The sequence below is a fragment of the Pedobacter segetis genome (genome assembly GCF_016623585.1).
GTDB classification, from domain to species: Bacteria; Bacteroidota; Bacteroidia; order Sphingobacteriales; family Sphingobacteriaceae; genus Pseudopedobacter; species Pseudopedobacter segetis.
The window spans coordinates 1-57,671 of the sequence record NZ_JAEHFY010000005.1; the positions used below are offsets into that span (position 1 = coordinate 1).

Genomic DNA, 57,671 nt, shown 5'->3' on the forward strand with positions numbered 1-57,671 from the left:
ATCCCTCCGGCCCGCTGCTTGGTATCTCTCTAAAGAACTTATCGCCCCGTAACCTCTCGGCCAGGGCTTTTTATATGGTCTGATTAGCTTTCGCTTCTCATTCTCTATCTTTTTAATTAGGCTTCAGAATCGCTCTGCTTGCCTTTACCCCCGTTGGGGCTGCAAAGATGATAATCTTTTTTTATTACTCCAAATTTATTTGGCTTTTATTTTTAATTATCTTTTGTTTTCAAAATAACCGCAATCCTTGCGTTTGCGGAGTGCAAAGGTGTGGTTAATTTTTCTGTTATGCAATAGAAGATTTATTATATTTTTTGGTATTTGTATAAGCTGCTGATAATGTGGTTGAAAACTTTAAAAATTTTCTTTTAAAAGAACTGGTACTGATGCGTTTGTTGGTTAACATTACTCGAAAAGCCCTAGGCTAACTATTTGTTAAAACTAAAAATTGAATCGCAATTGTTGGTAAAAATTAAAATAAAGGGTGGAATATTATAGTGAGACAGATAATTTTCTTTCTCAAGTCGCCATTTTTAGATATCAGCATAGCTATTATTACTGAGTTTAACGGTTAAGGGTGGGCTTATTATGGCTTTGCTGGTTTTATAGCGGTGGACGAAAAAACCAAGGGAAACAAAAGGGTCTGCTTAACGCTAATGATATAGTGTAGTTGTTTTGAGAAATGCCTTCGGTTTACCGATGTTTAATTAACATAGATTTTGCCAATTAACTTGTGTTAGAAAACTACTTTTCATAAATATAGTTTTTTGGCATTTAATGCTATTTCCATTATATCTTTTTTTGTCTTATCCTTCGACTCAGACAACATTGGCATTTTTCATAATCAACTATTAAAAGCAGAACCGTTTTGTGATTAGGAAATCCTCTGATAGGCAAAGCAACTTAACCGAAGTATAAAGCCTTAGAATCAGATCGAGGCGACAGCCCTATTTATTGTTGATAAATCATGAGTTTTAACTCTATTTCATATTGTTTTGTATGAAATATATTAACCCTCGTGATGACAAGAGAAAAAGGATGCCGATTCTATCCCTAACCAAAATAAATAAGGATAATAAAAAACTAAATAAATAGTTGTAAAACTAAAATATTAGTTTTACATTTGATTATCATAAAAATTTAAAAAGATGGATAAAGAGATAAAAGAACTAACCAAAGCAGAGGAGCAATTGATGCAAGTGCTTTGGGATTTAGAGAAAGCTTTTGTAAAAGAAGTAATTGATCAATTGCCCGAGCCAAAACCAGCATACAATACGGTATCTACATTTATCAGGATTTTGGAGACCAAAGGTTTTATTGATCACGTTGCTTTTGGCAAAAGCCATCAGTATTACCCAATTGTAAGCAAAGAAGAATATAAGAGTTTTGCCACAGAGAAGCTGATGAGTGGCTATTTTGAAAACTCGGTAGAAAGTATGTTCTCTTACTTTGTTAAAAAAGAGAAAATTGATTTGGCAGAAGCAGATGAAATTTTGAAAATGATCGAGAAACTTAAAAACAAATAATTATGAATTGGGCTAATTACTTGATACAGATCAACCTCTACTTGATATTGTTTTATGGCTTTTATTTGCTCTTATTAAAGAATGAAACATTTTTTAACCTAAATAGAACTTATTTGGTTGGCTCTGCTTTTTTTGCAATCATTACTCCTTTGTTAAGGGCAAATTGGGTTAAAGTTTTGTTTATTACAGATAAAGTACAAACCAGTTGGGCAAATGTTAATGTAGTGGTGATGCAAGGTTTTGCAAGCCCAATAGCAAAAGATAATACTTGGGTTGTTGGTGATTATTTAACCCTTGCCTATTTAGCTATTGTTTTTTTTCTTATTGTGAGGTTGATAATTAGATTGGTTAAGTTAAGCAAACTGTTAAAATCTGAACATATTTTAGAAGCGTTCTCTTTCTTCAAAAAAATAAATATTAACCCTGCACTACCTCACCAAGCCCAAATTGAGAAACATGAATTAATCCATGCAAAGCAATTGCATTCTGCAGATGTTATTTTTTTCGAGCTTTTGAGCGTGTTCAATTGGTTTAATCCGATTTGTTATCTGTATAAAAAATCCATCAAACATATCCATGAGTTTATAGCAGATGAGGCGGCCGTAAAAATGAGCGAAAGCAAAAGCGAATATGCCATGCTTCTGTTCAGTAAGAATTTTGGGTTAAACCCAAAACAACTAACCAACAATTTTTTTAACCAATCATTATTAAAAAGGAGGATCAAAATGTTACAAAAACCTAAATCAAGAAAAACCGCCATTTTAAAATACGGACTTTCTGTTCCGTTATTTTTATTGGCCATTATTTTATCATCGGCTAAAATTAGCGAGAACAAAACCATTGATAAAATTGCAACAACGGTAAAGCCAAAGCAAGATATTTCTGAAATTATTGCGCCGAAAGCAATGATAGATTTAGTATCTAAACCCACAAAAAATGAGTTAAAAATCAATAAAGAAGGAGATTTTATTGCTTTTAAAAAATATTTGGCACAAAACTTAAAATACCCAACAGAGGCAAAAGAGAGTAAATTGGCGGGTAAGGTAGCAGTAGAATTTAACGTTAAAAATGGTGGGAAAATAGATGGGGTGGTTGCAAAAACCATGAATGATAATTCCCTAGGACAAGAAAGTATGAAAGCTGTATATTCATACCCAGAGAAGCTAAATGTAGAAGCTGGCACTTATACTATTTTCATAAATTATGTTTTAGAAGGCAGTGATATTAAAGCCTTAGATAATACCAATGAATTAGGCATTATAAAAAATTATATAGGCGAATTGGTTGTTACTGCATTTGCAAAAGAAAAAAATACTCAGATTAATGAAGTAAAAGTTAGAGGCACAGCAAAAGAACAAGATGAAATTTACCAAAATGTAGAGGTTTTACCAAGTTTCCCTGGGGGGCTTGTCGCTTTTGGAAAATTTTTGGGAGATAATTTGAAATATCCTCAAAAAGCAAGAGATGCCAAAATAGAAGGAAGGGTTTATTGCCAATTTGTGGTAGAAAAAGACGGTAGCTTAAACGATATAAAAATAGCTAGGGGCATAGGAGGAGGCTGTGATGAAGAAGCAGTTAGAGTTTTGGCAATATCCCCAAAATGGAACCCTGGGGTGCAAAATGGAGAGAAAGTAAGAGTAAGTTATACTGTTCCAATTTTCTTTCAGATGAATCCTGGTTCATTAAATTCAGTTAAAAAGAATTTAACTCCTGAGCAAATTCAAAAAAACAGGGAAAGTATTGATGCTATATTAGATAGAAAAGTGTTAATGGTAATTGATGGCGTTGAGATTGATAGAAGTACAAAACCATTAAATGACCTAATAAAACCTGGAGATATAGAATCTATGAATGTGCTTAAAGGAGAAAGTGCCATCAAAAAATATGGCGATAAAGGTATAAACGGAGTAATTGAAATTACAACAAAAAAGAAATGATAAGTTAAAGTGTAAACTAAAAAGTTGGGTTTTAAGCCCGCCTTTTTTTGTTTTAGTTTATTTTATTTGCGCACTTATTTGCCCAGGTTTACCAATTGTGTTATAATTTCCGTCTCCCTTTAAAACAGCAGCCATCAAAGAATTATCAAACAATAAATCCTTAGCTTTTTTAAGCTCTAGATCGTACTGGAAAGCTTGCTGCGCCTTGCCCTTTTCAAAGTAGTAACGTTGTACGATCTCGCTTTCTAAAACACGTTTGATCTCTGGTTTAAACTCGGTTAAATCGTTCTTTTTACCGCCAGAAATCTTAGTTTTTAAACTCTCGTATTCGGTTTTAATTTGTTCCCATTTTTTATCATTGATGGCATCATCTTTTAAGCTACCCAAGGTTTGTTCGGTTGGTGTTTCATAATTATAATCCTTCCCATCCAAATAAGAAACAAAGTTTTGGTATTCGGCATCGCTTAGCCTAAAATCTTTGGCGGGCGCAATAGATGGATGTGTTTTTACAAATGCGGTTGCGTAATCAAAAATGAAATATTTGTTAACCAAAACCTGGGTAATTTCATGATATTTATAGGGGTCTACATATACATCTGGATAAATCCCGCTTCCGTTATATACAGAACGACCAATCTTGGTTTTATAAACAGTTAACAAAGAATCAGGGACTTTATCTACCGAGCCATCTTCATTTCTATGAGAATAATCTAAAGCTTGTATGCACCTGCCAGAAGGCGTATAATATTTTGCTACGGTAATTTTAACCAAACTGTTATATGGCAAATTAAAGGTTTGTTGTACCAGCCCTTTCCCAAAACTGCGTTGCCCAATAATAACCGCCCTATCTAGATCTTGTAAAGAGCCTGCAACAATTTCAGACGCAGAAGCAGAACGACTGTTAACCAAAACAACCAAAGGGATTTTTGGATCCAATGGATTGATATAAGTTTTATAGGAAATTGTCTTTTCGGGATTTTTGCCTTTTTGTACCACCACTTCCACATCACGATCAACAAAAAGATTTACAATTTTTACCGCCTCTTGTAATATGCCGCCTCCGTTATAACGTAAATCTAATACTACGCCTTTTGGATTATTTTTGTTGATGTTGGTTAGCGCATCCCTTACTTCCTGACCAGAATTTTCCAAGAATTTATCTAATTTGATATAGCCGATGTTGCCATCTATCATACCAAAATAACTCACATTAGGTTGATTGATCTCTGCCCTGTTCAAAACTTTCTCTATCGTTTTTCCATCCCTTAAAACCACTATTTTAAGCGGAGTTTCTTTTGGGCCTTTTAAGAGTTGGCTAATTTGTTCATTGCTTTTATTCAGCACTTTTTCATTATCGATAGAGATTACCTCATCTCCTGCCCTTATATCTGCCTTTTGGGCAGGATAACCTTCAAATGGATCAGAAATAAAAATCCTTCCATTTCTATGGATTACACCCGCACCGATCCCTCCATATTGTGTGCTCACATATTTCATTTTATAATCCTCTATCTCAGATTCTGGGACAAATTCTGTGTAGGGATCTAAATTATCTAGCATGGCATCAATACCATTGCGCATCAACTTAGCCGAGCTTAATTCATCTACATAGTTGATATTTAACTCTTTATAAACAGACGCAAAAATATCTAGGTTTTTGGATATTTGAAAAAGATCGTCTTTAAATGAAAATGTGAGTGCCGCAAAAGCGATTAAACCAATGCTCAGGCTTGCTCTAATATTATTTTTAAAAATCCCCATAGCTATAAAATGTTTCTAAAATTACAAATTTGAACGGAGTTTTTTAATAAATGTTACCACATTTAAAATCTCTATAAACCAAAAAAGACGGGCATTATCGCCCATCTTATCTAACCGAGGTTTTATTGTGCTGCTTTAAATTATCTTATTGATTTAGCACTGATCAATACTCCGTTACTATCAAATAGTATGGCGTATTTGGTCAAATTTGCATCAACAATTACTAGATATGCTTTAACAGATCCATTTTGGGTTGATGAAAAAGCCTTCTTAAATACATAATTTGGATAGGCCGTGTTTAAATAAGAGAGGATGCTTACGGGCAGTTCGCTTTGTTGGATTTGTTTATCTGCCCCTACCCTGGTTGGGATAGCATTTCTTGTAATAAAAGTGCCATCTAGTTTAAAGATATTTGCAAAAAAAGTAACATTCTTACTTATCAATATAATACTAAGGTCTTTTGTTAACCATGCTGCTTTTAAGGTGTCTGATGGATAGTTGGAACTCATATAAGCTTTGATGTTTTGGGTCAAATTTGCGATTGCCAAACTATCTCTTTGCTTTCCGTCCCTATCATCAAAGCATCCCCCATCGTGATGATCTCTGTTAAACCTTAGATCTATCCCTTCACGTAATTCTAGAACTTTTAAGAAAGAGCCGTCTGCCCCAAATTTAACCGCTACGGGTTTTCCGTTATAAATGATGCCAACTACATAGCTATCAATAGTTGCATTACCTAACAGATTTGTACTAAATGCTTTTATAAAAGCATAACCGGCATAATTAGCGTTTAAGTAATTGGTAATTGCCAAAGGTAAATCGGCCGCCTTAACAGCGGTTCTTCTATGGTCTCTTAAACAAGCCCCAACTGCATAAACAGAGTCTTTAACAGCATTTAGGTTCCCAACTATACTTTCAGTGGCTGCAATGGCAACAGCCCCGTTCTGTGTTATAGCATTATCAGAATTAGTGGCATCTTCTGCCTTTTTACATGCCGTAAAAGCCAAGGCTACAAATGCTAATAAAAGAAAGTTTTTTTTGATTTGTGTTTTCATTTTAATGGGGTTTAAATTAATATTAAGCGTAACTGCTATTTAAACTTAAACCGCAAAAGGTGTTATGTACCCTAATTTTTATAAAGAAATACTTAAAAATAAAGTTGGCGTAAACGGAACCGTCTGATTATAAATATTTAAAGTATTGGTTTGTTCTGTTGGGATCCTCTGTAAATTATTTATTTTAAGGTTTTGGGTATTAAATAAATTTAAAATAGATACTCCGGTTTCTAAGCAATATTTCTTTTTAGAAAACTTATAATTTAATGCCGTATCAAACCTGTTATAAGGCAAAAAGTTATCCTTCTTATTATCGCTTGGGTTTGTACTTGGAAAACCAGAACCAAAAACATAATTGGCAGAAAAGTAAAATGGCGATAAATTTACTATCCCGGCAAATTTTACCTCATGTCTTTGATCTTGTGGGGCCCTTTGATATTGATCGTTTATTGTGCCTCTTTTTGTTTTTATTGGATACCTTTCTGTGGTTTTACTTAAAGTATAGGCTATCCAAGCGGTGCTGCCCCTATAATTCTTTTTAATCAAGATGTCTAAACCAATGGCTTTCCCATCACCCACCAAATTTGCTGTACTGTTTTTTGTTCTGATGTATTTTGTAAGCCCAGATGTGGTTTTATAATAGCAATCACCATTTAGCCACCAATTGTTCTTTTGATAATTAGCACCTAAAACCCAATGTTGAGCATCATATACAGGCACTTTTCTATCATCGCAAACCGCCCAATTATAATTTAAGTTGCCTTGTTCATCAACGGTTTCGGTATAGGCTATAAATTGGTTGTAAATACCCCAAGCAGCAGAAAGTTTAAATTGATCATCAACCTGATATTGGGCTGCCAACCTTGGTTGAAGGTATGTTTTGTTTAAGCCTTCTGCATAATCTATCCTTAAGCCAGGGGTTATTTTGATCTTAGGGATAATAAAATAATTATTTTCTACAAAAGAATAAAACCTGTTAATGCCGTTTGCTTCGTTCAACTTTCGGCTATTTACAGAATCTTGGGTTAAAAGTGTGTTGTTGTTTATAAAACCTGCGCCAAACAAAAAGCTATAATTTTTAACCGTTGGTAATAAATGGGTAAATTTTATGCTCTGCTCTTTTATGTTGTTGTTAAACAACTCTGAAATGGTATTGTAATTTTGATCATTGTTTAGATAATCTATCAAAACATTATTGTTTCTATTGCTTTTTAAGCCAGAGGATGAAACAGTTATGGTAGATATTGATCCTTTGCCCCAAATTTTACCATAATTGGCCGTTGCACCGTATTGATTGTTTCTTTCCTTATCGCCTCCATCAATCTTAAACCTGCCTTGGGTGGTATTAAATATCGATGAAAAATCATCAGAACCATTAAATAAACTGATATAATAGTTATCTCCTTTTAAAGATTTGCCAGAAAATTTTATGTTTAAATCATTAAAATTATAATCAGGTATTACATTATAATCGCTCACATTATTTTGCTTTCTTTTATTTGGAGAATTAAACCCTAGCTTATACGGATCGTAAACGTTGTAATAAGTTTGCCTAGCGGCGATTACTAGAGCGGTGTTTTTAAAAAGAGGTGTGCTAGCAACGCCGTTTAAGGTAAGGTTATCCAAACCGATTTTAAGATTAGGCCTGGTGGTATTTCCTTCTATCCCGACGATATCTACAACCCCACCAACCCTGTCTCCTTGGGCTACGCCGTAACCTCCTTTTTGTACGTTGAGGTCTTTGGCAATTAATGGGTTAACAGCGCCTATGTTATCGTTAAAGTTTCGCAATCCAAATATCGTAAAGCCATCAAAAGAGATTTTAGTTTGTCCTTGGTAACTGCCCCATATCAATAAATCATTAGATTGATCGCCAGATGCCAAAATACCCGGTTGTAAACGCAAAATATTATAAACAGAGTTATCGCCGCCGCCCGGTAAATTTTCACTGATATTATGATTGATCCTTAGATTGCCCGCACTGTAAAAGGTATTACTTTCTGGGTTTTTATAAAAAGAACTTAAAACTACTTCTGATAGTTGGATATTGCTTTTTTTAAGCTTTATGGCTAAATAATTTTTTGCATCAACTATTGTATCAAGCTTTAAATAGCCTAAATAAACAATTTGGATGCTAAATATACTATCTGTTTTAGAAGAGAAAGAGAAATTTCCCTTTTGATCGGAGATTAAAGACAACCCATTAATAACAATAGTGGATAGGGGCAGGGTTTCATTGGTTTGGGCATCAGAAATATTGCCGCTCAGGATATAGTTTATAGGTCTATCAACTTTTAGGTCACTGATAACGAAAACGTTGTTTATCACTTCAACCTTTAGGGGCAAACCTTTTAAAAGGTATTTGAGCGCCTTTTCTGGCGTATTAAATTCTTTCTTTAAACTGATATTGAAGGTGCTCAGTTTATCATCATTAAAAGAAACATTAAAAGCATAAGAATCCCTAAGGTTTGTTAATACTTTGTTTAAACCAATATTATTTGCGTTTATGGTTACCTTCTGTTGAGAAAAAACATGTTGTTTGTTGATGAAGATAAAAAATACCGTAAAATAGATTAACCTAAATTTAAGGTGCCTTTTGTATAAGATATGCGCCAGAGGGTAATTTTTTATATTCAAGTCCAAAAGGTTTGCAAACTAGGTTTAATGCCAGTTCTATGTTTTTTTCTTTGTTAAAATCCCCGGTGTACAACTCTTTAGAGTTACTTAGGTCTTTTATAACAACCCCGTACCGTAATGAGATTTCCCTAAGAACTTTATCTATGGGTACTTGGGTAAATACAAATTTACCAAAGGCCCAAGCAGTTGCTAATTTAGCATTAACGGCTAAATTTAATTGAATATTACCAGTATTAGAAAACTTAACCATCTGGTTGGGAGTTATCAAAACTTTTTCATTTGTTTTTAAGGATACCACCTTAACTTTTCCAGTTAAACAAGTTACTTCATAATCATTATCCCTTGCAAAGATATTGAAACTTGTACCCACAACGGTGGTAGTGCCAATTGGAGATATTACCGTAAATTTTTTGCCTTTTTGTACTTTAAAAAACGCTTCACCTGTTAAATGTACTTCTCTGTTATAAGCCCACCAGATAGGGTTATAAGCTATCTCAGATTTTGAGTTAAGATGTACCGTAGAACCATCGGGCAAAACGGCAATCTCTTGTTTACCAGGGGATGCCTTTACGGTTTTGCTATAAAATTTTGTGCCGAGAAAGCAGGCGGCAACCAATAAAACTATGCTCGCCGCTATCTGCCATTTTTTGGCAAAGATAGAAATTACATTTCCTGTTTTTTTTGCTGGCTTTTGAAGCATCAATTCCAATTCTGCCCAAACCTCTTGTTTGCTCTTTCTAGATTCCATTGGTTTAAGCTTTTTTATCAAGTCCAAAGGATCTTGGTTAAAATCCTTATCGTTTAAACTATCCATATTTTAATGCCTTTCTTAAATAAGATAACGCATTAGACATTCTTTTTTCTACCGTCTTAATGCTTATATCTAGCCTTTCGGCAATTTCGGTGTATTTTAATTCTTCCATCCTGCTCATCATAAAAACAGTTCTTTGTTTTTCTGGTAACTGTACCAATGCTTGTTGATAGCTGTTTTGCAGTTGCTTGTAATCATAATGGTTATCTACCACAAGTTCGGTAAGCTCTAGCTGCATCCTGTTGTTGTATTTTGCCTCAACCTCAAATTTTCTGTATTTGCTCACCAACATATCCTTTGCAATTTTATATAGTAGGTACTTAGCGTTCTTTAGATCTAGCTGCATTTGTTTTTCCCAAACCCTAACAAATACATCCTGTGCTATATCGGTAGCTATATCAATATCTCCCACCCTATAGAATATATAATTCTTTATAGCATCAAAATAAGTATCGAACAAAAACTTGAAATCTTCTTTTTTCAATTAAATTAATATTACGCGTATAACAATATACCGATTTAGGAAACGATTACCCTAATTCTTTATAAACAAAAAAATCCCCATCTAAAAAGATGAGGATTTTTATACTGATCGCAAGATATCTTTATTCTTGCTTCCTTAATCTAAGTTATGCTCCCAAAACAACTCTTTTAAAAGCAGTAACGGTTAAACCTTTAGAGGTTTCATCCAAGAATTTACGGATATCTTTGGAAGAATCTTTAACAAATTCTTGGTTCAATAGCGTTTGTTCTTTGTAGAATTTATTCAATTTACCAGCAGCAATTTTCTCTACCATTTCTTCTGGTTTGCCCTCTGCTCTAATTTGCTCTTTGGCAATTTCCATTTCTTTTTCGATGATACGTGTATCAACATCGGCTTTATCAACCCCAACTGGGCTCATCGCAGCAATTTGCATGGCAACATCTTTACCAGCTTCATCTAATCCGGCAACATTTTGGTTAAAACCCACCAAAACTGCTAAACGGTAATTTCCGTGGATATAAGCAATTACTTTATCGGCAGATATGGTTTCAAATTTAGAAACACCTATTTTCTCGCCGATCTTACCAGTTTGATCAATAATTAAGTCAGAAATTTTTGCGCCATCTAATTCTAAAGCAGTTAGTTCTTGGATAGAAGAAACGCCGCTTTCAACAGCTTTATCAGCAATAGCTTGTGCAAAGGCAACAAAATCAGCATTTTTAGCAACAAAGTCAGTTTCGCAGTTTACTTCAACAACGATACCTTTTTTACCATCAGCGGTAGTTTTAGCGATAACCACTCCTTCGTTAGAGTCTCTATCAGAACGTGAGGCCGCTACTTTAGCGCCTTTTTTACGTAAATAGTCAATTGCAGCTTCAAAATCGCCATTTGCTTCTGTTAAAGCTTTTTTGCAATCCATCATACCTGCGCCAGTTTGCTGACGAAGTTTATTTACATCTGCTGCAGAAATTTGTACTGTAGACATTTTATAAAAGTTTTAGCCCCCTCCAACTCCTCTGCCAGCTGGCAGAGGAGAGAACTGGGCGTGAATATTTTGTGTATTATTTTTTTAAGATAGCAGAGCCACCATAATTCATCTCTGCCAGCTGGCAGAGAACGAGGGGCATTACTCTCCTTTTGCCTCTTCAGCGGCAACCTCTTTTGTAGTTTCTTTAGTAGCTACAGGCTCAGCAGCGTCAGCGCCTTTACGGGTTCTTTTGCCACTTTCTGAAGGTGCTTTTTCTGTTTTTGCTTCTGGCGCATCAACTTTTGCTTTTTCTGCAGCAGCTTCTTTATCGCTTTCGGCATCTTTTTCTTGCTTGCGTTCTTCTAAACCTTCTTTAATCGCATCAATGATGATACCTGTAATTAAAGAAATAGATTTTGTAGCATCATCATTAGATGGGATAGGGAAATCTATGCTAGAAGGATCTGAGTTAGTATCCACCATTGCAAAAGTAGGGATATTTAACTTTAAAGCCTCGGTTACAGCGATATGCTCTTTCTTAACATCTATTAAAAACAAAGCAGCTGGTAAACGGTTTAGATCAGCAATACCTCCTAAAAGGGTTTCTAATTTAATACGCTCACGCTGGATCATCAGTTTTTCTTTCTTAGAAAGCACATCGTAAGTACCGTCTTTAGTCATCTTATCGATGTTTGTCATCTTCTTGATAGACTTTCTTACGGTAGCAAAGTTGGTTAACATACCACCTAACCATCTTTCGGTTACGAAGGGCATATTTACAGATTTTGCATATTCTGCAACGATGTCTTTAGCTTGTTTCTTTGTAGAAACAAATAATACTTTACGGCCACTCTTAACAATTTGTTTGATAGCAGAAGCTGCTTCTTCAACTCTTGTTAAAGTTTTGTTTAAGTCTATTATGTGGATTCCGTTACGCTCCATAAAAATATATTGAGCCATTTTCGGATTCCATTTGCGGGTAAGGTGACCAAAGTGTACACCTGCATCCAATAAGTCCTGATAAGTTGTTCTTGCCATTGTCTTGTCCTCCGAATTTTAACGTTTACTGAATTGGAATTTCTTTCTTGCTTTAGCTCTACCTGGTTTCTTACGCTCAACCATACGGTTATCACGCGTCATTAAACCCTTGGCCCTAAGAGAAGGTTTCCTAATTGCGTCTAATTCAACAATAGCCTTAGCAATAGCTAAACGAACAGCCTCGGCTTGCCCTTTAACACCACCACCGGCAACATTTACTTTTACATCATACTGTCCCGTAACCTCGGCAACAATAAAGGCTTGGTTTACGATGTACTGTAATGGCAAAGTTGGGAAATATGTTGTATAATCTTTACCGTTTACGGTAATTGCGCCGTTGCCATCTTTTAAGTAGATACGGGCAACAGCAGTTTTTCTTCTTCCAGAAGTATTAGTAACTGACATTTCTTTTCTCCTTTAAATTTAAAATTTAATTTCTTTAGGGTTTTGTGCAACATGTGGATGCTCGTTACCTGCATAGATATACAGGTTTTTGAAGATTGCTCTTCCCAACCTATTTTTAGGCAACATACCACGTACAGCCTTCTCGATGATACGAGTAGGATGCTTTGCCATCAACTCTTTTGGAGTTATGAAACGCTGACCACCTGGATAACCAGTATATCTAACATAAACCTTGTCAGACATTTTGTCTCCTGTCAATTTAACCTTGTCTGCATTGATAACGATAACATTATCGCCGCAGTCTACGTGTGGGGTAAACGATGGCTTGTTTTTTCCTCTGATCACTTTTGCGATGTTAGAAGACAAGCGCCCCAAAATCTCTCCTTCAGCGTCAACAACAACCCATTGTTTGTCAACGGTTTTATTATTTGCAGAGACAGTTTTGTAACTTAACGTATTCACTTGCTTTAATTTAAAATGATTAATTATATAAAATCCCCATTTTTGGGGACTGCAAAGATAGAACTATCAATTTATATATCAAAGGGTTGGGCCATTATTTTTGATAAGTGTTTTTTTGCTCTAAAAAAATGGTTTTTTTGTTTTAGCTGGAGCCCAACTTTTGAATTAATGGTTTAGGCGTTTCCTTTGCCACCTCCCAACAGGCTATCGCAAAGGTAGGGCGAAGAAAAGGGGCATCGCACAATACTTAGGCATAGTTGTTCTGAGACGGCTAACAAGAATATCGATAACCTATGTTTTAAGCCTACCTATAAATCATCGCAAAGAAATATTTAAAATTTATTTGTGAGCCTGTTTATTCTTGAACCCAAAAATCGGTCTGGCATATTTAATTACAACTACATTAATTTTTAGAAATAGCTTTAGCCTATCATTACTAGATTTGCCTTGCTAAGCCCCAAAAAAAAATAAAATTTCACGGCGTAAATTTAAACAGGCTATTATTCTGCGGCAACGCTCTTATTTTTAAACCTCATTACAATCAAGAATAAAAACCCCAGGCAGCTAATTAACAAAAAAGGATAAACAACCCAATCTGGGTGTGCGGTGTAAAAAGTAATTTCAGAATTCAGGTTTATATCTTGTTTGATCACCGCATCATGCCACCAAACAGTTTGCTGTACTATATCGCCCCTTTCGTTAATAAATGCAGAAATACCAGTATTTGCAGATCTGGCAACCCAACGCCTGTTCTCGATAGCCCTTAACCTGGCATAATCTAAATGTTGGTCTTTTCCAGATGTATTTCCCCACCAACCATCGTTTGTGATCACTGCTATAAATTGTGCTCCTTTATATACAGATCCTGCTATCCAATCTCCCCAAATAGACTCGTAACAAACTGCTGGAACAACGCCAATTCCGCTTGAAGCGTAAAGATTACTTGGCTCTTTTTGTTGGCCATAACCACCTGTTGTGCCCCCAAATTTCTCGAATAATGGGTTAAGGATAGATAAAACTTCTGGGAAAGGCATTTTCTCTACACCTGGGACCAGTTTAGATTTATGATAAAACTGTAATTTTGGAGAGTTTTCGATAGCAACCGCGGTATTAAAACTATCATACCAAAGGTTGTTCTCTTTCACGTATCTTGCAGATAAGGTCTTTTGATCTTGATAGGTAAGATACGTTTCTGCGCCTGTAATTACTGTGGCGTTTTTAAAACTATCCAAAAAAACTTGTATGGTTTTAAAAGATTTTGTGTTCCTGAAATCTGTTTCATCTTTATAACCGGTAATTGCTGTTTCTGGCCAGATAAAAAACTCTGTATTTATTTGTGCCTTTTTTTTACTTAGTTTTATGAGTTTTGCCAGTTGCTCTGCTTCTGTATAGGTATGGTTTTTACCATAAGGGTCAATATTGGGTTGTACCACCACTATATCTGATGGGTTTATTTCTTCTTGATAAGTGCTATAAACCAAAATAGATAAACCTATGGGCAATATAACCCAAACTGCCAAAGCAAAGGATAAACCTTTGATTGTTCGCATTGCACCTTGTGCCTTAAGCCTTTCGCCTTCTATTTGTTTTTTTCCTAAGTTTTCAGAATGTCGCCTTTTACCTTCTGCCTTTAATAAAACCCAAATCCTAAACAATAAAATATTAGAAACCAATATCCAAAAAGTACCACCGTAAACACCTGTATATTCATACCATTGTATCAATTGTGGGCTTGTAGCAAAACCGTTTCCTAAAGTCATCCAAGGGAATTTTAGGTCCCATGTTTGATGTAAGTATTCATAACTTACCCAAAAACCGATTAAGCTTATATCGGCAAGAAGCGGCGTGGCGTTTCTCGCAACTTTACGGTAAAGCCAGAAGCTAAAAGTCATTAATAATGCGCCTAAACCAAATGGTATCAAGGATAATAAGCAGGCAATAAAAGTAGGCATTACTGCATTTAAGGAATTAAAGACCCAATAAATGGAAGCCGTGTTCCATATCAAAAATGCTAGACCTGCAATTAAGAAAATTTTACGCCCTTTGTTTTTTAGATTAGATTCTTCAATTTCTTGCAGCGCAATCATCAAAGGGAAAAAAGCGATCAACAAAATTGGTGCGGTAAACGGGATGGGCGGCCAGGCCAACCAAAGTAAAAATGCGGTTAAAAGGGCTAACCAAATTTGTCGTTTCATCTTTTATAATATTTATCGTCTTTTTTTGGAGCGGTTTCTGTATTTCCGGCAATTACCAGTACAAATTCTCCTTTTAAGATATTCTCTTCAAAATGCGTTTTTAGTTCGCTTAAAGATCCCCGTACATTTTCTTCGAACATCTTGGTTAATTCCCTAGAAATGGAAGCTTGCCTTTCTGCGCCAAAAACCGTTATCAGTTCTTCTAAAGTTTTTAATAAACGATGAGGAGATTCATAAAAAATCATGGTTCTATTCTCGTAAATCAATTCTTTTAATCGGGTTTGCCTACCTTTTTTTACGGGCAAAAATCCTTCAAAAGTAAAGCGATCATTAGGTAAGCCAGAGTTTACCAATGCGGGCACAAATGCGGTAGCGCCTGGCAAACATTCAATGGCTAGATCATGCTTTAAAACCTCACGAACCAATAAAAAGCCCGGATCAGAAATTGCTGGGGTACCAGCGTCAGAAATCAGCGCAATATTTTGCCCGTCTTTCAAAAACTTAACAATTTCGGCAACTGCCTTATGCTCATTATGTTGGTGATGGGCAAAAACTTTTTTATCAATCTCGAAATGCTTGAGCATGGGTGCGGATGTTCTGGTATCTTCTGCCAAAATTAAATCTACCTCTTTTAATATCCGCAAAGCCCTTAAAGTAATATCTTCTAAATTACCGATAGGAGTAGGAACTAGATAAAGTTTGCCGCTCATTAAATCAATTTAATATTTTTTTAAATTCTGATTATTGCCATACGCTATTCTAAATACGCAATACTATATTTGCATAAAATTTAAAAAGATGCTGCAAGTTAGTTATATCCGCGAAAATAAAGAGGAAGTTTTAGAACGTTTAAGCGTAAGAAATTTCAATCAGCCAGAATTGGTTGATGAAGTTATCTATTTAGATGATCAAAGAAAAAGCACTCAATTGCAAGCAGATGAACTTTTGGCCAAAGGAAATGCTGCCGCAAAACAAATTGGAGAGTTGATGCGCAATGGCAAAAGAGACGAAGCGGAAGCTATAAAAGCAGAAACATCAAAATCAAAAGAAGATATTAAACCATTGCAAGAGCAATTGGCAACCATAGAACATGAATTGCATCAAAAACTGGTGCAATTACCAAACTTGCCCCATAAAAGTGTGCCTAAGGGTAAAACCCCAGAAGAAAACGAAGTTGTTTTATCAAACGGAACAAAACCAGAATTACCTGCTAGCGCTTTGCCCCATTGGGAATTGGCGGCAAAATATAATTTGATAGATTTTGAATTGGGAGTTAAGATTACGGGAGCTGGTTTCCCTGTTTATAAAGGAAAAGGTGCAAAAATGCAAAGGGCGCTGATCAATTTCTTTTTGGCCGAGGCAGAGAAGGCGGGTTACGATGAAATGATGGTTCCATTAATGGTAAATGAAGCTTCTGGTTTTGGGACCGGGCAATTACCAGATAAAGAAGGGCAAATGTACCATGTTGGGTTAGATAATTTATATTTAATCCCGACGGCAGAGGTGCCAGTTACCAATTTATACCGCGATGTTATTTTAAAAGAAGAAGAATTACCCATAAAAAATTGTGGTTATACACCTTGTTTTAGGCGTGAAGCAGGTTCTTATGGCGCTCACGTTCGTGGTTTAAACCGTTTGCACCAATTTGACAAAGTAGAGATAGTACAAGTGGTGCATCCCGAGGAATCTTATGAGGTTTTAGAGCAGATGAGTTTGCATGTACAAAGTTTATTGCAGAAACTAGGTTTGCAATACCGTGTGCTTAGGTTATGCGGTGGGGATATGGGCTTTACCTCTGCCCTAACTTATGATATGGAAGTTTACAGTGCGGCACAAGAACGTTGGCTAGAGGTTTCATCGGTCTCTAACTTTGAGACTTTTCAAAGTAACCGGTTAAAATTACGTTATAAAGGCAAGGAAGGTAAAACACAATTGCCGCATACTTTAAACGGAAGTGCCTTGGCGTTGCCTCGTATCTTAGCTTCTATATTAGAGAATTATCAAACTGAAGACGGCATTAAAGTCCCAGAATGTTTGGTGGCCTATACCGGGTTTAATTTTATTGGATAGTTTTTAAATAACGATGGTAATAGTTATTCAATGTAAAGATAAGGTAGGCTTAGTTGCCGAAATATCTAAGGTATTGGCAAATTTTAAGCTCAACATTATTTCTATGAGGGAGTTTGTTGATACCTTGGGTAACGAATTTTTTGCAAGGTTAGAAGTTACCACTTTTGATGATGTAGATTCTCTTCAAAAAGCCCTAAAAGGCGTTTTACCAAATAACGCTTCTGTTAAGGTAAACCCTAATCCAAATAAAAAAGTTATTTTATTGGTTACAAAAGAGCACCATTGTTTAAGCGATATTTTGGTACGTAACCATTATCAAACCTTAGGTGCATCATTACAATGCGTAATTGGCAATCATCCCGATCTTAAAGATCTTTGTGATAGGTTTGATGTCCCTTTCCATTATGTTCCTCATCAAGATAAAACTAAAGAGCAGTTTGAAAACGAGTTAAAATCAATCATAGAAAACAATGAATTAGATTACCTGATCTTAGCTAAATTCATGCGGATCTTATCACCGGCATTCATTGGTTGTTTCCCTAATCAGATCATCAATATCCATCATTCTTTTTTACCGGCTTTTATCGGCGCAAGCCCCTATAAACAAGCTTTTGAGCGTGGCGTAAAACTAATTGGTGCAACTGCGCATTTTGTAACCAACCAGCTTGATGAGGGCCCGATAATTACCCAGCAAACCATTACCGTAAACCATACGTTTGGCACAAAAGATATGGTAAAAGCGGGGAAAGAAATAGAATCGGCTGTTTTAAGCAAAGCGATACAGGCCGTATTTGAAGATCGCGTTTTTGTTTTCGATAATAAAACAGTGGTGTTTGACTAAAAAGGGAGCTATTTTTGGCAACTCCCTTTAAAATCTCTTTATTGAAATTGGATGTATATTGGTTTCGGTGTCAATTTTAACAACTCTTCCGGAGTCATTAAATGGTTGGGTGCTTGGGCAATATCGTTGATGTAGAACAATTTGAACCCTACAAACTGCACTGGCTCACTATATAAATAATGACGATAGGTGCCTTTCTTTAACTCTGGGGGGCCAAACCCATCCATGTGCATTACCAGTTGTACCTCTTTGTGTAACTTAATATCTTTATAATTAGTTACCATTTTCTGCGTGAAACGATGCACTATCAATATTTTGCATGGCAGGTTATTATCTTTCACTAATTTTACTAAAAAGTTAGAAGCATAGTTAATATCTGCAGCATCATAAACACCAATTTGAGAACCTGGTTTTTTACCAGATTTCATAGAGAACTCTGGATCGATCCCTAAGTGAACATTTGGCATTTTTAAATATTTTTCTAATCGTGGCAACTCATCTTTTAACTTGCTTAAAGCCACTTGTACATCTAAAAAAACGATAGCATTATGATTGTACATCTTGGCTATTTTTAATACAGAATCTATCTGGCTATCTGGCATTCTATTGATGTAGAAACCATCTTTTCCGGGAGTGCCACTCGCTACGGTAGCGATGTAGTGCAAGGCAGGGATAGATTTTATTACCGTATCGGCTTTGTTCCATTTGGCTACCTCTTCGTCCAATTTCCTCCACATCTCTTTAGGCTCATACCTTCCTAAAGGCCCCATTTTTTTTACGTAAAGGTTGCCATAGTAAGCAATGATCCTGTTAAAAGGTAAAATAGCACCATTTATTGGCAAAATATCATCCTTAACAGGCCACTTCCCGGTTGTATCCCCGTTTGCCAGGTATTTTTGAAGTCGAAAATATTTGGCAGAATCTACCGGTTTATAAAGACTTTCCTTAACAATGGTTTGTTGTTCTTTCTTTGTGGTATCCGCTAGGGATGTTGTGTTGGCCGTTTTCCCGTCTGTACCAGAGCATGACGAAAAAATATAAGCTGCAAATATGAGCTGTGGCACTAAAAATATTTTTTTAGATAGATCCATTCAATTAAATTTTCACAAAATTAGAGTTAAGAAAAATGGTATGAACAAAAAGATTTCAACAATTAGACAGTGCTAAATTTCCCAAAAACACCTAAGGGCAAATTAACGCCACTTCGGGCTTTCAGATACAATTCGCCAATGTTTAAATTCTGCACTTCTGGGTGGGCACCTTTGATTAAATTCTCTACTATGATAGAAGAAAACCCTAATGAATAGGTATTTAGGATCAAAAAATGTTCTTGTGGGTCTAAAAGCTGCACAACATCACGCATCATCTCTTTGATCAAATCCTCTAGCTTCCATTTTTCTCCTTTTGGGCCATGGCCATAAGCTGGCGGATCTAAAATAATGCCATTATAGGTTTTCCCGCGTTTTAGTTCTCTTTGTACAAATTTTAAAGCATCTTCTACCACCCACCTAATATCCTTTAAATCAGAAATGTCTTGGTTCTCATTTGCCCAACTTACCACTTGTTTTATAGAATCTACGTGGGTAGTATCAGCTCCCGCCGCTTTAGCAATTAAAGATGCGCCACCCGTGTAAGCAAAAAGATTTAGAACCTTTGGATTAGGGTTTTTGAAGGCTTTTATTTTGGAGGATATAAAATCCCAGTTTACAGCTTGTTCTGGAAAAATCCCAACGTGTTTAAACGATGTTAAGGCCAATCTAAATTTTATGGCAACATCATCGTTTTTATATTGGATATGCCAACGATCCGGAATGTTGGGGTTTTTCTTAACCCATTCTCCACTTGTTGCAGATTTGCCCTTAAACTTTATGTGGTGCATTTTTTGCCATTCGCTTTCTGGCAAAAGTTTATTCCAAACTGCCTGTGGCTCTGGTCTTACTAAGATCAATTCGCCAAAACGCTCTAGTTTTTCAAAACCCCCACAATCTATCAATTCGTAATCTTTCCAATTTTGCGGGCTTAAAGATTGTATGTTTGGCTGCATGCGTATTTAATGATAGAGTGAGTGAATTTTGAATGATTGAATGAAAAATTTTTGTTGAGGTTGAATGTATAGATTTGACTTTAAAACTTATGAATGTATTTCTTCAATAAAACAAATGCTACTTAACCAATGCCTAATGAACTTTCCTTGTTGTAATTGCGAATGTTAATGAACTAATAATCTACTTCTTCAACAAAGTTTCCATCAATTTTGTGGCAAAAACAAATTCGTTAAGCTCTTTATTATCGGTAGAAGTAATTTCATCTTTTGATCCTTCCCACCATTTTTCTCCTTGGTGCAAAAAAAGAATATGTTCGCCAATTCCCATTACAGAATTCATATCGTGTGTTACTATAACCGTTGTAATTTCATATTCTTTTGTGATCTCTGCAACCAGCTCATCTATCATAATAGAGCTTTTTGGGTCTAGGCCCGAGTTAGGCTCGTCACAAAACAAATATTTTGGCCGCATCGCTATCGCCCTAGCTATACCGACCCTTTTCATCATCCCCCCAGATAGTTCTGCAGGGTATAGATGATTTTTACCAGCCAGGTTTACTCGTTCTAGAACAAAATTTACACGATCCAGTTTTTCTGCTTTGCTTTGATCGGTGAACATATCCAAAGGGAAGCGGATATTTTTTTCAACCGTCATAGAATCAAAAAGGGCAGAGCCCTGAAACAGCATCCCGATTTCTTTCCTGATATCGATCCTTTCTTCTGTATCCATAGAGGTAAAATCCCTGCCATCGTAAAAAACCTTCCCAGAATTAGGCTCATGCAAGCCTACCATGTTTTTCATTAACGTGGTTTTACCAGATCCAGAGCTCCCAATAATCAGGGAGGTTACGCCGGGCTTAAAATCTGCTGTTATCCCTTTTAATACTTCGTTATCCCCAAAGCTTTTAAATACATCTTTAACCTCAATCATAACAAGAGTTGTGCAATTACGTAATCTGAAATTAATATGGCAATGCAACTGATTACCACTGCCTTGGTACTAGAATTGCCCACCTCAATGGCACCGCCATCTGTATAATAGCCCTGATAGGCAGAAACAGTAGTGATTATGAAAGCAAACACCAAGGCTTTTATCATGGCAACGGCCAAAGTAAACGGAATAAAATCTGTGGTTAAACCCTGTATAAATTCTTGGGAAGTTACGGCCCCAGAAGCAGAACCAGCTAAATATCCTCCCATTATACTCAGGGCAATGGCTACCACAACCAACATAGGTATCATTATGATCCCTCCCAATAATTTTGGTAAAATCAAATATCCCGGGGCGTTTATGCCCATGATCTCAAGGGCATCAATTTGCTCTGTAACCCTCATAGTACCAATTTGAGAGGCAATGCTACTGCCTACCTTGCCCGCTAAAACTAAAGAGCATATTGTTGGGCTCAACTCTAAAATAGTAGAATCTCTTGTGATGCCGCCAATAATAGATTTGGGGATTAGATCACTAGTAAGCTGAAAAGCGGTTTGAACCGTAGTAACGGCCCCAATAAATACAGAAATAATGCTAATGATACCTAAAGAGCCCAGCCCAATGGAAACCATTTCCCTAAAGATCTCATTTTTATAGATACTAAACTTTTCGGGCTTTCTAAATACCGCTTGTATCAATAATATATATTTGCCGAAGTAGTGAAATACCATATAGAATTTTTTGTAAAAATAACGTTTTTTATCAATTGCAATTATTAAACCTAAATTGAAAGGATTTTTTAATTTAACAACATGAATATATTAATTACAGGGGCAACAAAAGGGATAGGTAAGGCCATTGCATTAAATATGGCGGCAGAGGGTCATAATTTAGCAATATGCGCAAGGGACCCACATGAGCTTGAAAAGTTTAAAACAGAATTACACAAGGCCCATCCGCATATAAAAGTGTTTATAAAAGCGATCGATTGTGCCATAAAAAATGAGGTTTTGGCCTTCGCCGATGAAGCCTTGCTACACTTAAAAAAAATTGATGCCCTAATAAATTCGGTAGGTGTTTTTAAACCCAGCTTTATTTTGGATGAAGACGAAAGCAATTTAGACCTCCACATGAAAACCAATGTTTATGCCCCTTACTATTTATATAAAAAATTGGCTCCTTTAATGAAAGAGAGGGGTTTTGGTTACATTTTTAACATTTGCTCTGTTGCCAGTATAGAAACAATTGCAAATGCAGGATCTTATTGTGTAACAAAAGCGGCCATGCTAAGTCTTAATAACATAATGAGAGCAGAAATGATGGAACATGATGTTAAGGTAACCGCAATTTTACCTGGATCTACCTTAACCAATTCATGGCAAGGCACTTCCATATCTAAAGATGAGTTTATACAACCAGAAGACGTTGCACATACCATCTCTCAAATTATAAAAATGAGTAAGGGTGCCAACGTGGACCAAGTGGTAATAAAACCCATTCACGGACAGGTTTAGGCAATTTTAAAGAAACATAAAATGGAAAAGAAATTAAAAAGAGACACCACCGATAATATGGTTGCCGGCGTTGCCGCAGGATTGGCAAAATACTTTGAGCTAGATGTAACATGGGTAAGGATAGCTTTTGCCCTTGCTGCTTTTTTTGGCGGAGGCGGTATTTGGGTCTATCTCATACTTTGGATAGCCGTACCCGAAGATAAAATCTCTCCTTTTAGCTATACTGATTATAGGGTTAACCCCGATGAGCCTTTTAAAGAAAATTTCGGTTCTACGTTTAAGCCAAAAAGAAACCAAAACATGGGCTTATTGGTAGGCTTGCTGTTAATAGGCTTTGGTTTTTATTTCTTAATGAACGAGTTTGATCTTCTCCCTTATTGGTTTAAGATAAGCAAACTTTGGCCATTGGTTTTTGTGGTAATTGGTTTAAGCATTTTATTTAAAAACACCCATAGAAGCCCTATTGATGGGCCAGATTTGGGAAGCGGTGCTGCAGATCAAGAAACAAAAACAGATAAATCAGACACAGACCCAGAAAACAATACAAATTTATAATTATGAAAGCGGATAAAATATTTTGGGGAATTATCTTCGTGTTTGTTGGAGGCATATTCCTGTTAGAGAATTTTAATGTTATTGATTTTAGTTGGGGCCATATTTGGCGCTTTTGGCCTTTACTGTTAATCATCAGCGGAGTAAACATCATCTTTGCGAGGTCAAGCTCAAAGATAAGCGTAATTGCAATGGTGGTAATAACGGTTGCCGCCCTTGCTTTTATATGTTATGAAGGTTTAAATGACGGGGGAAAAAACCGTAACCATATTGGCTGGGTTTTTTCTGATCGCGATGGTAATGATTGGGACGATAGCCATGATCCAGGGCGTACCGATAACGTTTCTAATTACTCAGAAGATTTTGATGCGAAGATAAAAAACGCAACCTTAAACATTTACGGAGGGGCAAGTGCCTTCCAAATAGAAAACGGTAACGATAGATTGTTTGAATCTAGGGTTAAAGAATCTATAACAAGATATTTTCTTAAAAGGACCGATACGGATTCTACCGCGGTTTTAGAATTTAGATCAAAAAAGAATGACGGCTCCTTTAATTTTAAAGATGATGAATATGGAAAAGTTAAGATGAAGATCAATACCCAACCATTATGGGATGTTAACCTAAAAATGGGCGCTGGCAAAGCCGATTTTGATTTTTCGCAAAACAAAGTCCACAATATTTCTTTAAAGGGGGGCGCTGCAGAGTTTGATGTTAAATTAGGCAATTTATACAATGATGTAAATTTATCGGCAGAAACAGGCTTGGCAGATGTGAATATACAAATACCCACAACGGCAGGATGTAAAATATTGGTTTCTAGTGGTTTATCTTCTAAAACTTTTAAAGGTTTTATAAAAATGGATGATGGCAGCTATGAATCGCCCAATTTTAAAACTGCGGCTCAGAAAATCCATATAACCTTAAAAGGCGGTTTAAGCAATTTTGAGGTTAACAGATATTAAATGGACGACCAAAAAATTTACACACTTGTAATAAACGGTAAACCACAAGGGCCATTTTCATTAGCAGAATTAAAAGAGAACCAAATTTCGCCCAATTCTTTTGTGCGAAAACCAGGAATGGATGATTATAAAGAAGCCCATGAATTCCCAGAGCTAAGGGCCTTGTTGGGTTTCGCAGAACAGCATACCGCACCACAATATTTTGCGGGCTTTGATTTAAGGATGCTGGCAAACGCAATAGATTGGTTTATCATTTTTGGCATGCTTGCTTTTTTAGAGTTGATGATTGCTTTATATTTCAACAATAGGGCAACATCATTGATTACCATAATTGGGGGCTTTATACTTTTGCCAATCCTTAAGTTCTTTTATCATATCTATATGGAGCATGATCAACAAGCAACCTTCGGAAAAAAAATGATGAATATTAAAGTAACTGATCTAAAGGGACTAAAACCCACATTTTCAGAAGTTTTTGTGAGAAATATTGCCAAATCCATAAGCACTATTTTGTTCTTTTTTGGATATTTTTATCTTTTTTTAAACAAACAGCAACAAACCTTACATGATAAAATGGCTGATACTTTAGTGATCAAGGATAGGTTAATTTAACGTTCAATTATTATTCATTAATTCTAGTAAAACCCCATTTGTCCATCCAAACCCATCTTGCAGTGGGTACTCGCCACCGCCTGCTCCAAGTTTTAGATCTACAACATTATATTTTTCCATTAGCTTTCCGGTTTGTTTAAACACCCTTTTGTTTAAGTAGATCCACCTTTTTGCAATTGTATCACCCAAAACATTCAATTTGTAATTTCTTAAACCTTTAATAGCTATGTATTGCAATGGTGCCCAACCGTTTGGTGAGTCCCATTGTTGGTTGGTGTTTTTAAGTGTTGTAACCAAACCGCCGGGTTTTAAAAATTTTTGCTGTATCATAAAAGCAACCTTATTTGCCTGATACAGATCGGCTATCTTAAAAAATAAAGGAAACACACCCGCTAAACTAAGAGAGCCTGTTTGTTCTTTTAATTTGTAATCATAATCCAGAAACCATCCGTTTTTGTCATTCCAACAGTACCTTATGATGGCATTTTTCCTTTCATCGGCGTAAGCCCGATAAATATTCGCATTTTTCACATCGTTCTGCAAAGAAAAAGACCTTGCGATGGTTTGCTCCATAAAATAAAGTAAACAGTTAAGATCCACGGGAACAATGTTTGTTGTTTCTATAGTTTTTAAATTTTCGCCGTCAGCAAACCATCTAGAACTAAAATCCCAACCAGACTCTGCCGCCGCCCTTACGTTTCTGTAAAATTCTTCATTGGGCATAGAACTAAGCTTTGCCGCCGCTATATCTTCATCATAAGATTCTTCCCTTGGCTGGTCGCTTTCATCCCAATAACGGTTTAGAAAAGTATCTTTTCCTAATTTTACCAAATTATGCGCAGCCTCCATTTGATCTAGCTCGTTTTTCCCATGCATCCAAAATTGATATTCTTTGATGAGCTGAGGTTGATATTTGATATAAATTTCATCACCCTTTGCTTGTGCAAGCAGATCGATCATCAAGCTAAAAAATGGGGGTTGTGACCTTGTTAAATAATAAGTCCTGTTTCCGTTCGGGACAAAACCAAATCTATCTATTAAATAAGCAAAATTATCTATCATATCTTGGATAGTTTCAATCTTCCTGCTTTGCTTAAGCCCCAGCATCGTAAAATACGAATCCCAATAATATACTTCTCTAAACCTACCGCCCGGTACAATGTATGGGTGCGGTAGTGGAATTAAACTGCCCATTTGTGAAACATCAGCTTTACGCTGCAAAACGGTCCATAAAGTATCTATGTGCTTTCTAATATTCTCATTTTGAGTAACAAATTTTTTATGATTGGCACTAGGCAACTCAAAATACTCATTGGCAAAAGCCTTTAGATTAAAATCCTTATCGGTGCTTTGCTTCTTATAGGCTCTCAAAATTTCCTCTGGTTTTAATTTGGAAACCGCATCCACAAAGGTCTTATTATCAGGGAATACTCTTTGCGTTTGGATGGTCTCAAAAAGTTTTCCATATTGCTCCCTTGGCGTTTTAAGTGATTTTTGTGTTATGCAGGAAGAAATAAAAAGTATTACAAAAAGCAAGAAATTTTTCATCGTGTTTATTGGTAAAATAAAAGTGTAGCCATGTTAATATAGCAAATACAGCCAATAATTAAAATGATGATTTTATTTTTGCATCAATAGAATACTTTTAACTATGGCCAAACCATTCAATAAAAACTATTTCATATAAAACCCGTATTTTTGTACAAATTTATTTTTGATGGATACTGAAGCAAAAGTAGCTTTAAAAGGAATATACTGTAATTCTATTACCCAATACTCTCGTTTTTTAACGCAAGAAGTAAACATAGGGGGGGTAAAAATGGGAGGGAAGCAGCCTATCCGTATTCAATCTATGACTACGGCTTACACAATGGATACTGAGGCATCCATTGAGCAAAGCATCAGGATGATTGATGCCGGTTGTGAATATGTGAGGATTACCGCCCCATCCATAAAAGAAGCGCAAAATTTAACCGAAATAAAAAAAGGCCTATTGGCGAGAGGCTACCATACACCTTTGGTTGCCGATATACATTTTACGCCTAACGCCGCAGAACTCGCGGCAAAAATTGTTGAAAAAGTAAGGATAAATCCCGGTAATTATGCCGATAAAAAGAAGTTTGAAGAACTAAATTATACGCCAGAGGCTTACGAAAAAGAATTAGCTAGGATAAAAAAGAAATTTGCACCACTGGTAGAAATCTGTAAAGAACAGGGTACCGCGATGAGAATCGGGACTAACCATGGTTCCTTATCAGACAGGATCATGAGTTGGTATGGCGATACTCCGAAAGGGATGGTAGAATCTGCCATGGAGTTCATTCGTATCTGCCACGGCATGGATTATCACAACTTAGTAATCTCCATGAAATCTAGCAATGCGCAAGTTATGGTGCAAGCTTATCGGTTGTTGGTAAAAACCATGGTTGCAGAGGGAATGAATTATCCTTTACACTTAGGAGTAACAGAAGCAGGAGATGGAGAAGACGGGAGGATAAAATCTGCAGTTGGCATTGGCACTTTGTTAGAAGATGGTTTGGGCGATACCATCAGAGTTTCTTTAACAGAAGAGCCAGAATATGAAATCCCTGTGGCAAAAGCACTGGCTCTCCGTTACGAAAACCGTACCCAAGTAAATCAAGAAAATTTAGAAAACCCAGATTTTGACCTGCCAACGGGCTATTCGCCTTTTGAATATAACAAAAGAGAATCTGCAGAGCTAAACACCTTCATAGGTGGCCACCAAGTGCCTCGGGTGGTTTTAGACCTATCCGATCAAAACCTTAAAGATGTTAGTATTCTGGCTGCAGCAGGATATAATTATTCCCCTATTTTGGATAAATATAATATGGGCGATCAATCTATTGATTTTGCCTATCTAGGGGATAAATTGCCTTCCTTTAATTTCCCGGGTAATTTGAAGCAACTTTATGACTATCCCGTTTGGAAAAACCTAAAAATCAAAACAAATTGCCATCCTTTATTTACGCTTAAAGAGTACATCGGCGAAAGCCAAAAAGACCTTGCGCTTAATTTGGTAAAAGTAAAATATGCAGATTTAGAGGCTGATGATTTTGGCAAAATACCTTTTGATAAAACTTTGGTTTTTGTTTTAGAAACCGATGCCGAGTATGGCATGATGGATCAGCGGGCCTTCTTTTTTAAGTTGATGAATTTAGGGATAGATACGCCCGTAATTATCAAAAGAACTTATGGTTTTAGCGATACCGAAACGATGGATCAAATAGAATTAAAAACCCAATTATATGCCGCAACCGATCTGGGTGCTTTGTTATTGGATGGTTTTGGAGATGGCGTTTGGTTAGATGCACCACAGGTTTCTACCAAGTTTAGGGTCTCTACTTCTTTTGGGATATTACAAGCTACAAGATCTAGGATCTCTAAAACAGAATATATAAGTTGCCCAAGCTGCGGACGCACTTTATTTGATCTACAAGAAACCACGCAGATGATACGTAGCAGAACAGATCACTTAAAAGGTGTTAAGATCGGGATCATGGGCTGTATCGTAAACGGCCCAGGAGAAATGGCCGATGCGGATTACGGTTACGTAGGAACTGGCCCAGGAAAAATAACCCTTTACCGGGGCAAAGAAGTGGTTAAGAAAAATGTAAGCTCTGATAATGCCCTAGATGATTTGATCGGGATTATGAAAGAGGACGGCATTTGGTTAGAAAAGGAGATTTTATAATATTTAACCAGAAATATTAGTAAGCGGCTTTAACAAAATCGGCGCAAGCCAAAACAACTTTTTCCAAATCTTTTGGCAAAACTTCTTTTTTATAAGGATGAGAAGCCCCAAAAACATGGTTGGCCCCTTCCACAACCATCAATTTAGAAGTTTGAGGTTGGTCTTGATGAAATTTTTCGGCTACCTTTACTTTAACCGCAGCATCATTTTCTCCTTGAACGATGAGCCAGGGTTTACGGATAATTTTGGCCGCATTATTTAGATCAAATTCTTTTTTATGATTTAGAACATCATCTAAAAGAGAAATATCTAAAGGCATTAACTCTTTGGTACGGCCGTTTAAAATATAGTGTATTCCTGCTTTGCGCCATTCCGGCTCATCTTCGTCATTCCATAAATCCCTAAAATTACCAATAGCAGCCCAAGTAAGCAGTTTTTTAACCCGATTGTCTTTTGCGGCCTGCAAGATACTGATCGCCCCGCCCCTACTGTGCCCCAATAAAACAATCTGTAGATGAGGGAATTTCTTTGCCGCAAAATCAATTACCTTGTCTAGATCATACAGTTCTTTAGATGGGGTGTTTTTAGAGAATAATTCTAAATCTTTAATGTCAGATAGGTCATCGGGTTTAACGCCACTATGGGAAAAGTTAAATTTTAGAAAAAAAATACTTTTATCCGCAAAATAGCTGGCTGTTAAATTGTGGGTGCCCCAATCTTTGAAACCCTTAAATCCATGAACAAAAATAACCAGATAATCTGGATAAGAATTGGAATAAGTAATATCCCCGATAATGGGAAGATCATCAGCTCCTTTAATTTCAAATGTTTCTTTTTCAAACATGGTTTTCAAAATGATCTTCAAATTAGCTAAATATTCTTGTATTTTGAAATTTGGGCCATTAACCAGGGTTAAAAGCAAATCTTAAACCCCCATCTATAATATCTCTTTTGAGCAATAATCATATCCCCAAGATATCACAATATCTTTTAATGGCATTCAGTTCCTCTTGGGCAATAAACAAATGAAAATCTTCCTTTTTATTAGCTACCTGCGCATTTTCTAATGATTGGTAATATTTAATCCTGTTTTCAAAATCTCCTTTGATATTTGCGATTACATAACCGTTTTTTAGCAAGATTAGATTCATAATAAGTCTTGACGTTCTTCCGTTACCATCCAAAAATGGATGTATGGTAACCAACCTTTCACTTAATTCTGCCGCTAAAACCACGGGGTGTAAATGGTTCTTATTTGCCTCATACCAAAAAAACAGATCCTCCATTTGTTTTTTTACGATAAAAGGCTGAGGTGGCAAATGTTTGCTTCCACTGATCATCACTTGCACATCCCTGTATTTGCCGGCATATTTTGGTTCTATACCCTTCAATATAAGTGAATGGAGCAACAACAAATCCTTTTCAGAAAAATCAGAATCTTTATCAATCAGCTCTTTTAAATAAATAATAGCTTCCTTATGGTTAATGGCCTCTAAATGCTCTCGCATACTTTTCCCAGAAATGGTAATACCTTCGTTAACCACTAAATCTGTTTCTTTTAATGTAAGCGTATTGCCTTCTATACGGTTGCTCTCAAATGTATATTCTAATTCTAATGCTTCGGTTATTTTATAACTATCTAAATTTCTATATTGATTTAGCTTTTGCTTTAAAACATCAATCTCTTCTAAAATTTTAGTAAGGTCATCAATAGATTTTAATTCACTCTTCTTATAATATCTTACCTTATCTTCTGCAACAGATAAAACTTCTAAAGCAAAATTACCGTAACCAATTTGATCTACAACTTGCCCACTTAACCAATCTATTAATAAGTCATGAGCATCTATTTCTAAAAGATGGGCAAGTTTGATTACTTGTTCCCTAGTTGGTGTTCTAGTACCAGACTCGAATTTGCTTATCAATGAAGAGTCAATGTTTAAAGAATGAGCTACATCTTTAAGTTTAAGCTTTTTATTTATCCTTGCAGATTTAATTTTATTCTCCATTATATGACAAAAAAATTCATGACAAATTTAGTCATTTATTTTCGATTATCAAATTTAGAAAGTTATTTTAAATAAAAAGCCCTTTCCTATATTAATAGAAAAGGGCTTTTTTAAGATTATGAAAATCTATCAGACTTTGATCTCAACTTCAACACCTGAAGGTAATTCCAATTTCATCAAAGCATCAACGGTTTTAGCCGATGCGCTATAAATATCTAACAACCTTTTGTAAGAACAAAGTTGAAATTGCTCTCTTGCTTTTTTGTTAACGTGTGGAGAACGTAAAACGGTGTAGATCTTCTTCTCTGTTGGAAGAGGGATCGGACCACTAACTACTGCACCAGTAGGTTTAACAGTCTTTACGATTTTCTCGGCAGATTTATCTACCAAATTGTAATCGTAAGATTTTAATTTAATTCTGATTCTTTGGCTCATTTTATTTGTTTTATGTTTCCTCGTTAGAGCTATTTATAACGAGAAACGGGTTTGTTTTTATTGAAAGTTTTAAGTATTAGGCTGTAAGTTATAAGTACACCAAGTTTTCACTTATAACTTCAAACTTACAACCTATAACTTTCTATGCGTTTGCTTTTGCTCCTTTAACCTTGGCAATCACTTCTTCCTGTACTCCTTTTGGAGCTGGTTCATAGTGATCAAATTCCATTGTAGAGGTTGCTCTACCAGAAGTAATGGTGCGTAACTGGGTTACATATCCAAACATTTCTGAAAGCGGTACCAAAGCTTTGATTACTTGAGCTCCCGCTCTTGTATCCATACCTTGCAACTGCCCTCTTCTTCTGTTTAAATCTCCCATAACATCACCCATGTTTTCTTCTGGAGTTAAAACTTCGATCTTCATGATCGGCTCCATTAAAACAGGACGACATTTTGGCAACGCTTCTCTAAAAGCCATTCTAGCAGCTAATTCAAAAGATAAGGCATCAGAATCGACCGCATGGAAAGAGCCATCAATTAATCTTACCTTCATCCCAGTTACAGGGTAACCAGCTAAAACACCATTTGGTAAAGAATTTTCGAAACCTTTTTGTACAGAAGGTATAAATTCTCTAGGGATTGAACCACCAGAAATTTCGTTAATAAACTCTAAACCTAATTTACCCTCTTCAGATGGCGATATCACCACCTGTATATCAGCAAATTTACCACGACCACCAGATTGCTTCTTATAAACCTCACGGTGTTGCGCTTCTCCGGTAATAGCTTCTTTATAAGCAACTTGTGGCGCACCTTGGTTAACCTCAACTTTAAATTCACGTTTTAAGCGATCCATTAAAATATCTAAGTGAAGCTCGCCCATACCTTGGATAATAGTTTGGCCAGAATCCTCATCTGTGTGAACACGGAAGGTTGGATCTTCTTCAGCTAATTTATTTAAGGCCATACCCAGTTTATCAACATCAGCTTGAGTTTTTGGCTCAATAGCTAAACCGATTACCGGATCTGGAAAGTTCATAGACTCTAAAACAACTGGGTTTTTCTCTTCGCAAAGCGTATCGCCGGTCTTAATATCCTTAAAACCAACAACGGCTGCAATATCCCCTGCTCCTACGTTAGGAATTGGGTTTTGCTTGTTGGCATGCATTTGGAAGATACGGGAAATACGTTCTTTGTTCTCAGAACGGGCATTGTAGATATAAGAACCAGCCTCTAGGTTTCCAGAGTAAACCCTAATGAAACATAAACGGCCTACAAAAGGATCTGTAGCGATTTTAAAAGCTAAAGCTGCAAAAGGTTCTTTTTCGCTAGGCTTGCAAAGTACTTCTTCTCCCGTTTTAGGGTTTGTTCCTTTAACGCCTTCTTGATCCATTGGAGATGGCAATAATTCCATCACATAATCCAACATTGTTTGAACCCCTTTATTTTTGAAAGACGAACCACAAACCATAGGAACGATAGAAGCATCAATAACTGCTTTACGTAAAGCATCTAAGATCTCGCGTTCTGTTATAGATTCTGGATCGTCAAAGAATTTCTCCATCAAAGTTTCATCATAATCGGCAACTGCTTCCAACAACTTCTCTCTCCATTCTTTTGCCTCTTCAACTAAATCTTCAGGAATTGGGACTTCAGTAAAAGTCATCCCTTTATCTTCTTCGTTCCAGATGATACCTCTCCAATTGATCAAATCTACTACTCCTTTGAATTGATCTTCTGAACCGATTGGTATTTGTAAAGGTACCGCGTTAGAACCTAACATATCCTTAACCTGTTTAACAACCTTTAAAAAATCTGCACCGGCTCTGTCCATTTTATTAACAAAACCAATACGAGAAACATTATAATTGTTTGCCAAACGCCAGTTAGTTTCTGATTGAGGCTCAACACCATCAACCGCAGAGAATAGAAAAACCAAACCGTCCAATACCCTTAAAGATCTGTTTACCTCAACGGTAAAATCTACGTGTCCTGGGGTATCTATAATATTGATGTGATAATTGTCTCCTCTGTATTTCCAGTTTACAGTGGTTGCGGCAGAAGTAATGGTAATACCACGCTCCTGCTCTTGTGCCATCCAGTCCATTGTTGCAGCACCATCATGTACCTCACCAATTTTATGGCTCACACCTGCATAATAAAGAATACGTTCGGTAGTTGTTGTTTTACCCGCATCAATGTGGGCAGCAATTCCAATGTTTCTTGTGTATTTTAAATCTCTTGACATCTTGTTTTTTTTTGGTTTTACCGATTTAAAGATTACACCGATTCAAGTTATTTACAAAAATCGGTGTTTTAAATCTGTGCAATCCTATAATCTGTGTAATCCCTAATCTAGAATCTAAAGTGAGAGAATGCTTTGTTAGCTTCTGCCATCTTGTGGGTATCTTCTTTCTTTTTAACCGCGGCACCTTCGCCTTTTGCAGCAGAGATGATCTCACCGGCTAATTTCTCAGTCATGGTTTTTTCACCACGTTTTCTACTGTAACCAATTAACCATTTCATTCCCAACGCAATTTTGCGCTCTGGCCTTACTTCCATAGGTACTTGAAAGTTAGCGCCGCCAACACGCCTAGATTTTACTTCTACAGCTGGGCTAATGTTAACTAATGCTTTTTTCCATTGCTCTAAACCGTTTTCACTAGTTTTGGTCTCCACAATCTCAATAGCTCCGTAAAAGATGTCATAAGCGATAGATTTCTTACCGTCAAACATCATATTATTTACAAACCTGGTAACCATAACGTCGTTAAACTTCGGGTCGGGCAGGATGATTCTCTTTTTTGGTTTCGATTTTCTCATTGTCTTGTCCTCCGTTTAATTATTTCTTTTTACCTTTTGTTGGTGCGGCCGCAGCTTGTCCTGGTTTAGGTTTCTTAGTACCATATTTAGAACGACGTTGATTCCTGCCTGCAACTCCTGCTGTATCTAATGCACCACGAACGATGTGATAACGCACTCCGGGTAGATCTTTTACCCTGCCACCACGTACCAAAACAATAGAGTGTTCTTGTAAATTGTGCCCTTCTCCAGGGATGTAAGCGTTAATCTCTTTTCCGTTTGTTAAACGTACACGGGCAACTTTACGCATTGCAGAGTTTGGTTTTTTAGGGGTAGTAGTATATACACGCGTACATACACCTCTTCGCTGTGGACAGTTGTCCAACGCTGGGGATTTACTCTTATCCTCCAGAGCTACTCTACCTTTCCTAACTAATTGTTGAATGGTTGGCATTAAGCTTTTTTAAATATTTAATTGTTAAATTGTTAAGTCTTTTACTATGAAGTTTAATCCACCTAAGCAAAAGGACTGCAAAAGTAAGATTTTATTTTTTGATTTTCAATAGGTTGAAGGATTTTTTTTAGTGGTTAATCATGTATGTTTTTAGTGCTTCGGATGAATAATCCTAAAATTCTTTTTCAGGTAGTTCCCATATCAAAAACCTCGTTCATAATTATACCGGTTGCGCCAACATTTTCTTTAATATAATTCCCAGCAATTCTCCCGGCTTTTTTTCTAAAACCGTCATCAAAAGTAAGTTGGTTAAAAATTTTGTTTAATTCATCCTGATTATTAATGGCAAACCCCCCTTCTAAAGCAACTAAATCAATTGCTTCTTTAAATTTTTGGTGTTTAGGCCCAAAAACAACTGGCAATGCGTAGGCCGCTGCTTCTAAAGTATTGTGAATGCCATTGCCAAACCCGCCTCCTATGTAAGCGGCATCAGCGTAAGCATATAATGAAGAAAGCATTCCTATATTATCGATGATTAAAACCCTGCGTTTTTCAACTCCAGGTGTGCTTTCAATTTCAGAATACCCCATCGCTTTTTCTGCGCATAACTTTTTCAGGTTTTTAATATTGGTTTCAGAAATTTCATGAGGGGCAAAAATAAATTTCCAGCCTTTCGGCGATGTTGAAATGAAATTAGAAAGCAGTTTCTCGTCTTCTAACCAAGTACTCCCGCAGATAAATAGTTTATTATCTCCTTTAAATTTATCAATTAATGGAAAGACTTTTCTGTTTTGTGCCAAATCTGTAACGCTATCAAACCTGGTATCGCCACTTATGGTAAAATTATTTAACCCGATACTTTTTAATAACCCTGCCGAAGTTTGGTTTTGCACAAAAAAATGGGTAACACATTCTAAAATTTTACGATAAAATCCGCCGTAAGGCTTAAAAAAAAGTTGTTCTTTTCTAAAAATTGATGAAGTAACGTAAAGGGGGATTTCTTGCTTTTTAAGTTCTAAAAAAAAATGATTCCAGTATTCATATTTATTAAAGAACGCCATTTCGGGATTAAAAATTTTGATAAAATCCTTGGCGTTTTTTGAAGTATCCAAAGGCAAATAAAGAATATGATCTCCCAGAAGCGAGTTTTTTCTAACTTCATACCCAGATGGAGAAAAAAAAGTAATCACTATTTTTTTATCTATAAATCTTTTTCTAAGGGCTTGTAAAAGTGGTTTCCCTTGTTCAAATTCTCCCAATGATGCAAAATGGAACCATATATTTTTTTTCGATGAGTCTGGCTTAAATCTTAGCCTCCAGTTCTTTCTCCCCTCGATCCATAAGTTTGCCTTTTTGTTAAAAAAAGAAACCACCCATATCAAAAAGTAATAAAATTTAATCCCAATGTTATAAATTATAGGCATTTATCTATCGATTTATTAACTTCGTCAAGTTTAAAGAAATTTAAGAAAATACAGTAATTAAATATGAAGATAGCAGTTATCGGAACAGGGTACGTTGGTTTAGTAACAGGAACTTGTTTGGCAGAAACCGGAAACAATATCACCTGTGTTGATATAGTGCAAGAAAAGATAGAAAAAATGCGTAGCGGTATCTTGCCCATTTATGAGCCAGGTTTAGACATTCTTTTTCACAGAAACATAGAACAAGGCCGCATAAAGTTTACCACCGATCTTGCCGAAGCTATAAAAGACGCCGTTATCATATTTTTGGCGTTACCTACGCCCCCCGGGGGCGATGGGAAAGCAGATTTGAGCTATGTTTTGGGTGCGGCAAAAGATATTGCAAATTTGATTACCGATTATAAAGTAATCGTAACAAAATCTACCGTACCGGTTGGTACGGCAGATAAAGTAAGGGCAGCTTTTGAAGAAAACACCTTGGTAGAAGTTGATGTAGTATCTAACCCAGAATTTTTGCGTGAAGGAGTTGCAGTTGATGATTTTATGAAACCAGATAGGGTTGTGGTTGGCACAAGGAGTGAAAGGGCAAAAAAATTAATGGAAGAACTTTATGCGCCTTATGTAAGATCTGGAAACCCGGTTATATTTATGGACGAGCGTTCTTCTGAACTTACAAAATATGCCGCAAACTCATTTTTGGCCACAAAAATCACTTTTATGAACGAGGTTGCCAACCTTTGCGAACTGGTGGGTGCCGATGTTGATATGGTGCGTAAAGGTGTTGGTGCCGATGACCGAATCGGAAAAAGATTTTTGTTCCCGGGCATTGGTTATGGCGGTAGCTGTTTCCCCAAAGATGTTCAAGCATTGGCACTTTCATCCAAAGAATACGAATATGATTTCAAGATTTTGGATGCTGTGATGGAAGTTAACCAATCGCAAAAACTGAAGATCGTGGAAAAGATGTTGAAATATTACAACAACGATATAAAAGGGAAGAAATTTGCGCTTTGGGGCTTGGCATTTAAACCAGAAACAGATGACATCCGCGAAGCCCCTGCCTTGTATATTATTGATGAATTGATAAAAGCAGGAGCAGAAATTGTTGCCTATGACCCAGAGGGGATGGAAAACGTAAAGAAATTGAAAGGAGATGTTTTGGCTTTCGCCGATAATGCCTACCATGCCTTAGAAGGTGCCGATGCCCTGATCATTGCTACAGAATGGCAGGCTTTTAGAAATCCCGACTTTAAACAAATGGGAGAGAAATTAAAAAATAAGGTAATATTTGATGGCAGAAACCTTTATGATCTTCATAAAATGATCGATCTTGGATATTATTACAATAGTATTGGCAGGGCTACGGTAAGCCAAGAAGAAGCATAAAGCAGATAAAATGAGCGTTAAAAAAAGAGTATTGATCACTGGTGCAGCTGGCTTTTTAGGTTCGCACTTATGCGATCGTTTTATAAAAGAAGGTTATTATGTAATTGCCATGGACAACCTGATCACAGGCGATTTGGCCAATATCGAGCACCTTTTTAAATTACCAGATTTTGAGTTCTCGCACCATGATGTATCCAAATTTGTGCATGTACCGGGAGAATTGGATTATATTTTACATTTCGCATCACCTGCAAGCCCTATCGATTATCTAAAAATCCCGATCCAAACCTTAAAAGTTGGCTCTCTGGGAATACACAATCTTTTGGGTTTGGCCCGAGTGAAAAACGCAAGGCTAATTATTGCTTCAACTTCTGAAGTTTACGGCGACCCAGCAGTTAATCCGCAACCAGAAGAATATTGGGGAAACGTAAACCCGGTTGGGCCACGAGGTGTTTATGATGAGGCAAAGCGTTTCCAAGAGGCAATAACAATGGCTTACCATACATTTCATGGGGTAGAGACACGTATCGTAAGGATATTCAATACTTACGGCCCAAGAATGCGCTTAAATGATGGTAGGGTTTTGCCTGCTTTTATCGGTCAGGCGTTGCGGGGCGAGGACCTTACCGTTTTTGGGGACGGCACACAAACCCGTTCTTTCTGTTATGTTGATGATTTGGTTGAAGGGATTTACAGACTACTTTTATCCGATTATGCACAACCAGTCAACATCGGCAATCCCGATGAGATCACGATCGGTCAGTTTGCCGAAGAGATCATCAAACTAACGGGGACAAACCAAAAAGTAATTTATAAACCGCTTCCACAAGACGATCCTAAACAACGCCGCCCAGATATTACCAAGGCTAAAGCGATCTTGAATTGGGAACCCAAAGTTAACAGGGCCGATGGATTAAAAATTACTTACGAATATTTTAAAACCTTATCAAAAGAACAATTAGATAAAATTGATCATAAAGACTTTACAAATTACAACAAATAAACATGGGAAATAAAATTTTAGTTACAGGTGGCACCGGGTTTATAGGTTCGCATACTGTTGTTGAGCTTTATAATGCTGGTTACACGCCTGTAATTGTTGACGACCTTTCTAACTCATCAATAAAGATACTAGACCAGATCGAAAAAATCATTGGCAATAAGCCAGAGTTCCACCAGTTTGATCTGTGTGATGAGGCCAAAACGGCAGATTTCATTAATTCAAATCCAGATATTAAGGGAATCATCCATTTTGCGGCTTTTAAGGCCGTTGGCGAATCGGTACAGAAACCGTTAGAATATTATAGAAACAACTTTTTTTCTTTGATAAACCTATTAACTTCTTATAAAGGAAAAAATATCAATTTCGTTTTTTCTAGTAGCTGCACAGTTTACGGCCAGCCCGATGTTTTACCGGTTACAGAAGAGGCTCCAGTAAAAAAAGCAGAATCTCCTTATGGCAACACCAAACAAATTGCTGAAGAAATACTAGCCGAAACCGCCGCTGTAAGCAAGAATTACAATATTGTTGCGCTAAGATATTTTAACCCGGTTGGTGCGCATAAAAGTGCTTTGATTGGCGAATTACCTATCGGGATACCGCAAAACCTGATTCCCTTTGTTACACAAACAGCCATTGGCAAGAGAGAAAAAATTACAGTTTTTGGTGATGATTACAACACCCCAGACGGAAGCTGCGTTAGAGATTACATACATGTAGTTGATCTGGCAAAAGCCCACGTTGCGGCCATTAAACGTATGGAAGAAGGTAAATCTTCTGATAATTATGAAGTTTTTAACATCGGTACCGGAAAAGGGACTACCGTTTTAGAGATCATCAACGCCTTTGAAAAATCAACCGGCGAGAAACTGAATTATACCATTGGCCCACGCCGGGCAGGAGACATTGAAAAAGTTTATGGAGATGTAACCAAATCTGCAGAAGCATTAGGTTGGAGAGCCGAGTTAAATGTAGATGATATGATGAAATCTGCATGGGAATGGGAAAAATATATTAATGAAAATCCTTTTTAAATTTAGATGTGAGTATTGAGATGTGAGTTTCCTCTAGAATGGAAAACTTGCAAATCATCTCATATCTCATATCTCACTACTCATATCTAAAAAATGAAAAAAATACTCATTACCGGTGGGGCCGGGTTTATAGGTTCACACGTTGTTAGGCGTTTTGTGAACACGTATCCAAATTATAAAATCGTTAATCTGGATAAGCTGACATACGCAGGGAATCTAGAAAATTTGCTCGATATTGAAAAAGCGGCCAATTACAAGTTTGTGAAAGGTGATATTGTTGATGCCGCCTTTATTCAAGATTTATTTAATAAAGAAAATTTTGATGCGGTTATCCATTTAGCCGCCGAATCTCATGTTGATCGTTCTATCTCGAATCCGATAGAATTTGTGATGACCAACGTTGTAGGTACTGTGAACTTGTTAAGCGCTGCCAAAAAAAGTTGGAAAGGCGATTATGAAAAAAAACGTTTCTATCATGTCTCTACAGATGAAGTTTATGGCACTTTGGGCGAAGGAACAGAAATGTTTACCGAAGAAACTTCTTACGACCCACATTCCCCATATTCTGCCTCAAAAGCAAGTTCAGATCATTTTGTAAGGGCTTATTTTGATACTTATGGGATGGATTGTGTAATATCCAATTGTTCTAATAATTACGGTCCGTTCCATTTCCCAGAGAAATTGATCCCACTTTCTATCCACAATATCAAACAAAATAAGGCCATCCCAATTTACGGAAAAGGCGAAAATATTAGGGATTGGCTTTGGGTAGAAGACCATGCAAGGGCAATTGATGTTATTTTCCATAAAGCAAAATCTGGCGAAACCTATAATATTGGTGGGCATAACGAGTGGACCAACATCGATTTGATCAGAACTTTGTGTAAAGTGATGGATAGAAAGTTAGGTAGAGAAGAAGGAACATCAGAAAAGTTGATCACTTATGTTACCGATAGAGCTGGCCATGATTTACGTTACGCCATTGATGCCACTAAATTGAAGAACGAATTAGGCTGGGAGCCAAGCTTACAATTTGAAGAAGGTTTAGAAAAAACGGTTGATTGGTATTTGGCAAACGAAAAATGGCTGAATAACGTTACATCTGGTAACTATCAAAGTTATTACGAAGATCAATACCAAAACAGATAAATGTTAGGTCTTTTTAAAAAGAAGAATAAAACACCAAGATTTGATTTTAGTAACATAGGGGTTGATATGCACTCGCATATCTTGCCCGGCATTGATGATGGTGCGCCAACCCTAAGGGAATCCATCATGATGATCAAACGGTTTCAAGAACTCGGTTTTAAAAAACTGATTGCAACGCCACATATCATGGCAGATTATTATCGCAATACCCCAGAAACCATTAATAAAGCGTTAGATGAACTGCTGGAAGGATTGGTAAAACAAAATATCGATATACAAATTGAAGCCGCTGCCGAATATTATTTAGATGAAACCTTTGAAAACAAAATCAATAAAGGAAACCTAATGGCCATGGGCGGGAATTATGTTTTGTTCGAGCTTTCTTACATCAACTATCCAAATAACATCAAAGAGATTATACAAAGATTAAATGATAAAGGCTTAAAGCCGATTTTAGCACACCCCGAGCGTTACCCTTATTTAGGCTCGATAGAAAACTATTACAAGATTAAGGATTATGGATGTTATTTTCAGCTGAACACCATTTCTTTGAGCGGATATTACGGGAAACAAGTGCAGAAAACAGCTGAAGAGTTGGTAGATAATTTGATGGTGGATTTTATAGGGTCTGATATGCACCACTTAAAACACGCAGATGCCTTAAAACAAAGTCTTTTTACTCCCCATTTAAAAACCCTTTTTGAAGAAACTGCCTTGCAGAATATAATGTTGAAGTGATTTAAAATTAGAAACTCTCTATGAAGAATTTTTGAGCTTTTTCTAAAACAGCTTAAGCTTACTATGAAAACCAATAAAAGAATTATTAATAAAAACAATAAAATGATTTCTGCAGCTCCTAATCACATAATATATAGGCTTAGGTATAATTAAAAAATCGCTTTTGCTATATTATAAGTTTGCTCTGGTTTGCCCATGGTATAAAAATGTAAAACCGGGACACCAAAATCTATCAATTCTTTACATTGCTGGACCATAAATTCTGTACCTACTTTTTTAACATCTTTGCTATTTTTACATTCTTGTACTGCTTCGCTCAAATCTTCTGGCAAATCTATATGGAAAATTTTAGGCAGTGCAACCAATTGCCCCAATGCGCTTATGGGTTTTAGACCTGGAATAATAGGAACGTTAATGTCGTTTTCTCTACATTTCTTCACAAAATCAAAATATTTTTGGTTATCAAAAAACATTTGGGTTACAATAAACTCGGCTCCGGCATCCACTTTTTGTTTTAAAAATTTAAAATCGGTTTTTAGGTTTGGTGCTTCAAAATGCTTCTCTGGGTAACCTGCAACACCAATACAGAAATCGCTATTGCAATCTGAGGTTACATCTTCATGTAAAAATTTACCCGCATTATGATCTTTAATGTGTTTTATCAAATCGGTTGCGTAGCAATGCCCGCCTTTGGTTGGTATAAAAGACGGGTCGGTTTTGCGGGCATCGCCCCTAAGGGCTAAAACATTATCTATACCTAAAAACTGAAGATCGATCAAGGCATTTTCGGTCTCCTCTTTGGTAAAACCCCCACAAATTAAATGAGGAACTGCATCTACCCCATATTTATTGATGATGGCGGCGCAGATAGCGATCGTACCCGGTCTTTTTCTGTACGATACCTTTTCTAAGAGCCCGTTTTCCTTTTCTTTGTAGATATAATCTTCCCTTAAAGAAGTAACATCTATAAACGGTGGTTTAAACTCCATTAAAGGATCTATGGCATCATAGATCCATTGGATGCTTTGCCCTTTGATGGGCGGTAAAAGTTCAAAAGAAAAAAGCGTTTTGCCTTTTGCGTTTTTTATGTGATCTGTGATTTTCATTTTATTCGGTCTTGGGTAGTGAGTATTGCGTATTGAGATTATCGCTTTAAAGAGCTCTCAATACTCACGTCTCAATTCTCATATCTATTTTAATAACCTAAATTCGGGCTCAACCATCTTTCTGCCGTTTCTAGATCCATGCCTTTTCTAATTGCGTAATCTTGTACTTGGTCTTTATCTATTTTTCCAAGCCCAAAATATCTGGCTTCTGGGTTAGCGAAATAAAAACCGCTTACTGCTGCCGTTGGATACATGGCAAAACTTTCGGTTATTTTTAACCCGATTTTAGTTTCTGCATCTAGCAACTGCCAAAGGGTTGCTTTTTCTGTATGATCTGGGCAGGCCGGGTAACCGGGTGCGGGCCTTATGCCTTGATATTTTTCTTTGATCAAAGATTCTTTATCCAATTCTTCATCTTGTGCATATCCCCAAAAATCTTTGCGCACCAATTCATGCAATTTCTCTGCGAAAGCTTCTGCCAATCTATCTGCCAAGGCCTTGGTCATAATGCTGTTGTAATCATCATGGTCTTTCATAAATTCGGCAACCAACTCATCGCAACCATGCCCTGTTGTTACTGCAAAACCACCAAAATAATCTTGTATCCCGGTTTCTTTTGGGGCTATAAAATCTGATAAAGCGTAATAAGGTTCGCCTTTGGCTTTTTCTGCCTGCTGGCGGAGGGTGTGTATGGCTACCTTGTGTTGTTGATTAGTTTGTGATCGGTTTTCGGTAATCGGTTGATTTGCATTTTCGGCTTTGCATTGTTGATTAGTTTGTGATCGGTTTTCGGTAATCGGTTGATTTGCGACCGTATTTACCGATGACTGATCGCCGACATACAACTGATTACCATTTACCGATAACTCAATATCATCACCAACAGCATTTGCTGGCCAAAAACCGAAAACTGCTTTTGCCGTTAAAAGTTTTTCATCAACAATTCTTTTAAGTAAAGCTTGGGCATCGTCAAAAAGTTTCTTTGCTTCTATGCCTACAAATTTATCGTCAAATATTTTTGGGTAAGAGCCTCTTAACTCCCAAGTATGGAAAAAAGGGGTCCAATCTATATAAGGCACCAGTTCTTCTAAAGGATAATTTTCGATAACTTTAGTGCCGGTAAATTTTGGTGCCTTAGGAACATAATTATCCAAATCAATTTTATACCTGTTATTTCTAGCATCATTGATGCTCAAGAACGATTTTACAACTTTCTTTTTATTGTAATTATCCCTGGTAGTATGGTAATCGTCTTTTAGTGTTTTAATGTAATCTTCCTTGGTTTCTTTTGCCAACAAATTGCTACAAACGCCCACGCTTCTTGATGCGTCTAAAACATGGACAACTGCACCTTTATAATGAGGGTCGACTTTTACGGCGGTATGTATTCTTGAAGTTGTTGCACCGCCAATTAGCAAGGGAATATCAAAACCCTCACGATCCATTTCTTTGGCAAAATGCACCATTTCATCTAATGAGGGGGTAATCAATCCGCTTAAACCAATAATATCGACCTCGTGTTTCTTGGCCTCCTCAATTATCTTATTTGCTGGCACCATTACGCCCAAATCAATAACTTCAAAATTGTTACAGGCTAAAACAACGCCAACAATATTCTTCCCAATATCATGGACATCGCCTTTAACAGTAGCCATTAAAACTTTACCCGCACTACTACTTGCCCCAGAAACTTTGCCCGCTTCTATGTATGGCATTAAAATAGCTACGGCTTTTTTCATTACCCTTGCCGATTTTACTACTTGTGGCAAAAACATTTTTCCGGCACCAAACAAATCGCCAACTATGTTCATACCGTCCATTAATGGCCCTTCTATCACTTCAATTGGGAAAGGATATTGTAAACGGGCTTCTTCTACATCAATATCTATGTAATCTACTATACCTTTGATCAAGGCGTGGGCAAGGCGGCTTTGAACAGATTCTTTCCGCCATGCTTCATCTTTTACAATAACTTTACCTTTGTTTTTTACCGTTTCTGCATAATCAACCAAAATCTCTGTCGCATCTGGGCGGCGATTTAAAAGCACATCCTCTACCTTTTCTAAAAGCTCTTTCGGTATTTCCTCATAAACTTCTAACATCCCGGCGTTTACAATTCCCATATCTAACCCGGCTTTTATGGCGTGGTATAAAAACGCAGAGTGCATGGCCTCACGAACGGTATTGTTTCCTCTAAAAGAGAAAGAGATATTGGAAACACCGCCACTCACTTTTGCATACGGAAGGTTTTCTTTGATCCACCTAGTGGCATTGATAAAATCTACCGCATAATTGTTATGCTCTTCTAATCCCGTGGCAACGGTTAAAATATTGGGATCAAAGATGATATCCTGTGGCGGAAAATTAACTTCATTTACCAAAATATCGTAAGAACGTTTACAAATCTCTTTTCTGCGTTCTAAATTATCGGCTTGGCCATTTTCATCAAAAGCCATCACAACCGTAGCCGCACCATATTGTTTGATCTTATGTGCGTATTCTTTAAACTTTTCTTCTCCTTCTTTTAACGATATTGAGTTTACGATACCTTTTCCTTGTAAACATTTTAACCCTGCTTCGATCACGCTCCATTTAGAAGAATCTACCATTATCGGTAGTTTAGAAATATCAGGTTCTGATGCGATGAGGTTCAAGAACTTGGTCATGGCGGCCTCAGAATCTAACATTCCTTCATCCATATTTACATCTATGATCTGTGCGCCGCCTTCTACCTGTTGCCTTGCGATGGATAGTGCCGTATCGAAATCGCCAGATAAAATAAGCTTAGAGAATTTTGGAGAGCCGGTTACGTTTGTGCGCTCGCCAACGTTTACAAACATGGTATCTGGCTTTATGGTAACGGCTTCTAAGCCAGAAAGACGCATATAAGGTTCTCTTTCTGGGATTTTCCTTGGCGGATATTTCTTGGCTTTTTCTGCCATTGCCCTAATATGGTCTGGCGTGGTTCCACAACATCCACCAATTACGTTTACAAAACCCGATGACATAAAATCATCTACCAAAGTTGCGGTCTCTGAAGCTGTTTCGTCATATTCACCAAATTCGTTTGGTAGGCCTGCGTTTGGATAAGCGGTAACAAACATATCTGCTTTTTCAGAAAGTTCTTCAATATGCGGGCGCATATCTTTTGCGCCCAAAGCACAGTTTAAACCAATTGAAAGCAAATTACCATGGCGCATAGAATTTAAAAATGCTTCTACGGTTTGCCCGGATAGTGTCCTTCCGGATGCGTCTGTAATGGTACCAGAGATCATGATATCGAGCCTAAGCCTTACACTACGTCCCTTTTTAGGGGAGTGGGATGCCTGTCCTGTTTCAATTTCTTTTGAATAAACCGATCTAGATATATTTTTTGGGAGTTCTTGGGCTTTTTCTAATTTCTCGTTAAGCTCTTTTTCATATCGTTTGATAGCGAAAATGGCAGCTTTTGCATTTAAGGTATCAAAAATTGTTTCTACTAAAAGTAGATCTGCACCGCCATCAACCAAACCTCTTACTTGCTCATAATATGCCTCTTCTAATTCTTCGTAAGAAATTGCCCTAAAACCAGGGTCGTTTACATCTGGCGACATAGAAAGCGTACGATTGGTTGGGCCAACCGCTCCGGCTACAAAACGTGGTTTCTCTGGGTTTTTTTTGGTGTATTCTGTGGCTATTTCTTTGGCTATTCTTGCGCCTTCAAAACTTAGTTCGTAAGATAGGTCTTCCATGCCATAATCGGCCATTGAGATACGTTGTGTACTAAAAGTATTGGTCTCTATAATATCTGCGCCGGCATCTAAATATGCTGCATGAACAGCTTTGATCACATCGGGGCGAGTAATATTTAATAAATCATTATTCCCCTTAACATCTAACGGATGGTCTTTAAATCTTTCTCCACGGAAATCCTCTTCAGTTAGTTTATATTGCTGAATCATGGTGCCCATCGCACCATCTATAATGAGTATTCTTTTTTCTAATTCTTTTCTGATATCCATTGTTTTGTTAGATATGAGAATTGAGATGCGAGATATGAGATGAACTGAAAGCGGGATAAAGCTTATTCTCAAATCTCAAATCTATTATCTCAAATCTAATAAAGCTTATTTAGAAAAGTCGGGTTGGGGTATTTTTGGACTTTAACTTATCTTTTCCACCCTTTTTTAGGATGAATAGAATTTAGCACCTTGTTTGCACAGGTTGCTAAGACTTCGTTGGGTCTAATCCCTCCGTCTTTCTCTATAAGCAGGTGCAAAGGTGCAACATTGTTTGGTTAAAAGCAAATATGGATTGCTTGTACGAAAAAATTTTGGCCGAACCTAAAATCAAGTAATCTTAATGTTCGCTTTTAACTTTAAAAGTTCTTTTATAAATGTATCATTATCATCGGGGCTGATGTAAACCTCATCGTATTTATTGTATCTGATAACCAAACCTTTTCTGGCCGTAGCCGGTTTGTAGCCTATCCACTTTGTAGTGTTTTTTTGGATTTCTTTAATATCTTCAATTAGGATAACTCCTTTTAAGGGGCCGCAAAAATATCTTAACTCTTTGGTGCTTAACGTGTACCTGGTTTTAAAAAATATCCAAATTAAAAGAAGGGAGATAGCAAGATCGATCAAGAATACGATCCCAGATTCTTTTGTTGGGCCATTCAAGTAAATGTCTGAAACAGTCAATATCATCATTAAAGAAATTACGCCTACAATTATCGCTATAAATAGAGGGTCTTTTCTGCTCTTAAATGTTTGCACCATTTTGTTTTAAAAACTTAACTCTAACAAAATAGGGCAATGATCAGAATGTTTGGCTTCTGGTAAAATAGCCGCTCTTTTTAAATGCTCTTCCATTTCTATGCTTGCCATGTGATAATCAATTCGCCAGCCTAGGTTTTTGCTCCTAGCTCCGGCTCGGTAGCTCCACCAAGTATAATTATGTGGTTCTGGATTAAAATGGCGGAAGGTATCTATAAACCCTAAATGAATAAAGCTATCCATCCAAGCTCTTTCTTCTGGTAAAAACCCCGATGAATTTGCGTTTGATTTTGGGTTGTGGATGTCTATCGCTTTATGGCAAATGTTGTAATCGCCAGAGATGATCAATTTTGGAAAAACGGCTTTTAAGCGAGAAATATAATCGGCAATTTCATCTAAAAACTTGTATTTAAAACCCTGACGAATATCGCCGCTGCTACCTGATGGGAAATAAGCGCTGATGATAGAAAAATCGTCGAAATCTGCCCTGATCATTCTTCCCTCTTGATCGTATTCTTCAATTCCACAACCGTATTCTACGTGGTTGGGTTCTATTTTAGAAAAGATCGCCGTACCGCTATAACCCTTTTTCTCTGCCGGGAACCAATAATGTTTGTAGCCCAGTTGCTCTAAAATAACAATATCGACGATCTGATCTGGTGTTGCCTTGATTTCTTGCAGGCAAACTATATCTGCATCTGTTGCTTGCAGCCAAGCAAAAAAATCTTTGTTTATTGCTGCTCTTATTCCGTTTACGTTGTAGGATATGATTTTCATTTTTTCAGTTGGGTTAGTTGAAATAGTTGATTGGTGGTTTTGGAAATTTGTGCAGAAATGGCATTACTTGCAGAACCATTGTTGTACCGCACTAAACCAAATAATTAACGAAAAACCTGAGTTGAACCACCATTAGCCATTTTTGTGCAAATTTGCTGTTATAAGGCGTTTTTTTATGCAGGTATTGGGTTTACTTTTAGTTGTCCGCCAACAGCTTTCAATACTTTCATAATAGTTGAAAATTGTGGTTTGGCCCCGTCTGATAGTGCTTTGTATAAGCTCGGCCTGCTCATTCCGGTTTCTTGCGCTATTTTGGTCATACCTATTGCTTTAGCGATGTGTCCAATTGCAGTCACAACCTCGGCATCATTTCCTTCTTCCAAAACCGCATTTAAGTATTCGGCGATCATTTCGTTGCTGTCTAAATAATCTGCTATGTCAAATTTTGATGTTTCCATTTTATTTTTTTAGGTTATCCAAAATTACTTTCGCTTTTTCGATGTCTTTTTGTTGAGTGGATTTGTCTCCGCCAATTAGTAGAATAATAATTTTTCCATCAATTTCTTTGAAATAAATCCTATAGCCTTTTGCGTAATTGATTCTCAATTCACTAATCCCGTTTCCAACTGGCTTGCAATCTCCAAAATGTTCTTCATTTTCTAGTTTCTGTAGCCTGAGCAAAATTTTTGCCTTAGCTCTCAAGTCATTCAGCTTTTTAAACCACTTGTCAAATTCTGTTAACTTTTCAATAAAGTATATTTACATAAAATTGTATTCGTTAGGATACAAAAATATAATTAATAGTCTGTTGTTGCAAATCCGTTTTTGAGGATTTTGTGGAGTTAAAATGCTTTACAACGTTTTGCAAGTTTAAGCTGTGCTCGAGTTATAGTGCTGATTTTCGACTTAGCATAAACATAATTATTTGCATAAAAGGAAGTGAAAGCACTTCGCCTTGGCATTGATTAAGCTGTTATAGCCATTTTTTTTTCATTCCGACATGATTTTCCATTTCCGAGGTTTTTTCAAATCCGAGGTTTCGATAAAATTTTATAGCTTTAATATTTATCTTAAAAACTTGTAAATAAATCAGTTTTTTTTCGGACGTAGCTCGTTCAATAATTTCTTTCATAATCGTCTTTCCTATCCCTAGATTCTGAAATTCGTTATCTATGAGTAAATTCTCTATATAGATTTCGTCAAATGTTTCTTTCAAAACCAAATATCCTACTTCTCTTAGATCATGAATAATTATTTTAGTTTTAGATGCCATGAAATTTGTTTCATGTATTTTCCTTTGTGTTTTTTTATTCCAAGTCCATATTCTTTCTACATACATTTTAATCGAATTGGTTTTAATTCGGTATGTTAATTCTAAATCTTTATTTATTGCATCTCTTAAGTTCAAATGTATGTTCGGTTTTCTAAAATTGGCTATAACATTAGGCTTGTGATGATGGTTGGTTTTTGATTTATCATTATTCGCGTTTTTTTTTGTGTTAAGGATTGGAGCGGCACCCCGGATTGGCCGCCTTTTTTTGCGGACAAACGGAGTATAGCGTAAAGCCTGACCCTTGCGAAGCTTGGGGAACACCCTGATTTTATTCTTTTAAAGACCTCAATAGTTTTCTCAATTCTTTTTTCTCTACCAAACTAACGTTCATTTTGATATCTGTTAGCGGCCTGTCGTTCCCATCTACTTTTACGGTACAAATATTATCGACCATGATCATCCCCTTTACCACTTCGCCAAAAACGGTATAATTTTGATCGAGATGTGGGGCGCCGCCGATGGTTTTATAAACCTCTCTTTGTTCTTTAGGGATTTTTCTGCCGCCCAACCTGTTTTTTTCTACGGAATCTAACTCTTCATCTGTAAAGACCTTCCCTTGTACAATATAAAATTGGGAAGCGCTAGATGCTTTTTCGGGATTATTATCTCTTGCGGCAGCCAAAGCGCCCTTTTTATGAAACAGATCGGGGTTAAATTCTGCCGGGATGGTATAGCCCAGATCGCCATCACCTAATTGTTGGCCGGGTTTTGCGGTTTTAGAAGTAGGATCGCCGCCTTGTATCATAAATTGTGGTATCACCCTATGAAAAAGGGTTCCGTTAAGTGTACCGTCTTTAATTATTTTTATAAAATTATCACGGTGTTTTGGTGTTTGGTTATATAATTTGATATAAACCGTACCGTAATTGGTGCTTATTTTTACGTAAGTGTTTTTTGGTTTTGATGCAAATACGGTTGTAAAAAACAAACAAAAAAGTGGCAATAGAAATTTTTTCATGTTTAAGAGAATATATCTTCAAAATAATTGACGATCAATGTTTTCATCAGCATTTCTTGTTCTAAAATATTGTATGCCGGTATGGCTTTCAATTTTTTCCAATGTGGCCAACCATCTTGATCGGTGCCTTCTAATTCATAAAAGCCCAGATCTGAAAACAGCCTGCAATTGGCAATGTGCATCAATTCTTCTTTCTCCCTTTTGCTGAATTTTTTTGGCCCTTGCCCCAGTTCTTGTACGCCAATCAAAAACAAGATCACTTTTATATCGGGTTTTTCATTATCAAACTTATTTGCTAATTGATCTTGTAATTTTAAAAACTTTTGGTTTACTTCTGCTGGTTTCATGTTTTGCAAATATATCGGATTTTTAAAACAAGCATCATTATTTTATGTTAAAGCAAGTTGTATGGAAATAAAATTGTTACCTTAATATGTTTGCGGTTTTATACCTTTGTGATATGCTTAGGAGAAAAAGCTTAAATACCTTATTAGCACTATCACTGATGTTTTCTATGATCAGTGCGGCGGTTCCTTTGCATAATATTTTTCATCATCATTATTTTATACCTGCCGATACTTGCGGAAACAGCTGCCACAAACATTTAAAGAATTACACCAAGCCTTGCTGCACTACTTCTGATGCTGTTTTTTTAGGAGAATTACCCACAGAGCCGGCGCATATTACCGTAAATCAAAAAGTTACGGTATTAACCTACCTATTAAAAGACGATAATTATTTTCAGTTTTTTCATCTTACCAAAAACAAGGCTCCGCCTGTAACTGCTTAATTTTCTAGAATTCTATTATTAATTAAGCGGTTAATTACCGCATTATTCTTTTATTTCAAAAAATTAAGATGAAACGTATTCTTTATAGTTTGATATGTCTTTTTATAGGCTTTTCAAACGTTTATTCAGCAGATATTACTTTTTCTGGGAAAGTGATCGATGCACAAAACAAACAACCTTTGCCCGGCGCAACTATTACCATACAAGAATTAAAAGTAAGTTCTTTAACCAACGTTGATGGTAAATTCAGTTTTAACAGGATCCCAGATAAAGGAAAATTCTTGGTCCAGGTTTCTTATCTAGGTTATAAATACCAAAACAAAACCATTGATTTTGCAACTACTCAAAACATTACGTTTGAGTTGCAACCCAGTTTAATTGAAGCCAATGAAGTGGTGGTAACCGGTACGGTTACGGGTGCAGATAGCAAGAAAAACAGCACTTCTGTAGGGGTTTTGTCTAAAGATGAAATGCTAGACAGGCCTTCTACAAATTTAATAGATGCGGTTTCTAAAATTGCCGGGGTTAATCAAATTACCACTGGGCAAGCTATTTCAAAGCCTGTTATTAGGGGGCTTTCTTACAACAGGATAGTTACCATTAATGATGGCGTAAAGCAAGAAGGCCAACAATGGGGAGACGAACACGGGATCGAGATCGATCAATACAGTGCAGATAGGGTAGAGGTTTTACGCGGAGCTGCAAGTTTACTTTACGGGGCTGATGCCCTTGGAGGTGTTATCAATATTTTAGAACCACTAACTGTGCCTGAAGGTACCGTTAAAGGAGAAGTGCTGAGTAATTATTCTTCAAACGGCGGGTTGAGCGCAAATTCTGCGATGTTAACAGGTAATTCTGATGGCTTTGTATGGCGGGCCCGGGGAACTTATAAAAATGCCTATTCTTTTAAAACCCCCGAATATTATTATCCAAACTCTGGTTTTAACGAGCGCTCTTACGAAGGGATGTTCGGTTTAAATAAGGCTTGGGGTTACAGCCATGTAAATGTTTCTTATTTTAATAACAAAATAGGTTTTTATGATCCCCAAGTAGATGCAAATGGTAATTTTTTGAATGATAATGGAGATGTGATTACCTCTGCCGAAACCAAAAGCAGAACCTTGCAATACCCAAACCAAGATATATCGCATTTTAAAGTTGCTTCTAACAGTAATTTTCTGTTTGATAAAGGCAACCTCAAATTAGATTTGGGTTTCCAAAACAATGTAAGGAAAGAGTTGGCAAGCGCCAACCCATCTTTGTTTTTTGATCTAAACACCTACACGCTTGACGCAAAATATTATTTTGAACAAAAAAACGCATGGCAACCTGTGCTTGGTTTGAGTACGGATTATGCGCATAGCCAAAATAAAGGAAAAGAGTTTTTAGTACCCGATTATAATTATTTTGGAGTTGGTGCCTTTTATTATGTTAAAAAAGATTGGGAAAACTCAAGTTTTAATGCGGGCTTACGTTATGATTATAGAAATAACCAAGGAAAAGATCTATTTTTAAATGGGGAACAAAAATTTACCGCTTTTAATACCAATTATTCTAATTTAAGCGGTGCCGTGGGTTTTACGCATCAGTTTAACGATAAATTTAATTTTAAAACTAATTTGAGTACAGGTTTTAGAGCACCCAACCCAGCCGAGCAGGGTTCTAACGGCATACATGAAGGCACTTTTAGGTATGAGGTTGGGACCAATGATTTAAAGGCCGAAAAAAGCTATCAGGCTGATGTATCTTTTGGTTATACCACAGAAAATTTTGATATAAACCTAAGTTTTTACAACAATTACATGGCGGATTATATCTTTTTGGCACAAAAAAACGGAGAGACCATAGATGTTACTGATGATAACGGACAAACGCAAACTTTCCCGCTATTTAGGTACCAACAAGATAATGCAGATTTATATGGTACAGATGCCAGCTTGATTTTTCACCCTACAAGTTTTTTCCATTTCGAGAATACATTTAGTTATGTACACGCAGAAAATTTAGCTCAAAACAGGCCTTTGCCATTTATACCTGCAGCAAGTTTAAGAAACGAGATAAGGCTAGAGCCTAAAATAAAAAGTTTAAAAAGCAGCTATTTCTCTGTTGGTTTAGATAATTATTTTGCCCAAAACAGGATTGATAATTTTGAGACCACAACCGGAGGCTATTCTTTATTAAGAGCGGGCATTGGTACCGCATTTAACATAGGCAAGCAGGTGGTTAGGCTAAATGTTTCTGGAAACAACTTATTAAACAAAAAGTATTATGATCATTTGAGCAGGTTTAAACCGGGCAGGTTAGATGAAACAAATCCAACTTTTGGGATTTATAACCCTGGCAGAAACGTAACCTTTGGCGTTTATTTGCCGCTTAGTTTGTGATAGCTCTTGTTAATTTGGTGGTTATTTTTTGAAGAAATAACCGCCAAATTTTTATTAAGTATAATTTAGGTTTTAAATTTTAAAAGAAAATCTGAACTATTAAGGATTGGTATATTTCTGAAAGGATGTAAAATTAACAAATCCTTATCGCCAGTAAGCAGGCAAGCAGCATTTGCTGCAACTGCTAGCTCTAAAAATTTATTGTCTTTTGGGTCTCTGCAAACAGTTATTCTTTCTGTTGGCAAAAATAGTTTTGAATTCTTTTTAATCTTGTCGATTAAAACAGCTCGTTCATTATCTAAGAGGTATTTATCGAATTTCTTTCTGTATAAAACTTCTTCTAATTCTTCAATAGTACTAGAAGAAATTGCAATCTTTCCTAAATTGAGTACCTGATCAAATGCTTTTGCATTTACATTGTTTTTAATTAAAGCAGAACTAATCAATGAATTTGTATCAATTACAAAGAAATTCATTTAATCTTCTTCTAAAATTTCATTTAAAATATCATCCGTAAGGCCGCGTTGTTCCATCGTATTTCTCAATTTTTCCAAATATTCTTCAAACGCCTTATTATCATCTCCAATTAATTCTTTACTCAATTTTATATCAAACAAAAGTAAAACTCGGTTTTTAAGTTCTTGACTAGCATTTCTCCACTTTTCGGCAATTGAATCTTCTACTTCTAAAACTATCTTTTCCATGTGAATAATTTTTAATAATCAAATTTAATCAAAATAAGATTAAAATATTTCTGATTTATTTAAGATCTAGGTATAGCTCAATAACATAAAAATTTTAAGCAAAAATCTGTAATGTTTAATTTGCTTTTGTATCTATACTTACAAAAGCTAATTGTTAAATGCCAGATTCTAATTTTAAAGAAATCTATCAAACCTATTCCCCACAAATTTATAGGGTTTGTTTAGGTTATGTGAATGATGCAGAACAGGCAAAAGACCTAATGCAAGAAACATTTATCTCTGTTTGGAAAAACCTTACCTCATTTCGGCATCAATCAAAAATAAGTACCTGGATCTTTAGGATCGCAACCAACAACTGTTTACGGCACCTAGAAAAATCAAAAAGGATCATTACTACAGAGTTGCCCTTTCAAATCGAAGAGGAAGTAGAGATTGATCAGGATGATAAAGTAAAGTTTTTATACCAATGTGTTTCTGAATTAGAAGAAACCGACAGGTTGATCATTTCTTTGGTTTTAGAAGATTTGCAGCATTCAGAAATAGCAAACATCATCGGCTTAAGCGTTGGTAATATAAGGGTAAGGGTGCATCGTATCAAAGAAAAATTAACAGCTAAATTTAAAAAACATGGACAATTTCAATGATTTAAAGGCAATTTGGCTCAATGTAAAAACAGATGGACTGCCCAGCTCAGCACAAATGATCGCCATCATCAAAACCTATAAGAACAAGACCTTAAAAAAATTAGTTTGGATAATTATAGCTGCCTTGGCAATGATTTTGTTAATGCTTTTTACAGGTTATGTTTATAATTTTAAATTTCTTAGCTCAAAAATAGGCGAAGGCTTTATCGTGTTTTCAGGCTTGATCTTGATCGCTACCAACCTAAATTCTCTCAACAGGTTTTATAGATTAAAGGTGTGCAGCAATAAAGAATATATCTCGTTTTTAGAACAAACAAGGTTAAGGCAACTATTTTATTTTAAATATACACAGCTTGCCGGTCTGTTTTTTTGCTTTGTGGGCCTTATCCTTTATCTGTACGAATTGGTTTATCAAAATACATTTTCAATGATAATTTCATACCTGCTTTTAGTTGTTTATTTCTCTTTTATTTTATTTTATTTGAGACCAAGAAACTACAAAAAAGGAGCAGCCAAACTAAAACAAGAAATAGAAAACGCAAGAAGGGTTGCCCAACAGTTTTAGAACTTAACAGTATGAAAGCATCAAAACATTATAGCGGTTTACTATCAACCGGATTGTTTCTCATCAGCTTTAGCTTAATAATAAAACAGTTTTTACATCTTTCTGATGCACTAAACGGAATATTGATGGGTATTGGATTAAGTATAGAACTATACGCTGTATTTATGCTCTTTAAACTAAAGAACAAAAAGGCTCAATAAATCTATTTTCCAAACATATTAGCCAAACCACCCATGCCGCCAAGCATTTGTTGGGTAACAGCCGCCATTTCAGATTGTGAAACGTTTTCTGCTTGGGCCAATACTTTATTGATTGCTATTACCAAAACTTCTTCTAAAGCTTCTTTCCCGTTTTCACTGATAAAATCATCATCGATCTCTACCGAAGTAATCTTTTTTGATGCCGTTGCGGTTATTTTAATTGCTCCGTTCTCAACCTCAGCACTTAAACTGATGTTTTCTAAACGCTTTTTTACCTCTTCTGCTTTTTGTTGCGCCTCAAATATTTTATCGAACATAGTATGGTTTTTATCATTAAAATAAACACAAATATACGACCACCAATATCAAAAAAACGGGATAATCTAAAAAAGAAATTAAGTAATTGGCACAACACTTGCCAAACCCTTATTAAATTAATGATTATGAAAAAGATTACACTTAAGGGGATAATGGCAGCAGCTGCTCTTACCCTGATAACAATTGCAAGTTCTTATGCACAAACCAACGATGTTGAACACCCTACCAGATTAGGGGTTGCCCTTGGCATTGGTGTACCAACAAAATCTGGCGGAGCCGATATTATCTTAGCCCCAGATTTGCGCCTACAACATGATTTAAGCAATAGAACATCTTTAACCTTAACCACAGGTTACTATGGCCCAATTGGCGGGGGAACAGAATTTGGAGACGGTTTAATACCATTGAAAGCAGGTGCTAAGTTCTTTTTTGGCGATACTTATTATTTTCAACCAGAAGTAGGTGTTGGTTTCTCTACCACAAAAAATGGTGGAAATCCTTTTATTTATGCGCCCAGCTTAGGTTACGCCAATAACAAGTGGGATATTTCTTTAAGGTATGAAGGTTTTGAATACAACCCAGGCAGCAACGGAATGGTTGCGGTAAGGTTGGCTTACGCTTTTAAAAGGCCAAAAAAATAATCGCATTTTTAAATGTAACAAAGAAAAGGTCGGCAAAATCGCCGATCTTTTTTTGTTTCTAAACTTAACATCACCTTAACATTCTGTTTAAGCCAATCATCCATCTTTGTAAAAAAATAAAGATGATGGAAATCTTTTATTGCGGAATTATAGCTTTAACTATTTTGGCTATCATTGCTTTTTATTTTAGCCCTTTCGATTTAAAAATTGAAGAAGAAGAGGATTAAAATCATCTCCTTAAAAAAACCACAACCTTATCAATTATCGGTTGTGAAACCCCTACCCTTTATAATTTCTAAAAATGACTAAAAGAGAACTAGATATCGTAATTATATCTGATGTGCATTTGGGCACTTATGGTTGCCATGCCAAAGAACTTTTAAAATATCTTAAGAGCATCAAACCTAAAATGCTAATCCTTAATGGCGATATTATTGATATTTGGCAATTTAGCAAATCGTATTTCCCAGAAGAACACACCAAAATTATCCGCAAAATCTTAAAATTTGTTACAGAAGGTGTTCCCGTATATTACCTTACCGGCAACCATGATGAAATGTTGAGAAAATTTACCGATTTTAAAATGGGCGGTTTCCAGTTATTAAATAAATTGGTACTTAATTTAGATGGCAGCAAAGCTTGGGTTTTCCATGGTGATGTTTTTGACGTAACCATGCAGCATTCTAAATGGTTGGCAAAATTAGGCGCAGTAGGTTACGATACATTGATACACATTAATAGTTTTACCAATTGGGTATTGACCAAAATGGGCAAAAAGAAGTATTCGTTTTCTCAAAAGATAAAAGCCAGCGTAAAAGAAGCCGTGAAGTTTATTAACCAATTTGAGCAGACAGCGGCAGAATTAGCCATTGAAAAACAATATAGTTTTGTAATTTGTGGGCATATACACCATCCAGAAATAAGAGAAATAAAAACCGAGAAGGGCAGCGTTACCTATTTGAATTCTGGAGATTGGGTAGAAAGCTTAACCGCCTTAGAATATAAAGAAAAAGCATGGGGCATTTATAAATACGATGCCGATCTAATTGAGGATGATGGTTTGGATGATAACGAAGACTTAAAGAACAGCTTGAACGTTAATGAACTTTTAAAGAGATTTAAACAAGAGGTGGCGTAATAAATACCAATGAAAATACTTTTTGCCATACAGGGAACCGGGAACGGGCATATTAGCAGAGCAAGAGAGATCGTACCGTTGCTTCAAGCACATGGCGATGTAGATCTTTTGGTAAGTGGCTCGCAGGCCGATGTTTCCCTAACGCAACCTTTAAAATACAGGTTTCATGGTTTTAGCTATGTTTTTGGTAAAAAAGGCGGGATAGATTATTGGAAAACCTTTAAAGCAATGGATATGAGGCAACTTTATAAAGATATGCGCTCTATCCCGTTGCAAGATTACGATCTGATCATCAACGATTTTGAACCCATTACCGCTTGGGCTTGCCGTTTAAAAAAAGTGAAAAGCGTTTCTTTAAGCCACCAAGCATCTTTTTTATCTCCAAAAACACCCCGCCCGGCAAAAA

The 57,671-nt window shown here is 36.4% G+C and carries 57 protein-coding genes and 1 riboswitch (1 of these 58 running past the window's edge); of the genes, 22 read left to right on the top strand and 35 right to left on the bottom strand.

The genetic code is table 11. The annotated features are described in order from the left end of the window. Window positions 1-1,148: 1,148 nt before the first annotated feature. Together I5M32_RS04080 and I5M32_RS04085 are read left to right on the top strand one after the other, a co-directional pair. Window positions 1,149-1,526: a BlaI/MecI/CopY family transcriptional regulator gene (locus tag I5M32_RS04080; protein WP_200584913.1), complete on the top strand. Its 378-nt coding sequence runs from the start codon at window positions 1,149-1,151 to the stop codon at window positions 1,524-1,526. Window positions 1,527-1,528: 2 nt separating this feature from the next. After that, window positions 1,529-3,463 (top strand): M56 family metallopeptidase, encoded by a 1,935-nt coding sequence (locus I5M32_RS04085; protein ID WP_200584914.1) that lies wholly within the window; start codon window positions 1,529-1,531, stop codon window positions 3,461-3,463. A 57-nt stretch (window positions 3,464-3,520) separates the two neighbouring features. On the opposite strand, the gene I5M32_RS04090 is transcribed toward I5M32_RS04085, so the two are convergent. The 11 genes from I5M32_RS04090 to rsmI all read right to left on the bottom strand — a co-directional run bounded on the left by I5M32_RS04090 (window position 3,521) and on the right by rsmI (window position 15,988). Further along, on the bottom strand, window positions 3,521-5,224 hold the full coding sequence (locus tag I5M32_RS04090; protein ID WP_200584915.1) for a S41 family peptidase: 1,704 nt from the start codon (window positions 5,222-5,224) through the stop codon (window positions 3,521-3,523). 140 nt (window positions 5,225-5,364) lie between these two features. After that, complete coding sequence (locus I5M32_RS04095) at window positions 5,365-6,279, bottom strand: PepSY-like domain-containing protein (protein WP_200584916.1); 915 nt, start codon at window positions 6,277-6,279, stop codon at window positions 5,365-5,367. A 78-nt stretch (window positions 6,280-6,357) separates the two neighbouring features. Further along, window positions 6,358-8,916 (bottom strand): TonB-dependent receptor, encoded by a 2,559-nt coding sequence (locus I5M32_RS04100; protein WP_200584917.1) that lies wholly within the window; start codon window positions 8,914-8,916, stop codon window positions 6,358-6,360. After that, window positions 8,864-9,730, bottom strand: a complete 867-nt coding sequence (locus I5M32_RS04105; protein ID WP_200584918.1) for a FecR family protein — start codon at window positions 9,728-9,730, stop codon at window positions 8,864-8,866. The genes I5M32_RS04100 and I5M32_RS04105 overlap by 53 nt, the downstream gene beginning before the upstream one ends. Beyond that, window positions 9,723-10,211: an RNA polymerase sigma-70 factor gene (locus I5M32_RS04110; RefSeq protein WP_200584919.1), complete on the bottom strand. Its 489-nt coding sequence runs from the start codon at window positions 10,209-10,211 to the stop codon at window positions 9,723-9,725. Before I5M32_RS04110 ends, I5M32_RS04105 begins: the two co-directional genes overlap by 8 nt. A 145-nt stretch (window positions 10,212-10,356) precedes the next feature. Beyond that, window positions 10,357-11,196 (bottom strand): translation elongation factor Ts, encoded by an 840-nt coding sequence (tsf, locus tag I5M32_RS04115; protein WP_200584920.1) that lies wholly within the window; start codon window positions 11,194-11,196, stop codon window positions 10,357-10,359. Window positions 11,197-11,337: 141 nt separating this feature from the next. Continuing rightward, window positions 11,338-12,216, bottom strand: a complete 879-nt coding sequence (rpsB, locus tag I5M32_RS04120) for a 30S ribosomal protein S2 (RefSeq protein ID WP_200584921.1) — start codon at window positions 12,214-12,216, stop codon at window positions 11,338-11,340. Window positions 12,217-12,234: 18 nt separating this feature from the next. Beyond that, complete coding sequence (gene rpsI / locus I5M32_RS04125; RefSeq protein ID WP_200584922.1) at window positions 12,235-12,621, bottom strand: 30S ribosomal protein S9; 387 nt, start codon at window positions 12,619-12,621, stop codon at window positions 12,235-12,237. A gap of 18 nt (window positions 12,622-12,639) precedes the next feature. Then, on the bottom strand, window positions 12,640-13,083 hold the full coding sequence (rplM, locus tag I5M32_RS04130) for a 50S ribosomal protein L13 (protein WP_200584923.1): 444 nt from the start codon (window positions 13,081-13,083) through the stop codon (window positions 12,640-12,642). A 500-nt stretch (window positions 13,084-13,583) separates the two neighbouring features. Beyond that, a complete protein-coding gene (lnt, locus tag I5M32_RS04135; protein WP_200584924.1) occupies window positions 13,584-15,278 on the bottom strand; it encodes an apolipoprotein N-acyltransferase in 1,695 nt (564 codons plus the stop codon). Continuing rightward, complete coding sequence (gene rsmI / locus I5M32_RS04140) at window positions 15,275-15,988, bottom strand: 16S rRNA (cytidine(1402)-2'-O)-methyltransferase (RefSeq protein WP_200584925.1); 714 nt, start codon at window positions 15,986-15,988, stop codon at window positions 15,275-15,277. Before rsmI ends, lnt begins: the two co-directional genes overlap by 4 nt. Window positions 15,989-16,076: 88 nt before the next feature. Between rsmI and serS the strand changes: the two genes are divergently transcribed. Together serS and purU are read left to right on the top strand one after the other, a co-directional pair. Then, a complete protein-coding gene (serS, locus tag I5M32_RS04145; RefSeq protein ID WP_200584926.1) occupies window positions 16,077-17,348 on the top strand; it encodes a serine--tRNA ligase in 1,272 nt (423 codons plus the stop codon). A 13-nt stretch (window positions 17,349-17,361) separates the two neighbouring features. After that, window positions 17,362-18,189 (top strand): formyltetrahydrofolate deformylase, encoded by an 828-nt coding sequence (gene purU, locus I5M32_RS04150; RefSeq protein WP_200584927.1) that lies wholly within the window; start codon window positions 17,362-17,364, stop codon window positions 18,187-18,189. 38 nt (window positions 18,190-18,227) lie between these two features. Here the strand turns inward: purU and I5M32_RS04155 are convergent, their stop codons facing one another. The 4 genes from I5M32_RS04155 to I5M32_RS04170 all read right to left on the bottom strand — a co-directional run bounded on the left by I5M32_RS04155 (window position 18,228) and on the right by I5M32_RS04170 (window position 21,895). Beyond that, complete coding sequence (locus tag I5M32_RS04155; protein WP_200584928.1) at window positions 18,228-19,280, bottom strand: hypothetical protein; 1,053 nt, start codon at window positions 19,278-19,280, stop codon at window positions 18,228-18,230. A 62-nt stretch (window positions 19,281-19,342) separates the two neighbouring features. Next, entirely contained in the window at window positions 19,343-20,233 is an 891-nt protein-coding gene (locus I5M32_RS04160) for a class I SAM-dependent methyltransferase (RefSeq protein ID WP_200584929.1), read from the bottom strand. Window positions 20,234-20,414: 181 nt separating this feature from the next. After that, a complete protein-coding gene (locus tag I5M32_RS04165) occupies window positions 20,415-21,164 on the bottom strand; it encodes an ABC transporter ATP-binding protein (protein ID WP_200584930.1) in 750 nt (249 codons plus the stop codon). Then, on the bottom strand, window positions 21,161-21,895 hold the full coding sequence (locus I5M32_RS04170) for an MlaE family ABC transporter permease (protein ID WP_200584931.1): 735 nt from the start codon (window positions 21,893-21,895) through the stop codon (window positions 21,161-21,163). The genes I5M32_RS04165 and I5M32_RS04170 overlap by 4 nt, the downstream gene beginning before the upstream one ends. A gap of 81 nt (window positions 21,896-21,976) precedes the next feature. Between I5M32_RS04170 and I5M32_RS04175 the strand changes: the two genes are divergently transcribed. The 4 genes from I5M32_RS04175 to I5M32_RS04190 are packed head-to-tail and all read left to right on the top strand — an operon-like array spanning window position 21,977 to window position 24,807. Next, complete coding sequence (locus tag I5M32_RS04175) at window positions 21,977-22,678, top strand: SDR family oxidoreductase (RefSeq protein WP_200584932.1); 702 nt, start codon at window positions 21,977-21,979, stop codon at window positions 22,676-22,678. A 21-nt stretch (window positions 22,679-22,699) separates the two neighbouring features. Then, complete coding sequence (locus tag I5M32_RS04180) at window positions 22,700-23,233, top strand: PspC domain-containing protein (protein ID WP_200584933.1); 534 nt, start codon at window positions 22,700-22,702, stop codon at window positions 23,231-23,233. Window positions 23,234-23,235: 2 nt separating this feature from the next. Continuing rightward, window positions 23,236-24,195: a LiaI-LiaF-like domain-containing protein gene (locus tag I5M32_RS04185; RefSeq protein WP_200584934.1), complete on the top strand. Its 960-nt coding sequence runs from the start codon at window positions 23,236-23,238 to the stop codon at window positions 24,193-24,195. After that, complete coding sequence (locus tag I5M32_RS04190) at window positions 24,196-24,807, top strand: RDD family protein (protein ID WP_200584935.1); 612 nt, start codon at window positions 24,196-24,198, stop codon at window positions 24,805-24,807. Between the two features lie 3 nt (window positions 24,808-24,810). Here I5M32_RS04190 and treA read toward each other — a convergent pair whose 3' ends face one another. Beyond that, a complete protein-coding gene (gene treA / locus I5M32_RS04195; RefSeq protein ID WP_200584936.1) occupies window positions 24,811-26,355 on the bottom strand; it encodes an alpha,alpha-trehalase TreA in 1,545 nt (514 codons plus the stop codon). A gap of 169 nt (window positions 26,356-26,524) precedes the next feature. Here treA and ispG point away from each other — a divergent pair, with 169 nt between their 5' ends. Beyond that, a complete protein-coding gene (gene ispG, locus I5M32_RS04200) occupies window positions 26,525-28,519 on the top strand; it encodes a (E)-4-hydroxy-3-methylbut-2-enyl-diphosphate synthase (protein WP_200584937.1) in 1,995 nt (664 codons plus the stop codon). A 16-nt stretch (window positions 28,520-28,535) separates the two neighbouring features. Here the strand turns inward: ispG and I5M32_RS04205 are convergent, their stop codons facing one another. The 7 genes from I5M32_RS04205 to I5M32_RS04235 all read right to left on the bottom strand — a co-directional run bounded on the left by I5M32_RS04205 (window position 28,536) and on the right by I5M32_RS04235 (window position 35,643). Next, window positions 28,536-29,363 carry an alpha/beta hydrolase family protein gene (locus I5M32_RS04205; RefSeq protein ID WP_200584938.1) on the bottom strand — a complete coding sequence of 276 codons (828 nt, stop codon included), beginning with the start codon at window positions 29,361-29,363 and terminating at the stop codon, window positions 28,536-28,538. Between the two features lie 118 nt (window positions 29,364-29,481). Beyond that, complete coding sequence (locus tag I5M32_RS04210; protein ID WP_200584939.1) at window positions 29,482-30,528, bottom strand: Fic family protein; 1,047 nt, start codon at window positions 30,526-30,528, stop codon at window positions 29,482-29,484. Window positions 30,529-30,657: 129 nt separating this feature from the next. Continuing rightward, window positions 30,658-30,963: a 30S ribosomal protein S10 gene (gene rpsJ / locus I5M32_RS04215; protein WP_013633190.1), complete on the bottom strand. Its 306-nt coding sequence runs from the start codon at window positions 30,961-30,963 to the stop codon at window positions 30,658-30,660. A gap of 142 nt (window positions 30,964-31,105) precedes the next feature. Next, window positions 31,106-33,211 (bottom strand): elongation factor G, encoded by a 2,106-nt coding sequence (gene fusA / locus I5M32_RS04220; RefSeq protein WP_200584940.1) that lies wholly within the window; start codon window positions 33,209-33,211, stop codon window positions 31,106-31,108. 107 nt (window positions 33,212-33,318) lie between these two features. Continuing rightward, the gene (gene rpsG / locus I5M32_RS04225) at window positions 33,319-33,786 is read right to left on the bottom strand and encodes a 30S ribosomal protein S7 (RefSeq protein ID WP_068823007.1); all 468 of its coding nucleotides are present in this window, start codon (window positions 33,784-33,786) and stop codon (window positions 33,319-33,321) included. 19 nt (window positions 33,787-33,805) lie between these two features. Next, on the bottom strand, window positions 33,806-34,219 hold the full coding sequence (gene rpsL / locus I5M32_RS04230; RefSeq protein WP_200584941.1) for a 30S ribosomal protein S12: 414 nt from the start codon (window positions 34,217-34,219) through the stop codon (window positions 33,806-33,808). A 185-nt stretch (window positions 34,220-34,404) separates the two neighbouring features. Continuing rightward, window positions 34,405-35,643 (bottom strand): 3-deoxy-D-manno-octulosonic acid transferase, encoded by a 1,239-nt coding sequence (locus tag I5M32_RS04235; protein ID WP_200584942.1) that lies wholly within the window; start codon window positions 35,641-35,643, stop codon window positions 34,405-34,407. A 63-nt stretch (window positions 35,644-35,706) separates the two neighbouring features. Here I5M32_RS04235 and I5M32_RS04240 point away from each other — a divergent pair, with 63 nt between their 5' ends. The 5 genes from I5M32_RS04240 (at window position 35,707) to I5M32_RS04260 (ending at window position 40,950) form a co-directional block, all read left to right on the top strand. Then, on the top strand, window positions 35,707-37,029 hold the full coding sequence (locus I5M32_RS04240) for a UDP-glucose dehydrogenase family protein (protein WP_200584943.1): 1,323 nt from the start codon (window positions 35,707-35,709) through the stop codon (window positions 37,027-37,029). 10 nt (window positions 37,030-37,039) lie between these two features. Further along, the gene (locus I5M32_RS04245) at window positions 37,040-38,032 is read left to right on the top strand and encodes a UDP-glucuronic acid decarboxylase family protein (RefSeq protein ID WP_200584944.1); all 993 of its coding nucleotides are present in this window, start codon (window positions 37,040-37,042) and stop codon (window positions 38,030-38,032) included. 2 nt (window positions 38,033-38,034) lie between these two features. After that, entirely contained in the window at window positions 38,035-39,063 is a 1,029-nt protein-coding gene (gene galE / locus I5M32_RS04250; RefSeq protein WP_200584945.1) for a UDP-glucose 4-epimerase GalE, read from the top strand. Between the two features lie 93 nt (window positions 39,064-39,156). Further along, on the top strand, window positions 39,157-40,212 hold the full coding sequence (gene rfbB, locus I5M32_RS04255) for a dTDP-glucose 4,6-dehydratase (RefSeq protein WP_200584946.1): 1,056 nt from the start codon (window positions 39,157-39,159) through the stop codon (window positions 40,210-40,212). Beyond that, entirely contained in the window at window positions 40,213-40,950 is a 738-nt protein-coding gene (locus I5M32_RS04260) for a tyrosine-protein phosphatase (protein ID WP_200584947.1), read from the top strand. A gap of 149 nt (window positions 40,951-41,099) precedes the next feature. Here I5M32_RS04260 and metF read toward each other — a convergent pair whose 3' ends face one another. The 9 genes from metF to I5M32_RS04305 form a co-directional block, all read right to left on the bottom strand. Continuing rightward, window positions 41,100-42,056, bottom strand: a complete 957-nt coding sequence (gene metF / locus I5M32_RS04265) for a methylenetetrahydrofolate reductase [NAD(P)H] (RefSeq protein WP_200584948.1) — start codon at window positions 42,054-42,056, stop codon at window positions 41,100-41,102. 89 nt (window positions 42,057-42,145) lie between these two features. Continuing rightward, window positions 42,146-46,057 carry a methionine synthase gene (gene metH, locus I5M32_RS04270; protein ID WP_200584949.1) on the bottom strand — a complete coding sequence of 1,304 codons (3,912 nt, stop codon included), beginning with the start codon at window positions 46,055-46,057 and terminating at the stop codon, window positions 42,146-42,148. A gap of 143 nt (window positions 46,058-46,200) precedes the next feature. Next, window positions 46,201-46,307, bottom strand: a riboswitch (SAM riboswitch). A gap of 77 nt (window positions 46,308-46,384) precedes the next feature. Then, window positions 46,385-46,816, bottom strand: a complete 432-nt coding sequence (locus I5M32_RS04275; protein WP_200584950.1) for a PH domain-containing protein — start codon at window positions 46,814-46,816, stop codon at window positions 46,385-46,387. A 6-nt stretch (window positions 46,817-46,822) separates the two neighbouring features. After that, window positions 46,823-47,590 carry an exodeoxyribonuclease III gene (locus I5M32_RS04280; RefSeq protein ID WP_200584951.1) on the bottom strand — a complete coding sequence of 256 codons (768 nt, stop codon included), beginning with the start codon at window positions 47,588-47,590 and terminating at the stop codon, window positions 46,823-46,825. A 173-nt stretch (window positions 47,591-47,763) separates the two neighbouring features. Further along, window positions 47,764-48,048, bottom strand: coding sequence for an addiction module antidote protein (locus I5M32_RS04285; protein ID WP_200584952.1), 285 nt, complete (start codon window positions 48,046-48,048; stop codon window positions 47,764-47,766). A gap of 1 nt (window position 48,049) precedes the next feature. Then, window positions 48,050-48,349 carry a type II toxin-antitoxin system RelE/ParE family toxin gene (locus tag I5M32_RS04290; protein WP_200585086.1) on the bottom strand — a complete coding sequence of 100 codons (300 nt, stop codon included), beginning with the start codon at window positions 48,347-48,349 and terminating at the stop codon, window positions 48,050-48,052. A 214-nt stretch (window positions 48,350-48,563) separates the two neighbouring features. Beyond that, entirely contained in the window at window positions 48,564-49,184 is a 621-nt protein-coding gene (locus I5M32_RS16915; protein WP_200584953.1) for a GNAT family N-acetyltransferase, read from the bottom strand. 7 nt (window positions 49,185-49,191) lie between these two features. After that, on the bottom strand, window positions 49,192-49,881 hold the full coding sequence (locus tag I5M32_RS04300; protein ID WP_200584954.1) for a peptidylprolyl isomerase: 690 nt from the start codon (window positions 49,879-49,881) through the stop codon (window positions 49,192-49,194). Between the two features lie 2 nt (window positions 49,882-49,883). Next, window positions 49,884-50,228, bottom strand: a complete 345-nt coding sequence (locus tag I5M32_RS04305; RefSeq protein WP_200584955.1) for a hypothetical protein — start codon at window positions 50,226-50,228, stop codon at window positions 49,884-49,886. A 113-nt stretch (window positions 50,229-50,341) separates the two neighbouring features. Between I5M32_RS04305 and I5M32_RS04310 the strand changes: the two genes are divergently transcribed. Both I5M32_RS04310 and I5M32_RS04315 read left to right on the top strand, forming a co-directional pair. Continuing rightward, a complete protein-coding gene (locus I5M32_RS04310; protein ID WP_200584956.1) occupies window positions 50,342-50,671 on the top strand; it encodes a hypothetical protein in 330 nt (109 codons plus the stop codon). Window positions 50,672-50,739: 68 nt separating this feature from the next. Beyond that, window positions 50,740-53,055 (top strand): TonB-dependent receptor, encoded by a 2,316-nt coding sequence (locus I5M32_RS04315; RefSeq protein ID WP_200584957.1) that lies wholly within the window; start codon window positions 50,740-50,742, stop codon window positions 53,053-53,055. A gap of 65 nt (window positions 53,056-53,120) precedes the next feature. Here I5M32_RS04315 and I5M32_RS04320 read toward each other — a convergent pair whose 3' ends face one another. Together I5M32_RS04320 and I5M32_RS04325 are read right to left on the bottom strand one after the other, a co-directional pair. Further along, window positions 53,121-53,531 (bottom strand): putative toxin-antitoxin system toxin component, PIN family, encoded by a 411-nt coding sequence (locus tag I5M32_RS04320; protein WP_200584958.1) that lies wholly within the window; start codon window positions 53,529-53,531, stop codon window positions 53,121-53,123. Next, window positions 53,532-53,759 (bottom strand): hypothetical protein, encoded by a 228-nt coding sequence (locus I5M32_RS04325; protein WP_200584959.1) that lies wholly within the window; start codon window positions 53,757-53,759, stop codon window positions 53,532-53,534. Window positions 53,760-53,917: 158 nt separating this feature from the next. Here I5M32_RS04325 and I5M32_RS04330 point away from each other — a divergent pair, with 158 nt between their 5' ends. Genes I5M32_RS04330 through I5M32_RS04340 form a run of 3 tightly spaced genes read left to right on the top strand, consistent with a single transcriptional unit; the run spans window position 53,918 to window position 55,168 of the window. Beyond that, window positions 53,918-54,403, top strand: a complete 486-nt coding sequence (locus I5M32_RS04330) for an RNA polymerase sigma factor (RefSeq protein WP_200584960.1) — start codon at window positions 53,918-53,920, stop codon at window positions 54,401-54,403. Next, window positions 54,387-54,968, top strand: coding sequence for a hypothetical protein (locus I5M32_RS04335; RefSeq protein ID WP_200584961.1), 582 nt, complete (start codon window positions 54,387-54,389; stop codon window positions 54,966-54,968). The genes I5M32_RS04330 and I5M32_RS04335 overlap by 17 nt, the downstream gene beginning before the upstream one ends. Before the next feature lie 11 nt (window positions 54,969-54,979). Then, window positions 54,980-55,168: a hypothetical protein gene (locus I5M32_RS04340; RefSeq protein WP_200584962.1), complete on the top strand. Its 189-nt coding sequence runs from the start codon at window positions 54,980-54,982 to the stop codon at window positions 55,166-55,168. 2 nt (window positions 55,169-55,170) lie between these two features. On the opposite strand, the gene I5M32_RS04345 is transcribed toward I5M32_RS04340, so the two are convergent. After that, a complete protein-coding gene (locus I5M32_RS04345; protein WP_200584963.1) occupies window positions 55,171-55,485 on the bottom strand; it encodes a YbaB/EbfC family nucleoid-associated protein in 315 nt (104 codons plus the stop codon). A gap of 126 nt (window positions 55,486-55,611) precedes the next feature. Here I5M32_RS04345 and I5M32_RS04350 point away from each other — a divergent pair, with 126 nt between their 5' ends. The 3 genes from I5M32_RS04350 to I5M32_RS04360 all read left to right on the top strand — a co-directional run. Further along, entirely contained in the window at window positions 55,612-56,127 is a 516-nt protein-coding gene (locus tag I5M32_RS04350; RefSeq protein ID WP_200584964.1) for a hypothetical protein, read from the top strand. A gap of 301 nt (window positions 56,128-56,428) precedes the next feature. Next, a complete protein-coding gene (locus tag I5M32_RS04355; protein ID WP_200584965.1) occupies window positions 56,429-57,265 on the top strand; it encodes a UDP-2,3-diacylglucosamine diphosphatase in 837 nt (278 codons plus the stop codon). Between the two features lie 9 nt (window positions 57,266-57,274). Beyond that, window positions 57,275-57,671, top strand: the start of a protein-coding gene (locus I5M32_RS04360; protein WP_200584966.1) for a glycosyltransferase family protein. 605 nt of this gene lie beyond the right edge of the window; the window shows 397 of its 1,002 coding nt (coding positions 1-397); its start codon is at window positions 57,275-57,277; the stop codon falls past the right edge of the window.

Excerpts from the sequence above, each read along its gene's own strand:
- rpsJ (WP_013633190.1), bottom strand. The coding sequence starts at position 30,963 with ATGAGCCAAAGAATCAGAATTAAATTAAAATCTTACGATTACAATTTG.
- I5M32_RS04160 (WP_200584929.1), bottom strand. The coding sequence starts at position 20,233 with ATGCAGCCAAACATACAATCTTTAAGCCCGCAAAATTGGAAAGATTAC.
- metF (WP_200584948.1), bottom strand. The coding sequence starts at position 42,056 with ATGAAAATCACAGATCACATAAAAAACGCAAAAGGCAAAACGCTTTTT.
- purU (WP_200584927.1), top strand. The coding sequence starts at position 17,362 with ATGGTAATAGTTATTCAATGTAAAGATAAGGTAGGCTTAGTTGCCGAA.
- I5M32_RS04260 (WP_200584947.1), top strand. The coding sequence starts at position 40,213 with ATGTTAGGTCTTTTTAAAAAGAAGAATAAAACACCAAGATTTGATTTT.
- galE (WP_200584945.1), top strand. The coding sequence starts at position 38,035 with ATGGGAAATAAAATTTTAGTTACAGGTGGCACCGGGTTTATAGGTTCG.
- I5M32_RS04205 (WP_200584938.1), bottom strand. The coding sequence starts at position 29,363 with ATGTTTGAAAAAGAAACATTTGAAATTAAAGGAGCTGATGATCTTCCC.
- serS (WP_200584926.1), top strand. The coding sequence starts at position 16,077 with ATGCTGCAAGTTAGTTATATCCGCGAAAATAAAGAGGAAGTTTTAGAA.
- I5M32_RS04315 (WP_200584957.1), top strand. The coding sequence starts at position 50,740 with ATGAAACGTATTCTTTATAGTTTGATATGTCTTTTTATAGGCTTTTCA.
- ispG (WP_200584937.1), top strand. The coding sequence starts at position 26,525 with ATGGATACTGAAGCAAAAGTAGCTTTAAAAGGAATATACTGTAATTCT.
- I5M32_RS04090 (WP_200584915.1), bottom strand. The coding sequence starts at position 5,224 with ATGGGGATTTTTAAAAATAATATTAGAGCAAGCCTGAGCATTGGTTTA.
- I5M32_RS04305 (WP_200584955.1), bottom strand. The coding sequence starts at position 50,228 with ATGAAACCAGCAGAAGTAAACCAAAAGTTTTTAAAATTACAAGATCAA.
- I5M32_RS04275 (WP_200584950.1), bottom strand. The coding sequence starts at position 46,816 with ATGGTGCAAACATTTAAGAGCAGAAAAGACCCTCTATTTATAGCGATA.
- I5M32_RS04310 (WP_200584956.1), top strand. The coding sequence starts at position 50,342 with ATGCTTAGGAGAAAAAGCTTAAATACCTTATTAGCACTATCACTGATG.
- I5M32_RS04285 (WP_200584952.1), bottom strand. The coding sequence starts at position 48,048 with ATGGAAACATCAAAATTTGACATAGCAGATTATTTAGACAGCAACGAA.
- rpsB (WP_200584921.1), bottom strand. The coding sequence starts at position 12,216 with ATGGCAAGAACAACTTATCAGGACTTATTGGATGCAGGTGTACACTTT.
- rpsG (WP_068823007.1), bottom strand. The coding sequence starts at position 33,786 with ATGAGAAAATCGAAACCAAAAAAGAGAATCATCCTGCCCGACCCGAAG.
- metH (WP_200584949.1), bottom strand. The coding sequence starts at position 46,057 with ATGGATATCAGAAAAGAATTAGAAAAAAGAATACTCATTATAGATGGT.
- I5M32_RS04210 (WP_200584939.1), bottom strand. The coding sequence starts at position 30,528 with ATGGAGAATAAAATTAAATCTGCAAGGATAAATAAAAAGCTTAAACTT.
- rsmI (WP_200584925.1), bottom strand. The coding sequence starts at position 15,988 with ATGAGCGGCAAACTTTATCTAGTTCCTACTCCTATCGGTAATTTAGAA.
- I5M32_RS04355 (WP_200584965.1), top strand. The coding sequence starts at position 56,429 with ATGACTAAAAGAGAACTAGATATCGTAATTATATCTGATGTGCATTTG.
- I5M32_RS04180 (WP_200584933.1), top strand. The coding sequence starts at position 22,700 with ATGGAAAAGAAATTAAAAAGAGACACCACCGATAATATGGTTGCCGGC.
- I5M32_RS04320 (WP_200584958.1), bottom strand. The coding sequence starts at position 53,531 with ATGAATTTCTTTGTAATTGATACAAATTCATTGATTAGTTCTGCTTTA.
- tsf (WP_200584920.1), bottom strand. The coding sequence starts at position 11,196 with ATGTCTACAGTACAAATTTCTGCAGCAGATGTAAATAAACTTCGTCAG.
- I5M32_RS04095 (WP_200584916.1), bottom strand. The coding sequence starts at position 6,279 with ATGAAAACACAAATCAAAAAAAACTTTCTTTTATTAGCATTTGTAGCC.
- rpsI (WP_200584922.1), bottom strand. The coding sequence starts at position 12,621 with ATGTCAGTTACTAATACTTCTGGAAGAAGAAAAACTGCTGTTGCCCGT.
- rpsL (WP_200584941.1), bottom strand. The coding sequence starts at position 34,219 with ATGCCAACCATTCAACAATTAGTTAGGAAAGGTAGAGTAGCTCTGGAG.
- I5M32_RS04325 (WP_200584959.1), bottom strand. The coding sequence starts at position 53,759 with ATGGAAAAGATAGTTTTAGAAGTAGAAGATTCAATTGCCGAAAAGTGG.
- I5M32_RS04335 (WP_200584961.1), top strand. The coding sequence starts at position 54,387 with ATGGACAATTTCAATGATTTAAAGGCAATTTGGCTCAATGTAAAAACA.
- I5M32_RS04350 (WP_200584964.1), top strand. The coding sequence starts at position 55,612 with ATGAAAAAGATTACACTTAAGGGGATAATGGCAGCAGCTGCTCTTACC.
- I5M32_RS04245 (WP_200584944.1), top strand. The coding sequence starts at position 37,040 with ATGAGCGTTAAAAAAAGAGTATTGATCACTGGTGCAGCTGGCTTTTTA.
- I5M32_RS04185 (WP_200584934.1), top strand. The coding sequence starts at position 23,236 with ATGAAAGCGGATAAAATATTTTGGGGAATTATCTTCGTGTTTGTTGGA.
- I5M32_RS04345 (WP_200584963.1), bottom strand. The coding sequence starts at position 55,485 with ATGTTCGATAAAATATTTGAGGCGCAACAAAAAGCAGAAGAGGTAAAA.
- I5M32_RS04085 (WP_200584914.1), top strand. The coding sequence starts at position 1,529 with ATGAATTGGGCTAATTACTTGATACAGATCAACCTCTACTTGATATTG.
- lnt (WP_200584924.1), bottom strand. The coding sequence starts at position 15,278 with ATGAAACGACAAATTTGGTTAGCCCTTTTAACCGCATTTTTACTTTGG.
- I5M32_RS04330 (WP_200584960.1), top strand. The coding sequence starts at position 53,918 with ATGCCAGATTCTAATTTTAAAGAAATCTATCAAACCTATTCCCCACAA.
- I5M32_RS04300 (WP_200584954.1), bottom strand. The coding sequence starts at position 49,881 with ATGAAAAAATTTCTATTGCCACTTTTTTGTTTGTTTTTTACAACCGTA.
- I5M32_RS04165 (WP_200584930.1), bottom strand. The coding sequence starts at position 21,164 with ATGATTGAGGTTAAAGATGTATTTAAAAGCTTTGGGGATAACGAAGTA.
- I5M32_RS04235 (WP_200584942.1), bottom strand. The coding sequence starts at position 35,643 with ATGCCTATAATTTATAACATTGGGATTAAATTTTATTACTTTTTGATA.
- I5M32_RS04080 (WP_200584913.1), top strand. The coding sequence starts at position 1,149 with ATGGATAAAGAGATAAAAGAACTAACCAAAGCAGAGGAGCAATTGATG.
- I5M32_RS04280 (WP_200584951.1), bottom strand. The coding sequence starts at position 47,590 with ATGAAAATCATATCCTACAACGTAAACGGAATAAGAGCAGCAATAAAC.
- rfbB (WP_200584946.1), top strand. The coding sequence starts at position 39,157 with ATGAAAAAAATACTCATTACCGGTGGGGCCGGGTTTATAGGTTCACAC.
- I5M32_RS04155 (WP_200584928.1), bottom strand. The coding sequence starts at position 19,280 with ATGGATCTATCTAAAAAAATATTTTTAGTGCCACAGCTCATATTTGCA.
- I5M32_RS04240 (WP_200584943.1), top strand. The coding sequence starts at position 35,707 with ATGAAGATAGCAGTTATCGGAACAGGGTACGTTGGTTTAGTAACAGGA.
- treA (WP_200584936.1), bottom strand. The coding sequence starts at position 26,355 with ATGAAAAATTTCTTGCTTTTTGTAATACTTTTTATTTCTTCCTGCATA.
- I5M32_RS04170 (WP_200584931.1), bottom strand. The coding sequence starts at position 21,895 with ATGGTATTTCACTACTTCGGCAAATATATATTATTGATACAAGCGGTA.
- fusA (WP_200584940.1), bottom strand. The coding sequence starts at position 33,211 with ATGTCAAGAGATTTAAAATACACAAGAAACATTGGAATTGCTGCCCAC.
- I5M32_RS04340 (WP_200584962.1), top strand. The coding sequence starts at position 54,980 with ATGAAAGCATCAAAACATTATAGCGGTTTACTATCAACCGGATTGTTT.
- I5M32_RS04105 (WP_200584918.1), bottom strand. The coding sequence starts at position 9,730 with ATGGATAGTTTAAACGATAAGGATTTTAACCAAGATCCTTTGGACTTG.
- I5M32_RS04175 (WP_200584932.1), top strand. The coding sequence starts at position 21,977 with ATGAATATATTAATTACAGGGGCAACAAAAGGGATAGGTAAGGCCATT.
- I5M32_RS04190 (WP_200584935.1), top strand. The coding sequence starts at position 24,196 with ATGGACGACCAAAAAATTTACACACTTGTAATAAACGGTAAACCACAA.